The sequence below is a fragment of the Acidaminococcus sp. genome, from assembly GCF_057597765.1.
Genome location: NZ_DBMBXK010000004.1, coordinates 118339 through 176009, shown reverse-complemented (window position 1 = coordinate 176009; position 57671 = coordinate 118339). Strand labels below are relative to the sequence as shown.

The 57671-nt window shown below is 57.2% G+C and carries 46 protein-coding genes, 2 tRNA genes, 1 pseudogene and 1 riboswitch (1 of these 50 running past the window's edge); of the genes and pseudogenes, 9 read left to right on the top strand and 40 right to left on the bottom strand.

What is annotated here, in order from left to right; all coding sequences use genetic code 11:
- The 15 genes from ACZOF8_RS04035 to ACZOF8_RS03965 form a co-directional block, all read right to left on the bottom strand.
- A protein-coding gene (locus ACZOF8_RS04035) for a PolC-type DNA polymerase III (RefSeq protein WP_487426573.1) crosses the window boundary here: on the bottom strand, nt 1–1236 show its start. Its footprint begins 2337 nt before the window's first position; the window shows 1236 of its 3573 coding nt (coding positions 1–1236); its start codon is at nt 1234–1236; its stop codon lies beyond the left edge, outside the window.
- A 21-nt stretch (nt 1237–1257) separates the two neighbouring features.
- A complete protein-coding gene (locus ACZOF8_RS04030) occupies nt 1258–1935 on the bottom strand; it encodes an MgtC/SapB family protein (protein ID WP_022487003.1) in 678 nt (225 codons plus the stop codon).
- Between the two features lie 82 nt (nt 1936–2017).
- Entirely contained in the window at nt 2018–3733 is a 1716-nt protein-coding gene (locus ACZOF8_RS04025) for a proline--tRNA ligase (protein WP_154487308.1), read from the bottom strand.
- Between the two features lie 2 nt (nt 3734–3735).
- Nucleotides 3736–4803 (bottom strand): flavodoxin-dependent (E)-4-hydroxy-3-methylbut-2-enyl-diphosphate synthase, encoded by a 1068-nt coding sequence (gene ispG / locus ACZOF8_RS04020; protein WP_022487001.1) that lies wholly within the window; start codon nt 4801–4803, stop codon nt 3736–3738.
- Nucleotides 4804–4811: 8 nt separating this feature from the next.
- Complete coding sequence (gene rseP, locus ACZOF8_RS04015) at nt 4812–5828, bottom strand: RIP metalloprotease RseP (protein WP_022487000.1); 1017 nt, start codon at nt 5826–5828, stop codon at nt 4812–4814.
- A 12-nt stretch (nt 5829–5840) separates the two neighbouring features.
- Nucleotides 5841–6995 carry a 1-deoxy-D-xylulose-5-phosphate reductoisomerase gene (locus ACZOF8_RS04010; protein WP_022486999.1) on the bottom strand — a complete coding sequence of 385 codons (1155 nt, stop codon included), beginning with the start codon at nt 6993–6995 and terminating at the stop codon, nt 5841–5843.
- 11 nt (nt 6996–7006) lie between these two features.
- Complete coding sequence (locus ACZOF8_RS04005) at nt 7007–7837, bottom strand: phosphatidate cytidylyltransferase (protein WP_022486998.1); 831 nt, start codon at nt 7835–7837, stop codon at nt 7007–7009.
- A 12-nt stretch (nt 7838–7849) separates the two neighbouring features.
- The gene (gene uppS / locus ACZOF8_RS04000) at nt 7850–8641 is read right to left on the bottom strand and encodes an undecaprenyl pyrophosphate synthase (RefSeq protein WP_487426572.1); all 792 of its coding nucleotides are present in this window, start codon (nt 8639–8641) and stop codon (nt 7850–7852) included.
- A gap of 66 nt (nt 8642–8707) precedes the next feature.
- Nucleotides 8708–8881, bottom strand: a complete 174-nt coding sequence (gene fdxA / locus ACZOF8_RS03995; RefSeq protein WP_075579919.1) for a 4Fe-4S ferredoxin — start codon at nt 8879–8881, stop codon at nt 8708–8710.
- A gap of 232 nt (nt 8882–9113) precedes the next feature.
- Nucleotides 9114–9677 carry a ribosome recycling factor gene (gene frr, locus ACZOF8_RS03990; protein ID WP_022486996.1) on the bottom strand — a complete coding sequence of 188 codons (564 nt, stop codon included), beginning with the start codon at nt 9675–9677 and terminating at the stop codon, nt 9114–9116.
- Nucleotides 9678–10403, bottom strand: coding sequence for a UMP kinase (gene pyrH, locus ACZOF8_RS03985; protein ID WP_279126187.1), 726 nt, complete (start codon nt 10401–10403; stop codon nt 9678–9680).
- A gap of 198 nt (nt 10404–10601) precedes the next feature.
- On the bottom strand, nt 10602–11483 hold the full coding sequence (gene tsf / locus ACZOF8_RS03980) for a translation elongation factor Ts (protein ID WP_288310631.1): 882 nt from the start codon (nt 11481–11483) through the stop codon (nt 10602–10604).
- A 42-nt stretch (nt 11484–11525) separates the two neighbouring features.
- Entirely contained in the window at nt 11526–12275 is a 750-nt protein-coding gene (rpsB, locus tag ACZOF8_RS03975; RefSeq protein WP_022486993.1) for a 30S ribosomal protein S2, read from the bottom strand.
- A gap of 671 nt (nt 12276–12946) precedes the next feature.
- Nucleotides 12947–14140, bottom strand: coding sequence for an alanyl-tRNA editing protein (locus tag ACZOF8_RS03970; protein WP_441369161.1), 1194 nt, complete (start codon nt 14138–14140; stop codon nt 12947–12949).
- Nucleotides 14121–15119 (bottom strand): elongator complex protein 3, encoded by a 999-nt coding sequence (locus tag ACZOF8_RS03965; RefSeq protein ID WP_308664210.1) that lies wholly within the window; start codon nt 15117–15119, stop codon nt 14121–14123. Before ACZOF8_RS03965 ends, ACZOF8_RS03970 begins: the two co-directional genes overlap by 20 nt.
- A gap of 204 nt (nt 15120–15323) precedes the next feature.
- On the opposite strand from ACZOF8_RS03965, the gene ACZOF8_RS03960 reads away from it, so the two are divergent.
- From ACZOF8_RS03960 to ACZOF8_RS03945, 4 genes are all read left to right on the top strand, one after another.
- On the top strand, nt 15324–16349 hold the full coding sequence (locus ACZOF8_RS03960) for a branched-chain amino acid aminotransferase (protein ID WP_288310628.1): 1026 nt from the start codon (nt 15324–15326) through the stop codon (nt 16347–16349).
- Nucleotides 16350–16705: 356 nt separating this feature from the next.
- Complete coding sequence (locus ACZOF8_RS03955) at nt 16706–18379, top strand: sensor domain-containing diguanylate cyclase (protein ID WP_487426571.1); 1674 nt, start codon at nt 16706–16708, stop codon at nt 18377–18379.
- Between the two features lie 76 nt (nt 18380–18455).
- Nucleotides 18456–18532, top strand: a riboswitch (cyclic di-GMP riboswitch).
- A gap of 95 nt (nt 18533–18627) precedes the next feature.
- Entirely contained in the window at nt 18628–19914 is a 1287-nt protein-coding gene (locus tag ACZOF8_RS03950; protein WP_487426570.1) for a HAMP domain-containing protein, read from the top strand.
- Nucleotides 19914–20291, top strand: a complete 378-nt coding sequence (locus ACZOF8_RS03945) for a GGDEF domain-containing protein (RefSeq protein ID WP_487426569.1) — start codon at nt 19914–19916, stop codon at nt 20289–20291. Before ACZOF8_RS03950 ends, ACZOF8_RS03945 begins: the two co-directional genes overlap by 1 nt.
- Before the next feature lie 35 nt (nt 20292–20326).
- Here the strand turns inward: ACZOF8_RS03945 and rnc are convergent, their stop codons facing one another.
- The 13 genes from rnc to ACZOF8_RS03880 form a co-directional block, all read right to left on the bottom strand.
- Nucleotides 20327–21031, bottom strand: a complete 705-nt coding sequence (gene rnc, locus ACZOF8_RS03940; RefSeq protein WP_022487569.1) for a ribonuclease III — start codon at nt 21029–21031, stop codon at nt 20327–20329.
- Between the two features lie 15 nt (nt 21032–21046).
- Nucleotides 21047–22294 (bottom strand): beta-ketoacyl-ACP synthase II, encoded by a 1248-nt coding sequence (fabF, locus tag ACZOF8_RS03935; protein ID WP_022487570.1) that lies wholly within the window; start codon nt 22292–22294, stop codon nt 21047–21049.
- 11 nt (nt 22295–22305) lie between these two features.
- Nucleotides 22306–23259: an NAD(P)H-dependent flavin oxidoreductase gene (locus ACZOF8_RS03930; RefSeq protein WP_022487571.1), complete on the bottom strand. Its 954-nt coding sequence runs from the start codon at nt 23257–23259 to the stop codon at nt 22306–22308.
- 87 nt (nt 23260–23346) lie between these two features.
- A complete protein-coding gene (locus ACZOF8_RS03925; protein WP_012938736.1) occupies nt 23347–23589 on the bottom strand; it encodes an acyl carrier protein in 243 nt (80 codons plus the stop codon).
- 40 nt (nt 23590–23629) lie between these two features.
- Nucleotides 23630–24373: a 3-oxoacyl-[acyl-carrier-protein] reductase gene (gene fabG, locus ACZOF8_RS03920; RefSeq protein ID WP_022487572.1), complete on the bottom strand. Its 744-nt coding sequence runs from the start codon at nt 24371–24373 to the stop codon at nt 23630–23632.
- A 1-nt stretch (nt 24374) separates the two neighbouring features.
- Nucleotides 24375–25322 carry an ACP S-malonyltransferase gene (gene fabD, locus ACZOF8_RS03915; RefSeq protein WP_154487316.1) on the bottom strand — a complete coding sequence of 316 codons (948 nt, stop codon included), beginning with the start codon at nt 25320–25322 and terminating at the stop codon, nt 24375–24377.
- Entirely contained in the window at nt 25319–26329 is a 1011-nt protein-coding gene (locus ACZOF8_RS03910) for a beta-ketoacyl-ACP synthase III (RefSeq protein ID WP_022487574.1), read from the bottom strand. The genes fabD and ACZOF8_RS03910 overlap by 4 nt, the downstream gene beginning before the upstream one ends.
- Complete coding sequence (gene plsX, locus ACZOF8_RS03905; RefSeq protein WP_308664206.1) at nt 26330–27346, bottom strand: phosphate acyltransferase PlsX; 1017 nt, start codon at nt 27344–27346, stop codon at nt 26330–26332. It lies immediately after the preceding gene.
- Nucleotides 27330–27920 (bottom strand): transcription factor FapR, encoded by a 591-nt coding sequence (gene fapR, locus ACZOF8_RS03900; RefSeq protein ID WP_022487576.1) that lies wholly within the window; start codon nt 27918–27920, stop codon nt 27330–27332. Before fapR ends, plsX begins: the two co-directional genes overlap by 17 nt.
- Before the next feature lie 116 nt (nt 27921–28036).
- Nucleotides 28037–28693, bottom strand: coding sequence for a fructose-6-phosphate aldolase (gene fsa / locus ACZOF8_RS03895; protein WP_022487577.1), 657 nt, complete (start codon nt 28691–28693; stop codon nt 28037–28039).
- 142 nt (nt 28694–28835) lie between these two features.
- Nucleotides 28836–29018, bottom strand: a complete 183-nt coding sequence (rpmF, locus tag ACZOF8_RS03890; protein WP_012938743.1) for a 50S ribosomal protein L32 — start codon at nt 29016–29018, stop codon at nt 28836–28838.
- Between the two features lie 24 nt (nt 29019–29042).
- Nucleotides 29043–29546, bottom strand: a complete 504-nt coding sequence (locus ACZOF8_RS03885) for a YceD family protein (protein ID WP_022487578.1) — start codon at nt 29544–29546, stop codon at nt 29043–29045.
- A 62-nt stretch (nt 29547–29608) separates the two neighbouring features.
- The gene (locus ACZOF8_RS03880) at nt 29609–30805 is read right to left on the bottom strand and encodes an acetate/propionate family kinase (protein ID WP_022487579.1); all 1197 of its coding nucleotides are present in this window, start codon (nt 30803–30805) and stop codon (nt 29609–29611) included.
- A 115-nt stretch (nt 30806–30920) separates the two neighbouring features.
- Here ACZOF8_RS03880 and ACZOF8_RS03875 point away from each other — a divergent pair, with 115 nt between their 5' ends.
- On the top strand, nt 30921–32141 hold the full coding sequence (locus ACZOF8_RS03875; RefSeq protein ID WP_487426568.1) for a nucleotidyltransferase family protein: 1221 nt from the start codon (nt 30921–30923) through the stop codon (nt 32139–32141).
- 31 nt (nt 32142–32172) lie between these two features.
- Here the strand turns inward: ACZOF8_RS03875 and ACZOF8_RS03870 are convergent, their stop codons facing one another.
- The 3 genes from ACZOF8_RS03870 to rsmD are packed head-to-tail and all read right to left on the bottom strand — an operon-like array spanning nt 32173 to nt 33867.
- A complete protein-coding gene (locus ACZOF8_RS03870; protein WP_022487440.1) occupies nt 32173–32733 on the bottom strand; it encodes a F0F1 ATP synthase subunit B family protein in 561 nt (186 codons plus the stop codon).
- Between the two features lie 31 nt (nt 32734–32764).
- Complete coding sequence (coaD, locus tag ACZOF8_RS03865) at nt 32765–33259, bottom strand: pantetheine-phosphate adenylyltransferase (RefSeq protein ID WP_022487439.1); 495 nt, start codon at nt 33257–33259, stop codon at nt 32765–32767.
- A 53-nt stretch (nt 33260–33312) separates the two neighbouring features.
- On the bottom strand, nt 33313–33867 hold the full coding sequence (gene rsmD / locus ACZOF8_RS03860; protein WP_022487438.1) for a 16S rRNA (guanine(966)-N(2))-methyltransferase RsmD: 555 nt from the start codon (nt 33865–33867) through the stop codon (nt 33313–33315).
- Nucleotides 33868–33927: 60 nt separating this feature from the next.
- On the opposite strand from rsmD, the gene ACZOF8_RS03855 reads away from it, so the two are divergent.
- Nucleotides 33928–35583 (top strand): DUF4127 family protein, encoded by a 1656-nt coding sequence (locus ACZOF8_RS03855; RefSeq protein WP_308664204.1) that lies wholly within the window; start codon nt 33928–33930, stop codon nt 35581–35583.
- A 24-nt stretch (nt 35584–35607) separates the two neighbouring features.
- A tRNA-Pro gene (locus ACZOF8_RS03850) sits at nt 35608–35684 on the top strand.
- 942 nt (nt 35685–36626) lie between these two features.
- On the opposite strand, the gene ACZOF8_RS03845 is transcribed toward ACZOF8_RS03850, so the two are convergent.
- From ACZOF8_RS03845 to ACZOF8_RS03830, 4 genes and pseudogenes are all read right to left on the bottom strand, one after another.
- Complete coding sequence (locus ACZOF8_RS03845) at nt 36627–40382, bottom strand: zinc-ribbon domain-containing protein (protein WP_487426577.1); 3756 nt, start codon at nt 40380–40382, stop codon at nt 36627–36629.
- 15 nt (nt 40383–40397) lie between these two features.
- Nucleotides 40398–40460 (bottom strand): annotated as a pseudogene (locus ACZOF8_RS03840) (zinc-ribbon domain-containing protein); the annotation flags it as partial.
- Nucleotides 40461–40801: 341 nt separating this feature from the next.
- Nucleotides 40802–50752 carry an S-layer homology domain-containing protein gene (locus tag ACZOF8_RS03835; protein WP_487426567.1) on the bottom strand — a complete coding sequence of 3317 codons (9951 nt, stop codon included), beginning with the start codon at nt 50750–50752 and terminating at the stop codon, nt 40802–40804.
- A 181-nt stretch (nt 50753–50933) separates the two neighbouring features.
- A complete protein-coding gene (locus ACZOF8_RS03830; protein ID WP_487426566.1) occupies nt 50934–51119 on the bottom strand; it encodes an ESPR domain-containing protein in 186 nt (61 codons plus the stop codon).
- 827 nt (nt 51120–51946) lie between these two features.
- Here ACZOF8_RS03830 and ACZOF8_RS03825 point away from each other — a divergent pair.
- On the top strand, nt 51947–52138 hold the full coding sequence (locus ACZOF8_RS03825; protein ID WP_154487323.1) for a ferredoxin: 192 nt from the start codon (nt 51947–51949) through the stop codon (nt 52136–52138).
- Between the two features lie 279 nt (nt 52139–52417).
- Here ACZOF8_RS03825 and ACZOF8_RS03820 read toward each other — a convergent pair whose 3' ends face one another.
- The 5 genes from ACZOF8_RS03820 to hydE all read right to left on the bottom strand — a co-directional run bounded on the left by ACZOF8_RS03820 (nt 52418) and on the right by hydE (nt 56596).
- Complete coding sequence (locus tag ACZOF8_RS03820) at nt 52418–53851, bottom strand: amidohydrolase (protein ID WP_154487324.1); 1434 nt, start codon at nt 53849–53851, stop codon at nt 52418–52420.
- 78 nt (nt 53852–53929) lie between these two features.
- A complete protein-coding gene (locus ACZOF8_RS03815) occupies nt 53930–54490 on the bottom strand; it encodes a hemerythrin domain-containing protein (RefSeq protein WP_022488167.1) in 561 nt (186 codons plus the stop codon).
- 13 nt (nt 54491–54503) lie between these two features.
- Nucleotides 54504–55112: a hypothetical protein gene (locus tag ACZOF8_RS03810; RefSeq protein ID WP_022488168.1), complete on the bottom strand. Its 609-nt coding sequence runs from the start codon at nt 55110–55112 to the stop codon at nt 54504–54506.
- Between the two features lie 14 nt (nt 55113–55126).
- Nucleotides 55127–55339 (bottom strand): DUF1858 domain-containing protein, encoded by a 213-nt coding sequence (locus tag ACZOF8_RS03805; RefSeq protein ID WP_022488169.1) that lies wholly within the window; start codon nt 55337–55339, stop codon nt 55127–55129.
- 147 nt (nt 55340–55486) lie between these two features.
- Complete coding sequence (gene hydE, locus ACZOF8_RS03800) at nt 55487–56596, bottom strand: [FeFe] hydrogenase H-cluster radical SAM maturase HydE (protein WP_022488170.1); 1110 nt, start codon at nt 56594–56596, stop codon at nt 55487–55489.
- A 115-nt stretch (nt 56597–56711) separates the two neighbouring features.
- On the opposite strand from hydE, the gene ACZOF8_RS03795 reads away from it, so the two are divergent.
- Nucleotides 56712–56800 (top strand) — tRNA-Ser (locus ACZOF8_RS03795).
- Nucleotides 56801–57671 lie beyond the last annotated feature (871 nt).

Below are 57671 nucleotides of genomic sequence, written 5' to 3'. Positions count from 1 at the left end.
AGCACAGGCGGAGCCGATGATCAGCCCGTCCCGGTACTGGTCCAGGAGCCCTTTGGTAAGCCGGGGCCGCTTGGGTTTGCCCCCGAAATACTGCAAATGGGACAGGGACACCAGCCGGTACAGGTTCCGGAGACCTTCCACATTTTTGGCCAGGAGGATGATGTGGTAGTTCTTCTTGTCTTCCCGGCTGTGGCACAGGTACCCTTCCACCCCGTAGATCAGCTTCAGTTCCCAGCCATTCTTTTCCTTCAGGGCTTTGGCTTCGTCATAGGCAAATGGGAAGGCCTGGACCACCCCATGGTCCGTCAGGGCCAGGGATTTGTGGCCCCAGCGCACGGCGGTGTCCACCAGTTCCTTGATGGGGGTGAGCCCGTCCATCTTGCTCATTTTGGTGTGGCAGTGGAGCTCCACCCGTTTCACGTCCGCCTTGTCTTCCCGGCGTTCCACCGGTTCCTGCATAATGCCTTTGACCCCCACCATCACCAGTTCCGAGTTGGCGTACTTGTCCACGGTGATGTTCCCCTGGATCTTCACCAGGGATCCTTCCGGGATCTTTTTCTGGAGATCGGCACATTCCTTCATGTTCTTTTTCGGGTCGTTCCCCTCGTTCCGTTCCCCAAACCGGATCTTGGCAAAAAGCCCTTCGGTATCGTCACTGAGCTTGATGGTGAGCATGACGGCTCCCGTCCGGAGTTCCCGTACATCGAACCCCACCACGGTGCCTTCCACCACCACATTGTTCTCTTCTTCCACCACTTCCGCCATGGTCCGGGCCTTTTTGGTGATTTTCCGGCCGTAGACCACTCCGTCGGTCCGGTTCCCGCCGCCCCGGCTGGCTTCCACCGCTTCCAGGGCCTTCAGGTATTCCTCGCTCTGGAAGAAGTCGTCCTCCTGGGGCTCCTCTTCCGGCTCTTCCGGTTCCGGAGGCAGGGGGATTTCCTCATCCTCCAGACAGGGAGCCGCCACCTGGTCCGCATTCACGTTCACGAAGGTCACCTGGGCAACAGAACAGGCAGCGGCCAGCTTTTTCGCCACCGCTGCCAGTTCCTGCTGTTCCAGAGCCGTCGCTGCCGCATCGTAGGAGATCTTCCAGGTATTCCTGGCTTCATCCACTTCCACGTACCGGATGGGAAAGGTTTCCACACAGTGCCGCTGTTCCGGGCTCAGGTCCAGAGTGACCATAAAGTCCAGGAACACGTGTCTGTTGGGTACGATCTTATAGCAACTTGCGCTCATTCCAACCTCTTTGTTCCTTTGTCAGTCATCCACCAGGACGACCTTTTTCACCGCTTCGGCGTTTTCCAGTCCGCTGATGATGGCATTGGCATTGTAATATTTGCCGATTTTCACCAACAGATCCACTTCGATCACACTCCGCTGGGGATCATTCCGGATCCCCAGGATCCGGGTCTTGATGTTCCGTTTCTGGAGATACTCCATAACGTCCATCATGCTATCCGGATTTTTGCTCAGGATCACATGGAGCTTGCACCGGGTGGGTTTCCCCGCCGGAAGCACCTTCTTTTCCAGCCCCCGGATCAGGATCAGGGTGATCAGGGCGATCCCAGTGGCAAAGATGCCCAGGGCCATCATGCCGCAGCCCACTGTAAGGCCGATGGCCGATACGATCCACAGACTGGCGGCGGTGGTAAGCCCCTTGACGGTGAGCCCTTCGTGGAGAATGGTCCCGGCCCCTAAAAAGCCGATGCCGCTGACCACCTGGGAGGCGATCCGGGAAGGATCCCGGGCCTGGGGATGGCCGTCGATGCCGTAAATGGACACCACCATCAAAAGGGCGGAACCGGTGGCCACCAGCACATGGGTCCGCAGCCCCGCCGGCCGGTCCCCGCTGCTCCGTTCCAGACCGATGAGCCCGCCCAGGAACGCAGCCATCAGGATCCGCAGGGTAAGCTGGGCCAGCATTCCGTTATCCATGCCTTTGTCTCCCTTCCTGGATTGTTACCGGTCAACGGTCAGCAGGCCTCCACTGGCCATTGACCGTTGACAAAAACAGTGATTACAGCGCCTTGTCCAAAATGTCCCGGATGGCCTGGATCCAGTCTCCTTCGAAGGACACGTCGGCCATTTCGCCGCTGCACCGGAGCTTGGTTTCCATAGCGCCCCGCTTCATGGTCTTGGGTCCGATGACGATCCGCAGAGGGCAGCCGATAAGGTCCGCATCCTTGAACTTCACCCCGGCCCGTTCGTCCCGGTCATCCAGCAGGGTGTCGATGCCGGCAGCGTTCAGGGCATCGTGGACTTCCACAGCCTTCTGCCAGCTTTCTTCATCCTTTACGTTCATGGCCAGCACCATCACCTGGTAGGGGGCGATGTTTTTGGGCATGATGATCCCGTCTTTGTCGTGGTGCTGTTCGATGGCAGCAGCCAGGGTCCGGCCCACGCCGATGCCGTAGCAGCCCATGACCAGGGGATGTTCCTTTCCGTCCACGTCCAGATAGGTGGCATGGAGGGCTTCACTGTATTTGGTGTTCAGTTTGAACACCTGGCCCACTTCGATGCCCCGGGCTTCCTTCAGATGGCCGTCACAGTGGGGGCATTTGTCCCCGGCCACGGCGGTGCTGATGTCCGCCACCTGGGTGTACACGAAATCCCGGGAGGGTTCCGCATTCACATAGTGGACGTCCTTTTCGTTGGCCCCGCAGCACACATTGTGCATGTTCATCACGGAATGGTCGATGAGGATGATGGCCTTGTCCTTGTCAAGGCCGATGGGTCCCATGAATCCGGGCACCGTGCCGGCTTCCCGGATCAGGTTGTCGGGAGCCATGTCCACTTCGTTGCAGCCTACGGCGTTCACCACTTTGGTGTCGTTGACTTCCTTGTCCCCCCGGACAAAGCACAGCACCAGTTTCCCTTCGTCGGTGACAAAGGCCACGGCCTTCACGCTTTTTTCCACAGGAGCCTTCAGGAAGCTGCACACGGCTTCAATGGTATTGCACCCAGGGGTTTCCTTCTTTTCCAGTGCTTTGGGTTCTTCCGCAGGAGCTGCGATGGCGGCACATTCGGCCTTTTCCACGTCGGCGGCATAGTCGCAGGTGTCGCAGTACACGATCCCCGCTTCCCCGCTGTCTGCCAGGGCCATGAATTCATGGCTGCCCTTGCCGCCGATGGCCCCGCTGTCCGCTTCCACCGGCCGGTAATCCAGGCCGCACCGGGTGAAGATCCGGGAGTAGGCATCGTATTCGTCCTGGTAGGATTTGTCCAGGCCTTCCATATCCTTGTCAAAGGAATAGGCGTCCTTCATGATGAATTCCCGGCTGCGCATCAGCCCGAACCGGGGGCGCTTTTCGTCCCGGAACTTGCTCTGGATCTGGTACAGGGTCACAGGCAGCTGCCGGTAGCTCCGCAGGTCGTCCCGTACCAGGGTGGTCACCAGTTCTTCGTGGGTGGGCCCCAGGCAGAAGTCCCGGCCGTGCCGGTCTTTCAGTTTGAACATTTCCGCCCCGTAAGCCGGCCACCGGCCGCTTTCCTGCCAGATTTCAGAAGGCTGGACAATGGGCATCATGATTTCCTGGGCGCCGGTGGGGACCATTTCCTCCCGGATGATCTCTTCGATCTTCCGCAGGCTCCGCCAGGCCAGGGGCAGATAGCTGTACAGGCCGCCGGCCACCTTCCGGATGTATCCGGCCCGGAGCATCAGCTTGTGGCTTTCAATGACGGCTTCTGCCGGTACCTCTCTGAGAGTGGGTGCATACAATTGGGAAACGCGCATGTTTACAACTTCCTTTCGTCTATGATCTTGTGGATTTCTTCAAACAGCTCTTCAACCAGCCGGTCTTCCGGCACTTTCCGGAGGATCTCTCCTTTCCGGAACAGCAGGCCTTCGCCTTTGCCCCCGGCAATGCCCACATCGGCTTCCCGGGCTTCTCCCGGCCCGTTCACCACGCAGCCCATGACGGCTACGGTAATGGGATCCGGGATCTCTTCCAGACGGGCTTCCACTTCATGGGCCACTTTTTCCAGGCTCCAGCAGGTGCGCCCGCAGGTGGGGCAGGATACCAGGGTAGGTCCATGCTGGCGCAGGCCCAGGGATTTCAAAATCTCGAACCCGGCATCGATTTCCGCCAGGGGATCCCCGGTAAGGGAAACCCGGATGGTGTCCCCGATGCCTTCCGCCAGGAGGGTACCGATGCCCACGGCACTTTTAATAAGACCGCTGTGGATGGTCCCGGCTTCGGTGATCCCCACATGGAGGGGATAGTCACACTCTTTGGCCATGAGCCGGTAGGCCGCCAGGGTCAGGGGCACATCGTGGGCCTTGAGAGAAATGACGATATTATTATAATCCATCTCTTCCAAAATATGAATATGGCGCCAGGCGGCTTCCACCAGAGCTTCCGCCACAGGGTGCCCGTATTTTTCCAGCAGGTCCCTGGGCAGGGAACCGGCATTCACCCCGATCCGGATGGGCACCTGCCGCTCCCGGGCAGCAGCCACCACTTTTTCCACCCGGTCCCGTCCGCCGATGTTCCCCGGGTTCAGCCGCAGGGCGTCCACCCCGCTGCGGAGGGCCTCCAGGGCCAGCCGGTAGTCGAAATGGATATCCGCCACCAGGGGGATGGCGATCTGTTTCCGGATTTCTTTCAGGGCCTGGGCCGCTTCCAGCGTGGGCACGGCGCACCGGATGATTTCACAGCCCCGTTCCGTCAGCCGGTGGATCTGGTCCACGGTGGCGGCAATGTTTTCCGTCTTGGTATTGGTCATGGACTGGACGGCCACCGGATGGTTCCCTCCAATGGTGACGCTGCCAATGGTTACTTCACGGCTTTTTCTTCTTTCCATATTCCCTCCTACTGCAGCAGATCATGCATGGTGGCGAAAATGGTCAGGGCCACGATGCAGGCCACCCCGATCATCTGGATGATTTCCTTGGCTTTGGGCGCCAGGGCATGGCCCAGGAGCCCTTCCACCACCAGCACCAGGAACTGGCCTCCGTCCAGGGCCGGGATGGGCACCAGGTTCAGTACCGCCAGGTTCAGGCTCAGGAAGGCCATGAACTCCAGATAGGGCACCGCCCCCTGGGCCGCCACGTCTCCTGCCATATGGGCCACACCGATGGGCCCGGCGATATCCGCCCGGACCTTCCCGGTGATCATCTTCCGCAGCCCGTCCACCATGGCCACGGTGGTCTTCCCTACGGCCAGGCCGGCAGTCTTCAGGCTTTCCCAAAGAGACAGCTGCCGGTGTTCCAGGGGAGGCCGGACCCCGATCAGGAACCGCTTGGATTCCCCGTCGAACCGGGGCTGGAGAGTCAGGGTCATTTCCCGGCCGTCCCGCCTGATCACCACTTTCCCTGGTTTGGGGCCGTTCTCCTGGACCAGGCTGTTGATGTCATTCCATTTCTCCAGTTTCCGGCCGTTGATGCTCACCAGCCGGTCCCCAGCCTGGAGCCCGGCAGCGGCTCCCGGGTATCCTTCCATCAGGGACCCTACCACCGGCTTGTTCACCGGCAGGGTCAGGCCGCTGACCGCAAAGATCCCGAAAAACAGCAGGAAGGGCAGCAGGAAATTCATGAAGGGCCCGGCCAGGATCACCAGCATCCGGGCCCACAGGGGCCGTCCGTTGAACCCCCGGGGAGTCACTGCTTCTCCCGGCTCCATGCCGGCGATCCGGTTGTACCCTCCCAAAGGGCACAGCCGGAGAGAATACAGGGTCTCCCCCACTTTTTTCTGGATCAGCTTGGGCCCGAAGCCGATGGAAAACTCCGTCACCAGCATACCGGTGCCCTTGGCCGCCAGAAAATGGCCCAGTTCGTGGACCGTAATCAGCACACCGAACAGTACGATGGCTGCCAGTATCGTTGTCAAAACACAATCCTCCTACACTCCCTGGGCAACCAGGGCTTCTGCCTTCTGCCGGGCCAGACGGTCCGCTTCCACAATGGTTTCGTACCCGTCCACTTTGGCCGGCACCGTTGCATCCAGCACCTTTTCGATGAGATCAGCAATGTCCAAAAAGGACAGCCGGCCTTTCAGGAATGATGCCACCGCCACCTCATTGGCGGCGTTGAAGGTACAGGGCAGGGTGCCTCCCTGTTTCCCGGCGGCAATGGCCAGGGCCAGGGCCCGGAACACTTTGGTGTCCGGTTCATAAAAAGTCAGAGGCCCGGCCTTCACCAGGTCCAGCTGGTCAAAGGCCACCGGCCACCGGTCCGGCCAGCTGAGGGCGTACTGGATGGGCAACTTCATGTCCGCCACCCCCAGTTGGGCCATCACGGCCCCGTCACTGTATTCCACCAGGCTGTGGACGATGCTCTGGGGATGGATCACCGGCACGATCTTTTCGTATGGGGCGTCAAACAGCCAGTGGGCTTCGATCACTTCCAGCCCCTTGTTGGCCAGGGTGGAGGAATCGATGGTCACCTTGGTGCCCATGGTCCAGGTGGGATGATGGAGGCACTGCTCCACCGTCACGTTCTGGAGCTCTTCCCGGGTCTTTCCCCGGAAGGGGCCCCCGGAGGCGGTCAAAAGGATCCGTTTCAGGTCCTTGTGGGCGTTCCCCTGGAGGCACTGGAAAATGGCACTGTGTTCGCTGTCCACGGGAGTCAGCCGGACCCCGGCCTTCTTCACCGCTTCCATCACCAGGCTGCCGGCGGCCACCAGGGTCTCCTTGTTGGCCAGGGCGATGTCCTTCCCGGCCCGGATGGCCGCCAGGGTGGGCTGCAGGCCTGCGTATCCCACCATGGCTCCCAGTACCGTATCCGCCTGGCTGCAGGTGGCTGCGGCCATGATCCCTTCAGGACCGGCGAGGATTTCCGTAGGGCCCTCATACCGTTCTTTCAGCCTGCGGGCCGCTTCCGGATCGGACAGGGCTGCCAGGGCCGGATGGAATTTCCGGATCTGGGCTTCCAGCAGCTGGTCATTTTTATGGGCCGCCAGGGCCACCACCCGGATCCGTTCCGGATTGGCCGCGGCCACTTCCAGGGTCTGGGTACCGATGGACCCGGTGGACCCCAATACTGCAATGTTCTTCATGGCAACCTCCTTCAGCCCAACAGGACCAGGGTGATGAAATAATAGGCAAAAGGCACCGAGAAAATCAGACTGTCGCACCGGTCCAGCACGCCCCCATGGCCGGGGAAGAAGTTGCCGGAATCCTTGATGTCACAGGACCGTTTCAGGATGCTTTCCACCAGGTCCCCCAGAGGGGCAAAGAACCCGATGCCCACCCCCAGGAGCAGCACCGGCACCAGAGGATACTGGAGCCACAGGCTGCCCAGGAGCCAAACGGTGGCCACACAGCCCAGGAACCCGCACAGGGCTCCTTCCCGGGTCTTTTTGGGACTGACTTTGGGCAGCAGCTTGGTCTTCCCGAAGGCCCGTCCCCCGAAATAAGCAAAGGTGTCACTGGCCCAGGTGGCGAACATCACCGTCCACAGCAGAGCTTCCCCCAGGCTCACCTGGCCCCAGAGGGGAATGGTGTGGACGGAGCCAGTGAGCTCCCGGAGCAGGATGAAATGGGCAAAGGGCAGTCCCAGGTACACCAGGGCCATGCAGGTAAGGCCGGTGTTTTCCGGAAAATGGCCCTGGGCGTACAGATACAGCCCTTCCAGCATCACCAGGAGGGAAAACAGGGTCACCAGGGGCAGCAGCCATCCCGGCTGACCCAGGCCCGCTGCGGCGATCAAAAGCGCCGTGCCCGCAAGCCCGGTGGCCCGGTACACCTGGATCCCGTCCCGGGTGAGCATGTTCCGGTATTCCCGGAAGCCCACCAGCCCCAGGATCAGCACCCCCAGGGCAAACAGGAGACCTCCCATTTTGATCAAAAACAATGCAATGGGGATGGCCACAAGGGCCGTCCGTATTCTCTGTCCCATGTTCTGCGCCTCTTATTTCTGATTCAGGCCGCCAAACCGGCGGTCCCGTTTTTCATAACTGTACACTGCTTCCGTCAGCAGCTCTTCGGTAAAGTCCGGCCAGAAAACAGGGGTGGTCCAGAATTCCGAATAAGCGATCTGCCAGAGCATGAAATTGCTTACCCGCAGGTCTCCTCCGGTGCGGATCAGAAGATCCGGTGCCGGCATGCCCCGGGTATACAGGTGTTCTTCGATGGTCTTTTCATTTATGGCATCCGGAGACAGGGTCCCTGCCTGGACGGCCCGGGCGATGTCCCGGACGGCGTCCACCATTTCCCGCTGGCCTCCGTAATTGATTGCGATGTTAAGGATGATCCCCGTGTTGTCTTTGGTGACTTCCATGGCATGGTCCATTTTTTCCTGGACAATGGCAGGCAGCCCTTCACGGGATCCCATGAAACGGATGCGCACATTGTACTGGTTGAATTCTTCCAGTTCACTGGTAAGATACTGACACAACAAATCCATGATGAACCGGACTTCCGTCACCGGCCGTTTCCAGTTTTCCGTGGAAAAGGCGTAGACGCTGAGGGCTTTGATGCCCAGATGATCGGCAAATTTCACGATCCGCCGCAGGGTACGGGCGCCGGCTGCATGGCCGAAGGTCCGGGGTTTCCCCTGGGCTCTGGCCCACCGTCCGTTGCCGTCCATAATGATGGCCACATGGCGGGGGATCAGGTCGGGCTGAAGCATGGAGGTATCCACCCCGTCGATTTCGGGGATGGGCTCCGGTTTGGAAGTGAGGCCTAAAAGTTTTTTCAGCATTGGCATACCCCTATAAAAAAATTTGCGCAGCCTGCTTACGCGGGCTGCGCAACAACGCCAGAAAGCTTATTCAGCTTTGATAGCGCCTACCGGGCAAGCGCCGGAGCAAGCATCGCAATCGATGCAGCTGGCTTCGTCAACCTTGTACTTGCCGTTGTCTTCAGCGATTGCACCTACCGGGCAGGTCCCAGCGCAGGAACCGCAGCCGATGCATTCGTCTTGGTTAATTTTGTGTGCCATTGGTCAGTACACCTCCCTTCGAATTTGCAACCAACAATAATTTGTAATGTATGGTCAGACAGGACGGTCTGCTTAAGGACATAAGCAGATTCATCTTGCCAGACTTGCGCAGGATGGTGAATAGAAGGTTCCGCCCGTACGATCCTGGCCTGCCAGCCTGCCGCCTCCAGCTTTTTCAAAGCCAGGGCCAGGGGCCGTGCCAATACGTCGGGGGCCTGGGAAGCTGCCGTCATCACACCGACATGACTTCCTTTTCTTTCTGGGCCAGGACATCATCGATTTTCTTCATGAATTTGTCCGTCAGCTTCTGGGAAAAATCCGTTGCGTCCTTGGCATCGTCTTCGGTGATTTCTTTGGCTTTGACCTGTTTTTTCACAGCATCATTGAAATCCCGGCGGATGTTCCGGATTTCCACCCGGCTGGCTTCGCCCTTTTTGTTGACCACTTTTACCAGTTCCTTCCGGCGTTCTTCCGTCAGGAGAGGCAGGTTCAGGCGGATCACCGTGCCGTCGTTGTTGGGATTCAGGCCCAGGTCACTGGTCATAATGGCCTTTTCAATGACCTTCAGCAGGCTCCGGTCCCAGGGTTGGATCACAATCATCCGGGGTTCCGGCACGGACACGTTGGCCACCTGGGTCACCGGAGTGGGAGCCCCATAGTAGTCCACCTTCACCTGATCCAGCAGGGACGGGGTAGCCCGCCCGGTGCGGATGTTGGTCAGTTCGTTCCGGAGCGCATGGAGCGCTTTATCCATTTTTTCTTGGGTTTTGTTCTGTAATTCTTCGATCGTTGCCATTTAGAATCCTCCTACCAGGGTTCCGATTTCTTCACCGGCAGCGGCCTTCAGGATGTTCCCTTCCTCATCGATGTTGAAAACCACGATGGGGATGTGGTTGTCCATGCACAGGCTGATGGCGGTGGAATCCATGACACCCAGATTTCTCTGGATCACTTCAATGTATTCCAGATGGTCGAACTTCACTGCATTGGGGTTCACCGCAGGATCGCTGTCGTACACCCCATCCACGCCTTTCTTGGCCATAAGGATGGCGTCGGCTTCGATTTCTGCTGCCCGCAGGGCTGCGGTGGTGTCCGTGGAAAAGTACGGGTTGCCGGTGCCGGCTGCGAAAATCACCACACGGCCCTTTTCCAGGTGCCGTACCGCTCTCCGGCGGATGTAAGGTTCCGCAATGGCCCGCATTTCAATGGCCGTCTGTACCCGGGTAGGTACCCCGCGGTTTTCCAGAGCATCCTGGAGCGCCAGGGAGTTGATCACCGTGGCCAGCATTCCCATGTAGTCCGCCGTTGCCCGGTCCATGCCTTTGGAAGCGCCGGCCAGGCCTCTCCAGATGTTCCCGCCGCCGTTGACCACAGCCACGTCCAGTCCACTTTCCCGGACTGCCTGGATCTGGGCCGCAATGGCGTCCACCGTTTTGGGATCGATGCCGTAGCCTTTTTCACCGGCCAGGGCTTCCCCACTGAGTTTCAGAATCACGCGCTTGAACTTTCTTTTACCCGACACTGACAGTACCTCCTACAGAGTTCCGCAGATCTTGAACAAGAAGTCATCCACAGTTCTACAATGCTTTTTGGGGCCCTGTCTCCAGGGGCTCCCGCTCCTTATCATTATAGGTGAAAATGTTCGTTCCTGCAAGACTGAATCTAAAATGTCTCATAAAACAAGGGGCTGCCGCACAAGCGAGAGCCCCTTGCAAGAGTGTTATTTTACGAAGCTGGCAACTTCAGCAGCGAAGTCTTCCTTCTTCTTTTCAATGCCTTCGCCCAGCTGGAAGCGGACGAATCTCTTTGCTTTGGCATTGTGTTCCTTCAGCAGGGCGCTGATGGATTTATCCGGATCTTTGATGAATTCCTGATCCACCAGGCAGATTTCCTTATAGAATTTCTGGATACGGCCCAGCACCATCTTTTCGATGATTTTTTCAGGTTTGCCTTCGTTCTTGGCCTGTTCGGACAGGACTTCTTTTTCATGGTCCAGTTCGCTGGCAGGAACCTGGGTCCGGTCCAGATAGGACGGGTTGGCAGCAGCGATGTGCATGGCCACGTCTTTGGCCACTTCCGCATCCCCGCCTTCCAGTTCAACCAGGACGCCGATCTTGCCGGCCCCATGGATGTAATGGCCCAGGGTGTCGTTGCCGTATTCATACACGGCGAAACGGCGGACATCGATCTTTTCGCCGATCTTGGCGATGGCTTCGGTAATCACTTCGCTGACTTTCTTGTCAGTGCCGTCGAAGGTCTGATCGTTCAGTTCAGCCACATCAGCCGGTTTGTGGGCGGCAATGTGTTTGGCAACGCTCAGCACCAGGTTTTTGTATTCGTCAGTGTTGGCCACGAAGTCGGTTTCGCAGTTGACTTCCACCAGGACAGCCACTTTGTTGGCTTCGTCCACATAATCAGCCACCAGGCCTTCCGCAGCCACACGGCTGGCCTTCTTGGCAGCCTTGGACAGGCCTTTTTCTCTCAGGAAGTCGATTGCCTGGTCCATATCGCCGTTGGTGGCGGTCAGGGCCTTTTTGCAGTCCATCATGCCTGCGCCAGTACGTTCACGCAGTTCTTTTACCATGCTAGCAGTAATTGCCATCAGTATTCCTCCTGTAACTTTATGGAATTGGGAAAGGGCGGCTTATTCAGCGTCCTTGGCTTCTTCTTCAGCAGCAGCTTCGTCAGCGGCGGCAGCTTCTTCATCCACAGCGCTGGCTTTGCCTTCCAGGACGGCATCAGCCATTTTGCTGGTCAGCAGACGGACGGCACGGATGGCGTCGTCGTTGGCGGGCATCAGGTAGTCCACTTCATCGGGATCGCAGTTGGTGTCAACGGTGGCCACGATGGGGATGTGCAGTTTCCGGGCTTCCAGGATGGCGTTGTGTTCCTTCCGGGGATCGATGACGAACAGAGCGCTGGGCAGCTTCTTCATGTCTTTGATACCGCCCAGGTATTTTTCCAGTTTGGCCATTTCATGGCGCAGGACGATGACTTCTTTCTTGGGCAGCAGATCGAAGGTGCCTTCTTCTTCCATTTTTTCCAGGTCATGGAGTCTCTTGATCCGGGTCTGGATGGTCTTGAAGTTGGTCAGCATACCGCCCAGCCATCTTTCGTTCACATAGAACATGCCGCAGCGTTCAGCTTCTTCTTTGATGGCAGCCTGAGCCTGCTTTTTGGTGCCTACGAACAGCACGGTGCCGCCCTGGGCAGCCAGTTCACGCAGGAAGCTGTAGCATTCTTCCACCTTTTTCACGGTCTTCTGCAGATCGATGATGTAGATCCCGTTCCGTTCGGTGAAGATGTAGGGAGCCATCTTGGGGTTCCAGCGGCGGGTCTGATGACCGAAGTGTACGCCTGCTTCCAAAAGTTGTTTCATGGATACAATTGCCATTTTTGTTTCCTCCTGTTTTTTCCTCCGCAGATCATTTTTCGCTTAACCTTGCCGGCAGCCAGCAAGGACAGCCGCGTCCTGACTCTGCGTGTGTGGTATAGTGGGCTGTGCAATCACAGCCGATAGAGATTATATCATATTTGTTACAAAAGTTGCAAGGGGTTGCTGCACGAAAGGTGCAGCAACCCGTCAATTGTCAATTGTCAATGGCCGGTGGAGGGAACCTGCAGCCGCAGGTTCCTATGAAGGGAAACGCATTCCCGGGGGAATGCTAACCCACCACCATTGCGCAGGCGCAACGGTCCCCCGCCCTTGTAAAGGGCGGATATGTGCATCTTGGGTTGGCGCACTGGTGCATAAGCCATGGGCCGCTGGTCCCGGCGTATTCCCTCCCTTTTCGAGGGTGGATATGTGCACCTTGGGCTGGCGCACTGGTGCATAAGCCATGGGCCGCTGGTCCCGGCGTATTCCCTCCCTTTTCGAGGGCGGATATGTGCATCTTGGGCTGACGTCCTGCTGCACTGGCCATGGGCCGCTGGTCCCAACGTATATCCGCCCTTTTCAAGGGCGGGGGACCAGCCGTCAGGCTGGTGGTGGGTTAGCAGCCAGCGCTGCGTTTCCATCAGGAGGGCTGCTGCCCAGGCAGCAGCCCCTCTTTTCCCCTGCTATTTTTATCCCCTGATTCCTTCCACCAGTTCCTTTACCTTTTCCTCCCAGTCCGCTCCGGCGGTGCCGCCGCCCTGGGCGCTCTGGGGACGGCCTCCCCCCCGGCCTCCAAACAGTTCATTGGCTTTGGCGCAGCAGGCCCTGCAGTCCCCTTCCGCTCCTTCGCTTAAGGCGAACTGGTACATAAGCCGGTCCCCCTCTTTGGTGAACACCGCCGCCAGCACCCCGGGCTGGGCACTGGCCAGCTTCATGGCGCTTTTTCCGTCCGCCGCCGTGCCTTCCAGGGTGAGCACCAGGAGTTTGGTGCCGTTGGGCAGCACCGGTGCCTGGGCCATTTTTTCCGGCAGCTGGAGCCGGATCAGTTCCTGGGTCTTTTCCCGTACCTTCCCCCGGAGATCCAGGATCTCCTGGTGGAGTTTTTCCACCGCTGGCAGCACGTCTTCCGCCTTCACCGACAGGAAATTGCTGGTGTCTTCCAAAATCCGGTTCCGTTCATGCATGGCCCTGAGGGCCCGGTTGCCGCAGAGGAATTCGATCCGGCTGCCTCCCTTGTGCCGGACGAACCGGATGATCTGGATGGACCCTACCATGCCCGTATAGGGGGGATGGGTGCCGCAGCAGGTGCAGATGTCTCCGTTTTTGATATCCACCAGCCGGACGGTGCCTTTGAGCTTTTCGTTCTTTTTCCGCAGGGGATAGTTCCCCAGTTCTGAAGCATCTACATAATGAAGGGAAATGGGTTCATTGGCCCAGAGGCATTCGTTGGCCATCCATTCCGCCTTTTTGGCCTTTTCCTCGTCGATTTCCTGGTCCAGGTCGATGAACACGCTGTCCTCATTCATATGGAAGCCCACATTGTTGGCCCCGCAGGTTTTCCAGAAGGCATAGGACAGGATGTGTTCCCCGCAGTGCTGCTGCATCCGGTCCAGTCGCACCGGCCAGTCCAGTTTCACTGCCACGGTCTTCCCCGGTTCCAGGGGTTCCCGGGTCCAGTGGCGCACGTCCTGACCCTCTTCGCTGGCGTAGAATACGGGCACTTTGTCCAGCCAGCCCTGGTCGGACAATTGGCCGCCCCCTTCCGGGAAGAGTACTGTCCGGTCCAGGATCACTTCATAATGGTCCTCCTTTTTCTCGCAGCTGACCACTGTGGCCTGGCAGCTTTGCAGGAGAGAATCGTTTTCATAGAGTTTTTCTGTCATGGAACATCACCTCAAAGGTTTTTCCCGTCTGGAAAATGACCCGGACCTTTCCCGTCTGTTCCCACAGACGGACATTGCTCCGGTGCTGGCCCCGTACCACCGAGGCCATCCTGTCCGGACAGGTGATAACCATATTATAATCCCCACCGGGAAGCTCTGCAATCTCCTCCAGCACCTGGCGGCCGATGCCCCGGCTTTTCACCACTTCCCCGAAAGCGGGATGGAAGGGACCGGCCAGGATGTGGCCCGGGGCGCACAGTTCCCGGTCCGGCTGGAGGCCCATGCGGATCACCTGGATCCCGGCGGCGGTAAAGTCCCGGTACAGGGTCCAGCAGGCATCCGCCGCCTGTTCCACGGTCTGGGGCGCATAATCCCCCCGGCGCCACTGGTCCGCCAGAGGAGTACCTTCGATCACCAGCACCGGATAGATCCGCACCAGGTCCGGATGGATGGCAAGGACCTGCAGTTTGGTGTCTTCCAGGCTGGCTGCGTCCTGGCCCGGGAGCCCGGTCATCAGCTGGAGCCCCAGACGGAAGCCGCAGGCCCGGATCAGCCGTGAGGCAGCATGGACCTGGGCGGCTGTATGCCCCCGGCGGGCCTGGGCCAGTACCCGGTCATCCAGGGACTGGGCCCCCAGTTCGATGGTTTCCACCCCATGATTCTGGAGACGGTCCAAGATGGGGGGAGTAATGGCATCAGGCCGGGTGGACAGCCGGAGGGGGCCGAAAAATCCCCGGGCCCGCCAGGTTTCCGCCAGATCCAGCAAAGCCTCCTGGATGGAATCAGGGAGCGCCGTAAAAGATCCCCCGTAAAAAGCCAGTTCATTGGAAGGGGAGGGCCGGACCCAGGCGGACAGTTTCTCCATCTGCCGCCGGGCCCCGGCCAGGCCCCCCTCCCCTTCACCGCTGATGGTCCGCTGGTTGCAGAAGGAACACTGGTGGGGGCACCCGGCGTGGGGGATGAAAATGGGAAGGATCATGGAATCGGGCTCCTTTCAAATTACGGATTTTACAGCCATCTGTTTCTATTGTACCAAATGGTTCAACTTTCGTGTGCAGGTCAGCGGAATTTTTACTATTTCATTGACAAACCCATTGCAAGTGAGTAATATATTGAGGTATACAAAATTCATTTTTGTAACATAATCTATAGCAGATCTATAGGAAAGAAATGAGGGGTTTGTATGTCTAATGTAAACATCGATTGGTCCAAACTGGGATTCGCTTATCAGCCCATTGCCCAGCGGTATGTTGCCAACTACAAGGATGGCAAATGGGGCAAAGGCGGCCTGACCGGTGACGCCAACGTGGTTCTCAATGAATGTGCCGGCATCCTGCAATACTGTCAGGAAGTATTCGAAGGGCTGAAAGCCTACAAGACCAAAGACGGCCGTACGGTTACCTTCCGTCCTGACCAGAATGCAAAACGGATGATTGATTCCGCCAAACGGCTGGAAATGCCTCCTGTATCTGAAGAAATGTTTATGGAAGCCGTGGACGAAGTGGTCCGGGCCAACAAAGACTACATTCCTCCTTTTGAAAGCGGCGGCGCTCTGTACCTGCGTCCCTACCTGTTTGCCACCGGCCCGGTGATCGGGGTGAAACCCTCCGATGAATACCAGTTCCGTCTGTTCGGGACTCCTGTGGGCAACTACTTCAAAAACGGCGTAAAGCCCATCACCATCTGCGTGTCCGACTTTGACCGTGCGGCACCCCGAGGCACCGGCCACATCAAGGCTGGCCTGAACTACGCCATGAGCCTCCATGCTTACATCACCGCCCACAACAACGGCTTTGATGAAAACATGTACCTGGATCCGGCAACCCGGACCTACGTGGAAGAAACCGGCGGCGCCAACTTCCTGTTCGTCAAGAAAGACGGCACCCTGGTCACCCCGAAATCCGACTCCATCCTGCCCTCCATTACCCGCCGTTCTCTGATCACCATCGCAACGGATATGCTGGGTATGAAAGTGGAACACCGTCCAGTGAAATTCGCTGAAGTGGCTGATTTTGCCGAAGCCGGCCTGTGCGGCACCGCTGCCGTTATCTGCCCGGTGGGCAAGGTTGTGGACCACGGCAAGGAAATCTGCATCCCCAGCGGGATGGAAAAAATGGGCCCTGTGCTGACCAAGCTGTACAAGACCCTGAGAGGCATCCAGATGGGCGAAATCGAAGGTCCGGAAGGCTGGATCCACGAAGTGAAATAATTGCTGGCAAGAAAAAAGACTGTCGCTTCCGCGGCAGTCTTTTTTTGTCGGCGGTCAACGGTCAGCAGCCGATGGAAATCATTTTTTGCAAATTGATTTTGAAACAGAATACACCGTTTTTTCCGTTCAAGAGTATATGGCGGGGAGCCGGGCCTGCGCTCCCTACGGTCCCGTACTCGTCACTTTGCTGCATAACCATACTGCGATGAAGGTTTCGCCAGGAACTTGTTGACCCCCACCAGGAAAATACCCGAGTGGACAAATCTCCCTTCTTTTCTTATAATGAATAAACAGGTAACTTTATGCAACGCTTCTCCTGGCTGAGGGGAGTATACTTTTTTCGAGGTGTATCCGTCATGGCTAAAATCCGCAGTCTCCGTCTTCAACTCACCATCGTCATTGTGGCCATCACCGTTGTGCTGACCCTGATCATGGGGATGATGAACATCCGGAGCATCAACATCTATTCCACGGAAGTGGCCAATACCGGACTCAACTGGCAGACCCAGAAAACCGCCGGCAGCCTGAACCGTATGCTGATCAAGACCCAGGATGCGGTGGATTTCATTGCAGGCACGGTCCAGCAGGATTTTACCACCATTTCCCAGGTCCAGGACCCGGACTTCCGGGAAGACCGAAAGGAACGGATCCGCCGCCGGTTTGAAGCAGCGGCGGACACCATTCCCATTATCGATGGGTTCTACATCCATTTCAATGAAGACCTGATCCAGGCGTCTGACGGGTTCTGGTACAAACGGAAAAACGACCAGCCAGTTTTTGAAGAGCAGCCTTTTTCCCATCCCCGAAAATCTTCCAACCCAATGCTGGAGGAAATGTACCGTTGGTATTATGGCCCTCTGGAAAGTCTTTCTCCCCAGTGGATCCCACCCTATCGGAACCGGGAAGGCGGCCCATTGCTGATTTCCTATGTAAAGCCGGTTTTCGTCAACCGGCGATGTGTGGCTTTGGTGGGCATCGATATCCGGATGGTCAACCTGGTGGATCAGGTGAAAAATGTGCGGATCTATGACAGCGGATATGCCCTGTTGTTTTCCGACACTGGAGTCCTGTACTATCACCCCAACTATGCAAAAGGGACCCAGATCACCACCCTGAAGGATTTTGGCCTGGACCACTCGCCGGATGTGTTCCGCCAGCATGATACTGGTTCCCGCACCATTCCGGTGTCCTATCAGGGGAAAAAGAAACAGCTGGCCTTTACCACCCTGGCCAATGGCATGAAACTGGGGGTGGTGGCTCCGGGAAACGAGATTTACGCCTTCCAGAAGGAGGCCATTTACCGGGCCTTTTTCCTGCTGCTGCTGTTTGCCATCATCACCTCCGCCATTGCCATCTACCTGGCCAACCGGATCCTCCGGCCCCTGGAGGAGATCAACGAAGCGGCCTCCCGGATGGGCCGGGGAAATTATGACGTCCCCATCAAGGAATCTTCCCGGGACGAAATCGGCCTGTTGGCCAAGAACATGAACCGGACCATGGACCTGATGAAGATCATGGTCCGGGATCTGAAGACGGAAGCCTTCCAGGACAAACTCACCGGAGTGAAGAATGTATCCGCCTTTGAAAAGCAGGTGCTGGAACTGAACCGGGAAATTTCCGACCCCCTGAACCACCTGGCCTTCGGATTGGTAATGGTGGACCTGAACGGACTGAAAGGGGTCAACGACACCTACGGCCACGAAAAAGGCAATGTGGTGATCCAGCTGACTTCCAAAACCATCTGCCAGCTGTACCAGCACAGTCCGGTGTACCGGATCGGCGGAGACGAATTCCTGGTGCTGCTCCGGCATGGGGATTATGCAAACCGGGAAGCCCTGTGGCAACAGCTCCTCCCCTATCTCCGGAAACGGGACTATACCCTGGAAAAGCCCTGGGAACAGATTTCTTTCTCTGCCGGCCATGCAGAATACCTGCCAGGGACGGATACGTCTTTCGAAGAAGTGTTCCGCCGGGCGGATGAGGCCATGTACCAGCTGAAACGGTCCATTGAAAGAGACGCAGCCCGCTGACCCTGTTCAACATGGGTATGGACAAATGAGCATTCATCCTTTATAATAATAATTGATATCAAAAAAAAAAAATAAAGAAAACATTTGGCAAACCTGGAGAAATCCAGTGACGCAAAGCTATAAGGGCCTGTAAAATGGCAGCCATCTGCAGAGACCTGCTCTCTTTTTCCAGGGTTCCCCAGCCGGCTGTCACGGAAACAGCCGGCTTTTGCTTTTTATAATTCTGTATAAAGGAGCGTATTTGTGCTGTGTGGATCAAATTCCGCAGTCTCCGGTCCCAGTTCCTGCTGATCATCCTGGGCATTACCGTGTCCCTGGTGCTGATCATGGGGTTCCTGGACCTGCAGACTGTCACTACTACTTCCACCCGGATCGCCACCATGAGCCTGAACTGGCAGGCCCAGCGGACTTCGGCCCCCATCCAGAGCACCCTGACGGAGGCCAAGGACATGACCGATGCCCTGGCCCGTTCCCTGGAAGCGGATATTGACGATCCCAGAGCCCTGAGGGACCCGGCTGTCCAGCAGCAGATCCTGGATCATCTGGAAAAACAGTTCCATCTGTCGGCGGAAAGTTCTTCCACCATTTTTGGGTATTATCTCCAGTTCAACAGTGAATATACCGGCCACCCCAACGGATTCTGGTACACCTGGGATCCGGAACGGAAAGCCTATGTACCCCACACCCCTGAGGAAATGGGACAGTATTTCTACAAGGACCGGCATCTCCGGAAGTTCTTCCAGGATCTGCGGAAAGGCGGCCAGCCTGTATGGCGCCCGCCTTACAATGACCACAATTTCGCAGTCCGGCGGATCTCCTATGTGGTACCGGTTTACAAGAACCAGCAGTTTGTGGGTTTTGTGGGCCTGAGCATCCGGATGGACACCCTGATTTCCATGATCCGGGATACCAGGATCTACGAAAGCGGCTATGCCGTGCTGTTCTCTAATGAGGGAGAGCTGTACTACCATCCGGATTATCCGGAGGGAGCTCCCACCACCTTGAAAGATTTCGGCCTGGAACCCTATGCGGAGGTGCTGAAAGGCCGGGATTCCAACGACCAGCTGCTGAGCTACCACTACAAGGGCCAGGAGAAGGAACTGGCCTTTATTACCCTGCGGAACAGCATGAATCTGGGGATCATTGCTCCGGATGAGGAGATTTATGAGGAACGGCGGATTTCCTACGGACGAAACCTGTTCCTGATGGTGTTCTTCGGACTCATTACCTCCGGCATGGCCATTGCCGGGGCCAACCGGATCATTCAGCCTTTGAAGGAAATCGACGAAGCCGCCCGGCGGATGGGCCAGGGGAACTATGACACCCTGCTCCACAGCACCCAGAAGGATGAGGTGGGGGATCTGGCCCGGAACATGGACCAGACCATGCTGCGGATGAAGGAAATGGTGGACCGGCTGGAAAACCAGGCCCTGGAAGACAACCTGACCCAGGTGAAGAACACCCGGGCTTACCAGCTAAAGGTCCAGGAACTGGACCGGCTGATCCGGCCAAGGTTCCTTCCTTTGGAGTGCTGATGGTGGATGTGAACGACCTGAAAGGAGTCAATGACCGATACGGTCACGCCCGGGGCAACGATCTGCTCCTGCGGACGGTGAAATACATCTGCGACCTGTTCAAGCACAGCCCGGTGTACCGGGTAGGCGGGGACGAATTCGTGGTAATCCTCCAGAAGGAGGACTACCACAACCGGGAGGCCATCCTGTCCCAGCTGAAGCCCTGGAACCGGAAACGGAACTATGAGGATGACCGGCCCTGGGACCAGCTGGCCTTTGCCTCCGGATTCAGCGCCTACGATCCGGAAAACGACATCAACTTTCTCCATGTATTCCTCCGGGCCGATGCGGTCATGTATGAAAACAAGAAGAAGGCGGAAGGAAACAGAATGAGATAAAAAAATACCGCGCAGATGCGCGGTATTTTTTTATCTCATTTGCAAGCCTTCAGGGCCTCTCTGGCAGCCCGCTGTTCGGCTTCTTTTTTGGTTCTTCCCCGGCCTCTGCCCCGCTCTTCCTGGTTCACCAGGACGCGCATGACGAAGGTCCGGTTGTGGCTGGGGCCTTCTGCGGAAACCTGCTCATAGTCGATTTCCACCGGGCCGTCTTTCTGCACCACTTCCTGGAGCCGGGTCTTGTAATCCCGGTCAATGCCGTCGGCAGTAAGCTCCGGGATCCGGCTGATCAACAGCCGTCCCAAAAGCTCCGTCACTTTGGCAAAACCCTGGTCCAGGTAATAGGCTCCCAGGACGCTTTCAAAGGCATCGGCCAGGATAGAGGGATTCTCCTCCCCATCCAGGTTGATTTCCCCTTTGCCCAGGAGCAGATGGTCTCCCAGATGGTTTTCCGTGGCCAGCTGGGCCAGGGTCTCCTCACATACCAGGAAGGCCCGGAGCTTGGACAGCTCCCCTTCGTCCATCTGGGGACAGGTTTTGTAGATATGGGTGCTGACCACCAGGCTCAGCACCGAATCCCCCAAAAACTCCAGCCGCTGATTGTGCTGGGGCCGGGGATTCTTTTTGGACTCATAGGCATAGGACGTATGGGTCAGTGCCATATCCAGCAGGTGCAGGTCCTTCATGACCATGCCCAGCTGGCGGCAGAGCCCTTCCAGCTCTTTCTGACGCTGTTCCTCCATGGTACCGGGAGCCCCTTAGTCTTCGTACTTTTTGAAGCACAGGATGGCGTTGTGACCGCCGAAACCGAAGTTGTTGGACAGAGCCACCTTCACATCGGCTTTCCGGGCCACATTGGGCACGTAGTCCAGATCCAGGCCTTCTTCCGTATCCACATCTTCATAGTTGATGGTGGGAGGGATCATGCCGTTTTTGATGGTCAGTACCGTAGCCACGGCTTCCACGCCGCCGGCACCGCCCAGGAGATGGCCGGTCATGGATTTGATGGAGCTGATGGGCACTTCCTTGGCCCGGTCTCCAAATACCCGCTTGCAGCAGTTGGTTTCGTTCAGGTCGTTCCGGTGGGTGCTGGTGCCGTGGGCATTCACATAGTCAATGTCAGCCGGGGTCAGGCCGGCGTCTTTGATGGCCATTTCCATGCATTTCACCTGCATATCCCCTTCCGGATCCGGAGCGGTGATATGGTAGGCGTCACTGTTGTGGCCGTAGCCCACCAGTTCTGCATAGATCTGAGCCCCACGGGCCTTGGCATGTTCCAGTTCTTCCAGGACCACGATCCCGGCGCCTTCGCCCATGACAAAGCCGCTGCGCTTCTTGTCGAAGGGGCAGGAGGCCTTTTCCGGAGCTTCGTTGTTCCGGGACAGGGCTTTCATGTTGTCGAACCCGGCCACGGCAATGGGAGAAATGGCTGCTTCGGTACCCCCGGCCAGCATCACGTCCGCATCTCCGTACTGGATGGTCCGGAGGGCGTCCCCGATGCAGTCAGAACCGGTGGAGCAGGCGGTGACAATGGCCGTGTTGGGGCCTTTCACCTTCAGATCGATGGCGATCTGAGCTGCCGGCATGTTGGGGATTTCCATGGGAATGAAGAAGGGGCTGATCCGGCCAGGTCCCTTGGAGACCAGCTTGGTGGCCGCATCCAGGAAGGTATGGATGCCGCCGATGCCAGTGCCTACGCACACGCCGATCCGGTCTGCATCTTCCTTATCCAGGTCCAGGGCAGAATCTTTCACTGCCATTTTGGCACAGGCCACGGCGAACTGGGTCACCCGGTCCATCCGTTTGCCTTCTTTTTTGTCGCCGTAATCCGCAAAGTCAAAATCCTTTACTTCCCCGGCGATTTTGCAGTTAAAATCAGTGGTATCGAACTGGGTAATCAGACCGATACCGGATTTGCCTTCCATCAGGCTGTTCCAGAATGCTTCTTTACCGATGCCAATGGGCGTAATCGCACTGAGGCCGGTCACAACCACTCTTCGTTTCAAAAGGATCACCTCTACTCAATATTGTCCCAGTCTTCCCGGATCCGTCTGAAGATTTCATGGACGGGAAGGATTTCTTTAATTTTCCACATGTTGGCTCCGGTAAACACCAGACCTGTTTCCAGGTCTCCCTGCTGGGCCCGGGTCAGAGCCCGGATGATACAGAAGCTGCGGGAGCAGTGCTTCAGGCAGCTGTCGCAGGTGGTGGGTTTCAGAGGATGGCCTTCCAGCACAGCCTTGGAAAAAGGCGTCAGCACGGCACGGCCCTTGAATCCTACCGGACTATCTATTTGAACCACATCATCTTGGGTCATTTTCAAATAAAATTGTTTTAAGAAAGGAGACCCGTTGGACTCCTCACTGGCAGCAAACCGGCTGCCCATCTGGACGCCACTGGCACCCATTTTCAGCAATTCCGCCGCATCTTTGCCGGTGACAGCGCCACCAGCCGCAATGACCGGAATCTTCACCACCGAAAGGATTTCCGGCAGGATATCTTTGATGGAACGCTGGGTCCCCAAATGGCCCCCTGCTTCAGTCCCTTCCACCACAACGGCGGAAGCACCGAGCCGTTCCGCAATCTTTGCCAGTTTGGCATAGGATACAATCGGCACAATGGGAACATTATATTCCTTGCCGACAGAAAACATATCTCTGGAAAAGCCAGCCCCGGCCACAATCAGATCGACTTTCTCCTGGGCCGCAGTTGTAATGAGACCCTTAAACTCCCGGGCGGCTACCATGGCATTGATGCCAATCATTCCCTTGCCATTGGATAATTTCCGGGCAAGACGGATTTCCTTGCGCAGCTCATCGAAGGGCAGACCAGAAGCAGCGATCAGACCCACACCGCCTTCATTGGCCACTGAAGCTGCCAAACGCGCCGTGGACAAGCGTATGGCCATACCGCCTTGGACGATAGGCATAGTTGCTACTTTTTCACCAATCTTCAGCACTGGCACTTTCAACAAAAATCCCCCATTTCAGATCATAAGATCATGGATAAAGTTCGGAAAGCCCCTGTTGCAGGGCCTTCCGAAAATAATGGGATGCTATTATTTGCCTTCTTTATCCAACAGTTCGACTGCGTCTCTTACGGTGCGGATCTTTTCGGCCACATCGTCGGGGATTTCAGTGTTGAATTCCTCTTCGAAAGCCATGATCAGTTCCACAATGTCCAGAGAATCAGCTCCCAAGTCATCGATAAAAGTAGAGTCCATTTTTACGTCTTCAGGAGCAACGCTCAGCTGATCAACGGTGATGGCCTTTACTTTTTCAAAAGTGCTCTGTTCGCTCATTCCAGTTCACCTCCTTCCAATCCTCTAACATATAATGATACTACATTACCATGCCACCGTCCACATTTAAAACCTGGCCGGTTATATAAGCAGCCCCCTCGGAAACGAGGAAAAGGACTGCATTGGCAACATCTTCAGGCTGGCCGGCCCGTCCCAGAGGGATAGTCCGCGCCATTTCGGCCTTCTGGTCGTCGGTGAGCACACTGGTCATATCCGTGGCAATGAAGCCAGGAGCAATGGCATTGACCGTAATGCCCCGGGAAGCCACTTCCTTGGCCAGGCTCTTGGTGAAGCCGATGACCCCGGCTTTGGCAGCCGCATAGTTGGTCTGACCGGCGTTCCCCATTTCCCCCACTACGGAGGCCATGTTCACGATCCGGCCGCTTCTCTGCTTCATCATGGTGCGCAGGACGGCCTTGGAGCAATTGTACACCCCTTTCAGGTTGGTGTGCATCACATCGTCCCAGTCCGCTTCCTTCATGCGCATCAGGAGCCCGTCCCGGGTGATCCCCGCGTTGTTGATCAGGATGTCCAGACGGCCCAGTTCCTTCACCACCGTGTTCACGATGGTCTGGACACCGTCGGTATCGGCTACGCTGCCCTGGACCAGGAGAGCCTTCCGGCCCATCTGTTCGATGGCCGTCTTGACTTCTTCTGCTGCAGCGGTATTGCCGGCATAGTTGATGGCTACGTCAGCTCCGTTTTCCGCCAGCTTCAGGGCAATGGCACGGCCGATGCCCCGGGAGCCGCCGGTAACCAGCGCCACTTTCCCGACTAAAGTCATTTTATCTGACCTCCTTTAAATAAGCAAGGGTTTTTTCCAAACTGGCCAGGTCTTCCACGTTCTGGCCGGTGTAGGAACGGTCGATTTTCTTGACGAAACCGGTGAGCACCTTGCCAGGTCCCACTTCGATGAAGGTATCCACGCCGTTTTCCATCATGTACCGGACACTGTCTTCCCAGAGTACCGGGCTGGCAGCCTGTTTCACCAGTACCTGACGGATTTCGTCCCCTTTCTGTTCGGGACGGGCGGTGACGTTGGCGATCACCGGGATCTTGGCGTCAGCCACTTCGATGCCGTCCAGCACTTCCTTCAGACGGTCTGCAGCCGGCTGCATCAGGGTGCTGTGGAAAGGAGCGCTTACCGGCAGCATGATGGCCCGTTTGGCACCGGCGGCCTTTAAGGCTTCGCAAGCCTCTTTTACAGCTTCCGTGGCCCCGGCGATGACCACCTGACCCGGGCAGTTGAAGTTCACCGGCTGTACTGCTTCGTTCCGTTTTTCCTGGATGTCAGCGCAGATCTCCCGGATCTTGGCGGTATCCAGGGCAATGATGGCGGCCATGGCCCCCTGGCCCACAGGAACTGCTTCCTGCATGAACTGGCCCCGTTTCCGCACCGTGCGCACTGCATCGGCGAATTTCAGGGAACCGGCGCACACCAGAGCGGAATATTCACCCAGGCTGTGACCGGCGGCCACATCCGGGAACACCCCGTTTTCGTTCAGCACCTTCATGGCTGCAATGCTGCAGGTCAGGATGGCAGGCTGGGTGTTGTAGGTGAGCCGCAGCTGGTCTTCCGGCCCTTTGAAGCACAGATCCGTCATGGAAAAGCCCAGTGCTTCATCGGCTTCCTTGAATACTTCACGGACGCAGGCGTAGTTGTCGTACAGTTCCTTCATCATGCCTACGGTCTGGGACCCCTGTCCCGGGAACACAAAAGCAATTTTACTCATGCTCTGGCCTCCTCATCTTTTTGCCATTTCACTACCAGAGAACCATAGGTGAGGCCGGCGCCAAAGCCCACCATCACCACGTTCTCTCCTTTATGGATCCGTCCTGCATCCCGTGCCTGGCAAAGGGCAATGGGAATGGATGCAGCGGATGTATTGGCGTATTTTTCCAGGTTTACGAAAATCTTGTCCGTGGACAGCTTCAGCCGTTTGGCAGCAGAATCGATGATCCGCTGGTTGGCCTGGTGGGGAATCAAAAGATCGATGTCCTCCTTGCCCATGCCGGCCTTTTCCAAAGCGGCCAGGGCGCTGTGGCCCATGACCTTCACGGCAAACTTGAACACTTCCTTGCCCACCATGTGGATGCAGTGTTCGTGGTTGGCCACGGTTTCCTCGCTGGCCGGCTTCCGGGATCCCCCGGCAGGCATGGTCAGGTACTGGCCCCCGGCCCCGTTGGCCCCCAGGTCAACGGACAGGATGCCGTAGCCTTCTTCCACCGGTCCCAGAACTGCGGCACCGGCCCCATCCCCGAAGAGGATGCAGGTGTTCCGGTCCTGCCAGTTGAGGATCCGGGAAAGGGTTTCCGCTCCTACCACCAGCACGTGTTTGTACATGCCGCTGGCGATGGTCTGGCTGGCAATGCCGCAGGCGTACACAAAGCCGGAGCAGCCGGCAGCCAAGTCAAAAGCCGCCGCATGGGAGGCTCCCAGTTTGTTCTGAAGGATGCAGGCTACGGAAGGGAACTTCATGTCCGGAGATTCCGTGCCCACCACGATCAGGTCCAGCTGGTCGGCGGTGATCCCGGCGTCTTCCAGAGCCCGCTGGGCCGCGATAAAGGCCAGATCAGAGGTTGCCTGGTCCGGAGCGGCAATGTGCCGTTCCCGGATCCCGGTCCGTTCCACGATCCACTGATCGCTGGTATCCACCATTTTTTCCAGATCAAAGTTGGTCAGGACTTTTTCCGGCACATAGTACCCCATGCCCAAAAAGCCCACTGCAGGTTTCGTCATTTATAATTCACCACTTTCTTCGTCGTGCATGATTTCCTGGCGGATCCGTCCCACCACGTCTTTCTGGGTCAGCTCAATGGCCACCCGTACGGCGTTCTTGATGGCTTTGGCCTTGGAACTGCCGTGGCAGATGATGAAGGGAGCCCGGACACCCATAAGCAGGGCGCCGCCGTATTCCGATGCATCCATCTGTTTTTTCATCCGCAGGAGCGCCGGCTTCATAAGCAGGGCTCCCAGTTTGGCAAAGATGCCGCTTTCCATCAGGGTCTTTTTCAGGATCTCCATAACGGCGCTGGCCAGGCCTTCCATGGTCTTTAACACCACGTTGCCCACAAAGCCGTCGCAGACTACCACGTCCACAGTGCCTTTGTTGATGTCCCGGCCTTCCACATTGCCGATGAAATGGATGTGAGAGTCCTGTTTCAGCAAAGGATAGGTGGCCAGGCACTGTTCATTGCCCTTGGTCTCTTCTTCCCCGATGTTCAGAAGGCCCACCCGGGGCTGGGGGATCCCCAGCTGGAGTTCCGCATAAATGGACCCCATGATGGCGTTCTGGACCAGCTGTTCCGGTTTGGCATCCACCTTGGCGCCGGAATCCACCAGTACCGTGGCCCCCTTCACATTGGGGATCACCGTGGCAATGGCCGGCCGTTCGATGCCCCGGATCCGTCCCAGGCCGAACAGGGCGGAAGCCACTGCGGCACCGGTACTGCCGGAGGACACCAAGGCGTCACATTCCTTTTCGTGGAGGAGATGGGTAGCCACCACAATGGAGGCATCCCGTTTCTTCTTTACGCTGATTCCCGGATGGTCCTTCATTTCGATGACCTGGCTGGCATGATGGATGGTTACCCGGGGATTGTTTTCCTGATGTTCCCGGGCCAGTTCCTGGCGGATCACTTCCTGATCCCCCACCAGCACCACGTCGCAGCCATATTCGTCAACCGCCTGAAGCACCCCTTTGATGATCTCGGCAGGGCCATAGTCAGTGCCCATTACGTCAACTGCGATTTTCATCTTCTTGGCTCCTTTGTTCCGGAATGGCGACAATCAGGAACTTGGCACGGAACACTTCCTTGTGGTTGTTCCTGATCTTCACCCATATGGTATATTTGTCTTCCTGTTTCCGGACCACTTCGGCTCTTGCCACCAGAATGGCTCCCACGGTCACAGGGATTTTGTACTTTACATTGGCCACCCCGGTGAGGGCCGCAGGGGCATCGATCACCGCCAGAGCCAGGGAATTGGCCTGGGCGAACATGTACTGTCCCCGGCAGACACCGGTTTTCTGCAGCACCATTTCCCGGTCCACCGTCATCATGGAGATGCCGCTGACCCCGATTTCCAGGTCGATCAGTTCCCCGACGATGTCCTCGCTGGTAATGGCTTTCAGTTTTTCCTGGGCGTCCTCCGCCATATGACGGGTACGCTCCCGGAGTTCCGGGATCCCCAGGGCCAGCCGGTCCAGCCGGATGGTCTGGATGCTCACCTGAAAGGTTTCGGCCAGATGCTCGTCGGTCAGGAACGGATTCCTGGCCAGCAGCTGCTGCAGACGCTGCTGTCTTGCCTTTTTCTGTCCCACAGAACCCATTCTACCACCTACTTTTAGTACCTAGTCATAACACTTACACCTATTATACCAGAGCAGGGGCAAAATACAAGTCTTGACCGGGTGGTCTGTTACAGAATTTACAGGTTGTTCATAGTTTACCGGCCGAACACCGCTTCGAAATCCTGACAGAACTTCTCGATGCCCGTCCGGGTGAGAGGATGCTGGACCATCTGCATCAGCACCTTGTAGGGCACCGTGGCAATGTCCGCTCCCGTTTTGGCACATTCCACCACATGCATGGGATGCCGGATGGAGGCGCAGATCACCTTGGTGGTAATGTCCGGATAGAGACGGAAGATCTCCATCACTTCCTTGATCAGCCGGGTGCCGTCGGTGGAAATGTCGTCCAGCCGCCCCAGGAAAGGAGATACGTAGGTGGCACCGGCCCGGGCAGCCAGGATGGCCTGGGTGGCGGAAAAGACCAGGGTCACGTTGGTTTTGATCCCTTCGGAAGCCAGGATCTTCACGGCTTTCAGGCCTTCCCGGGTCATGGGGATCTTCACCACCATATTGGGATGGATCCGGGAGATCACCCGGCCCTCCATCACCATGTCCCGGGCCAGGGTGGTGCTGGCCTTCACTTCCCCGGAAATGGGGCCGTCCACAATCTGGGCGATTTCCCGGAGGGTTTCCTCATAGTCCCGGCCTTCCTTGGCGATCAGGGAAGGATTGGTGGTGACCCCGCTGATGATCCCCATGGCCTCCGCTTCCCGGATCTCGTCCAGGTTGGCCGTATCGATAAAGAATTTCATATATAGCTGCTCTCCTCGCATCGATTTAATCATTTCTATTCTATCATTATAAGCCAGTTTGGAGGATTTAGGAAGGGGAAGAAAAAAGGACGCCGCCCCTTTCGGGACGGCGTCCTTTTCAAGGTCCGGCGGACCGGGTTCCTTATTCTTCGTCTTCTTTCACGACTTCCTTGCCATCGTAGTAGCCGCATTCAGTGCATACGTGGTGCGGGCGCTTCAGTTCGTGGCACTGAGGGCATTCAACCAGGCCAGGAGCAGCCAGTTTCCAGTTGGCACGGCGGGAATCCCGACGGGCTTTGGACATTTTTCTCTTCGGTACTGCCATATCGTTACACCTCCTAATCTCAGGCTATTTCTCTAACAACGCCTTGAGAGCCTCCAACCTGGGGTCGATGGAATGGGTATCGCAGTGACATTCCGTCACATTGCGGTCCGCTCCACAGACCGGACAGATCCCCTTGCAGTCCGGTTTGCACAGGACTCTGGCCGGGATGGCCAGGAGCAGGGACTCTCTCAAAGCATCCGTAACATCAACCATATCGAACTGATAGGTGAAGGCATCTTCTTCCAGTCCTTCCGTGCCTTCGGGATAATACCGTTCTTCCACCTGGGCCGTAAGCTCCAGCCGCACATCTTTCAGACAGCGGGCGCAGGTGCCGTGGCAGACGAACTTTTCCCTAGCGGTGAGAAGGAGCACGTCTCCCCCGTTGGAAATCTCCCCTTCCACCAGGATGTGCCCTTCCAGGCTGGCATCTTCCGGCGTCAGGTTCAACTGGGACGGGGCAAGGTCGTACTGGAAAGATTCTGACCCTGTCAGTCTTTTTTTGATTTCTGCTACATTGATTTTAATCATATTATCAACCGTTACATTATATCGATGAAACCGGCCTTTGTCAAGCAAAAGCCCAAATCATCTTATTTGCTGCACAGTCTCAGGGTATCCTGGGCAATGGCCAGTTCTTCGTTGGTGGGGATCAGGAATACTTTCACCTTGGAATCAGCGGCGCTGATTTCGGTGACTTTGCCCCGTACGTTGTTCCGGTCAGCATCCAGTTTCACACCCAGGAATTCCAGGCCTGCGCAAACCTGCTGACGGGTATGGATGTCGTTTTCGCCTACGCCGGCGGTGAACACGATGGCGTCAACGCCGCCCATGGCAGCTGCATAAGCGCCGATGTACCGTTTCACCTGGTAGCAGAACATATCCAGGGCCAGCTGGGCTCTTTCGTTGCCTTTGGCGGCAGCATCTTCCAGGTCACGGAAGTCGCTGGAAACGCCGGAAACGCCCAGGACGCCGCATTCCTTGTTCATGTACTTGTCAACGCCGGCAGCATCCAGGCCCTTCTTCTGCATCAGCACGGGAACCACAGCCGGGTCGATGGAACCGGTACGGGTGCCCATCAGCACGCCGTCCAGAGGAGTAAAGCCCATGGAAGTATCCACGGATTTGCCCCCGTCCACAGCGGTGATGCTGGAACCGTTGCCCAGATGGCAGGTGATGATCTTGGTGTCTTTGATGTCCTTCTTCAGCAGCTGAGCAGCCACCCCGGACACGTATTTGTGGGAAGTCCCATGGAAGCCGTATTTCCGGATGCCATAGTCCTTGTATTCTTCGTATTTCACGCCGAACATATATGCCACAGGAGGCATGGTCTGATGGAATGCAGTATCGAATACGGCAACCTGCGGGGTGTTGGGCATCAGTTTCTGGCAGGCACGGATACCGGAAACGTTGGCCGGCTGATGCAGGGGAGCCATATCGCTGAGATCTTCGATCTGTTTCAGCACTTCATCGGTAATCACAACGGATTCATTGAAGATTTCACCGCCGTGCACCACACGGTGGCCAACAGCATCGATTTCGTCCATGGATTTGATGACGCCGTGGTTGGGGTCAACCAGAGCAGCCAGGACCTTCTTGATGCCGTCCACATGGTCGGGGATGGCGCTTTCCAGTCTTACCTTGTCCTTGCCGGCGGGAGTGTGGGTCAGAACGGAGCCTTCGATGCCGATACGTTCTACCAGACCTTTAGCGATGACAGATTCATCCTTCATATCAATCAGCTGATATTTGATGGAAGAGCTGCCGCAGTTTACAACAAAAATCTTCATTACATTGCCTCCTGATCGACTACTGATTTTAAACCAGTATTATGCTTATGCTATAATACTAATATATGTTAGCAAAGTTTTACGGATTTGTAAAATAAAAATTTGGAGATCTGCTATGGAACAACCTTCTGTCATCGGCCTGGTGGCCGAATACAATCCCTTTCACCGGGGCCACGGCCATCAGCTGGAGGCCGCCCGGGCGCTGCTGGGCCCGGTGCCCGTCATTGCCGTGATGAGCGGCAGCCTGACCCAGCGGGGAGAACTGCCCCTGTGGGACAAATGGCGCAGGACCCGGCTGGCTCTCCTGGGCGGGGTGGACCTGGTGCTGGAACTGCCGGCGGCCGGGAGCCTCCAGAGTGCCCAGGGGTTCGCCTTCTTTGGGGTGGAAAGCCTGGCCGCCACCGGCCTTGTGACCCACCTGTCCTTTGGCTGCGAAGCCCGGGACCCGAAGCTGCTGCTCCAGCTGGCCCGGGAGGACTTTTCTCCGGGTGAATGGGCAGCAGCCCTTTCCGGGGGCCTTTCCTATGCCGGGGCGGCGGAGCAGCTGGCCTGCCGGCGGAACCTGGCCTATCAGGGACTTTTTTCCGGGTCCAACAACCTGCTGGCCCTGGAATACCTGAAGGCCCTGAAGGGCCACCCGGAGATCCAGCCCCTGCCCATCCGCCGGGAAGGGACCCTTTACGGCAGCGCCGCCCTGGAAAAAGGCACCTGGCCCAGTGCCACCGCCTTCCGGAAGGAAGTGGCGGAACGGGGGTTCACCCGGGCTGCAGAAGAAGCCCTGCCCACGTCCCTCCGTTCCCCGTGCCGGGACTGGTGCCGGGCAGGGCTGGACCTGGGAGCCCGGGAGGACCGGCTGGATACCCTGCTGGCCTTTGCTCTGGAAAAAGGGTCCCCGGCGGACCTGGCCGCCTTCACCCAGGTGTCCGAAGGGCTGGAAGACCGGATCTGGAAATGCCGGCGGGCGGTCAGCTTTGACGGGCTGGTGGACCAGGTGCGCACCCGGCGGTATTCCCCTTCCCGGATCCGGCGGATCCTGTGGCAGTTCCTGCTGTCCGGCCCGGACTGTCCTTTCCGCCAGGGGGCCCAGGAAGGGCCGCAGTACCTGCGGGTGCTGGGGTTCACGGACCGGGGACGGCAGCTGCTCCGGGCCATGAAGCATACCGCCCGTCTCCCCCTTCTCACCGCCATCCAGAAGGACACCCTGGCCAAGGCCCCCTCCCCCGCCTTCCGCCGCCAGCTCCAGCTGGACCTGAGGGCCCAGGACCTGTACCAGCTGGTGACCGAAGGAAAGATCACGGACCGGGATTACAAAGAAAAGCCTGTTATGCTGCCTTGAGCAGCACAACAGGCTTTTTCCGTTGCGTCCCTTATTTCTCTTCTTCCCCTTTGTCCCCGGCGTTCAGCTGGTGGTCGGCGTCGTAGCTGGATTTCAGGGCGTTCCCGTTGTCCCGTACGGCACTGAGGGTCTTGGTGAGGTTTTCTTCCAGATAGTTGAACACGTCCATGGCGTACTGCATGGATTCGCTGTGGAGCTTTTCCGCATAGGCATCTGCAGCCGCCCGCATATCCCGGTCGTACTGCTGGGTGGTGGCGATGATCCCGTTGGCTTTTTCTTCCGCAGCCTTCACCACTTCTTCCTGGCGCACCAGACGGTCCGCTTCCGCCTTGGCCAGATCCACAATCCGTCCCCCTTCTGCATGGGCCTGTTCCACAATGTGGTCGGCTTCCGCCCGGGACTTGTCGATGATGTTCTTCTGTTCTTCCAGCAGGTCATGGGCCCGTTTCACTTCCAGAGGCACCGCCGCTCTCAGCTTGTCCATCACCATGGTGATTTCGTTTTCGTCGATCATCACCTTGTTGACAAGAGGGATCCTCCAGCCATCTGACAGAATGCTTTCCATTTCGTCCAAGATTTTATCCAATTCCATGACCATCGTTCCTTCCTTTTTGTATTCGATCCTACCGTTTGAGAGATTGTTTCCCCCGGGCCATCACTTGCTCCCGGATGCAGTCCGGTACAAAACCGGAAATATCGCCGCCGAAATAGACCATTTCCCGCACTCCGGAAGAGCTGAGATAGGAATATTTGGCGTTGGTCATGATGAACACCGTTTCCAGCTGTTCATCGATTTCCTTCATGAGCAGCGCCCGCTGGAATTCGTATTCGAAATCCGTAAACGCCCGGAGACCCCGGACAATGAACCGGGCCCCTTTCTTTTCGCAGAATTCGTTGAGCAGGCCGGAAAAACATGTCACCCGCACATTGGGGATGTGGGCCGTTGCCTGACGGATCATGGAGACCCGTTCCTCCATGGAGAACATGGCCTTGTCCTTGGCCGGGTTCACGAACACGCTGATGATCAGTTCATCAAACATCTTGCTGGCCCGTTCAAAAATATCCAGATGTCCCATGGTCACCGGGTCGAAACTGCCCGGACATACCGCTTTACGCACGTTGAACCTCCAAGAGAAGCAGATTTGCTACGTACCATTATAACAAAAACGGTTCAGCTTTTCCACACTATTAGGGAGATTTTCGTATCTCCGTACTTTTCCTGCCGGAATTCTGTGCCCTGGGGCAGATAGTCTGCCGGATCCTCCTCCAGGGAGTGTTCCAGCACCAGGAGACCGCCCTCCTTCAGCACCGGCCATTTTTCCAGGGCCTCCACCACTTTCCGGTTCAGACCCTTGTCATAGGGCGGATCCGAAAAAATCACATCGAAGGCCTTTCCCTGCTGGGCCATCATGGCAAGACCGTTCACCGCGTCGGTGTGGATCAGGGTCACCTGTTCCCCGGCCCGGGCCTTTTCCACATTGGCCTTCACCAGCTTCAGGCTCTCCCGGCTTTTGTCGAAATAGACGATCTGTTCCGCTCCCCGGCTCCAGGCTTCCAGCCCCAGGTTCCCGGTGCCTGCAAAGGCGTCCAGCACGGTGCTGCCGGGGATCCGGCTCTGGATGATGTTGAACAGGGCTTCCTTCACCCGGTCCGCTGTAGGCCGCACCAGATAGTTCTTCGGGGTCACCAGTTTCAGTCCCCTGGCCTTTCCCGTAATGATTCGCATACACAAAACCTCTTCCGTACGTTATAATAGATTATTATACTGTGAAAGGAGCATCCCCCCGTGAAGCTGAAGAAACCCCTTCTGGCTCTTGCCGCTGCAGCCATGGCCGCAGGTGTATTGTATCATACTCTGGCACCCAGAGGGGCTGTTTTTTCTCCCGGAGAGGTGCCGGCTGCGGAAAACTGGGCCCTTTTGCCTCTGGACAACCGGCCTCCCTGCCGGGATTTCACCGAAGAACTGGGGGCCCTGGGGGGCATCCGCTTCACCGCTCCGCCCAATGAGATCATGGACTGGTACGACGAACCGGCCAAGGTCCCGGCGCTCAAAACCTGGCTCACCGGCATCATACCCGGCCAGCAGGGGGCCCTCCTTTCTTCGGACCTTCTGATCTTCGGAGGCCTGCTCCATTCCCGGATGGAGCCCCTGACAGACCGGAAAGCCGGGGATTTCTTCACCTATCTGGAGGACCTGAAGGAAGACAACCCGGACAAGCAGTTCTACCTGTATTCCATCATCCCCCGTCTGCTGATCAGCGACCATGTGCTGCCGGACCGGTGGTACCAGTGGCATCTTATGACCTGGACCATCAACATGGACAAGAAAATCCGGGGGCTGCCCTACGACAAGGAGAACTACGAAGAAGTCAAGGCCCTGATCCCTATGGACCTGAAGTGGAAGTACATCACCCTGTACCGGGACAACGACCGGTTCAATGAGGAGCTGGTCCAGTTCGTCACCGAAGAGAACCTGACGGACCTGGTGATCGGCCAGGACGATGCCCATCCCTACGGCCTGCCCAACTACAACCGGCTGAACGCGGGGGCCTATCCCAACGCCTACGACCTGCATCCCCCCATCTACACCTCCCAGGGGGCGGATGAACTGGGCACCCTGGCCGCTGCCAGGATCTACAGCCGGCGCACCGGATACCGGCCCAGGATCAAAGTGCTCTACGGGGACCCGGCCATGAAGGATTACACCCTCCATTTCGTCCCCCTGACCCTGGGGCAGATTGCGGAGGAAAAGATCAAACTGGCCAACGGGGTGGAAACCGGTTCCCTGGAAGGGGCGGATTTCGTCCTGTACATCCACTGCGGCGGGGAAAAGGACGAAGACTATACCAGGATCGCCGGAGACATCAAAAGCCTGATGGAACGGAAACCGGTGGCTCTGGTGGACCTGTCCACCCGGTTCGCCGCCGGAGACTGCATCCTGCCCCATCTCATGGCCAACGGGACGCCCCTGCCCCGGCTGCTGTCCTATTCCGGCTGGAACACCGCCTCCAACGCCATCGGCACCGCCGTGGCCCAGGGGACCATTGTGTCCGGCCAGGCAAAACGGCTGCCCAAGGACCAGCTTCCTGCCCTGTACAGCGCCAATTTCCGGTTCAACTACGCCCGGTTCCTGGACGACTGGGCCTACCAGAAACTGATCCGTCCCCATATGGCGGAGCTCCAGGACTTCAACGGCGTGGACCCGGAAAAAGGCGGGGATTACCCCAACGCCGCCACCTGCTACCTATCCCGGGAGCTGGGGATCTACCACCAGGTGTTCCTGTGGTACTGCCGCCAGTTCCCCTACTATGAAGACGGGAAGACCCGGTACTGGTTCCGGGACGCCCAGTTTGCCGTAAGCCTGCCCTGGGAGCGGCCTTTCGAGATCCGGCTGAAAATTTTTCCGGAATTTGGCAAAGAACAGTTGACAAATGGCCGCTGACCCTCTATAATCTATTTGTGTTGTCGGGGCGTAGCGCAGTTTGGTAGCGCGCTTGGTTCGGGACTAAGAGGCCGCAGGTTCGAATCCTGTCGCCCCGACCATATTTTAAAAAGGACAGCCGTCACCTTCGGGTGGCGGCTTTTTTCGGGTTCATCGTTTGTCGTTTTGGAGGTCAGATGCCGGGCATCTGGCTTTGAATGTATTGCCCTCTGGGCGGCCGGGACGGGTTTGCCTTCGGCAAACCCCTACAACCTCGTTGTCCATGGACCCATAACAATGTAATACTCCGGAGGTTCCTGGTTTTTGCAGGGTGCGGCCAATCGATGAAATACGTTGCTATCGGTTTGTCAGACCCTGACGCTGTAGGGGCGGGCCCCAGGCACGCCTTTCCCGGCCTGCGAGTTTCGGATATTCCCAGGAACCCGCCCTGCGGGTTCCTTCCATCGGCTGGAGACTAGTGACTAGAGACTGTAAGCTCATGTCCATTTGCCCCGGCAAATGGTTTCCTTTTGGCGCGAGATTGAAAAGCGGCTGGCCCCTTTTCGTTCTCCGTTCTCCTTGCAATCCTATGGATCTGTGTTATAATGAAAATACAAAAGGTGCTGTCTGGTGACGGTCAGCCCCATAGCAGTGTATGGAAAGAAATCCGCCTACTGTTGGAAGCTGGAGGCGGATTTCTTTATGCCCGAATTGCAACGATAATCACGAAGAGGATTACCAAAAAGGTAAAAAAATCGTATTTCGTCATAGGGCTCCACCCCATCTCTGGGGCAAGATTTGACCGCCTACCGTATAGACAACACCGTGTACAGTATAACATATCGTGATATAGGAAGCCAGATGCCGGGCATCTGGCTTTGAACGTTTTGGCCCCTTGGGCGGCCGGGATGGGTTTGCCTTCGGCGAACCCCTACGCCGCCGTTGTCCATGGACCGATAACAACGCAATACTCCGGAGGGTCCTGGTCTTTGCAGGGTGCGGCCAATCGATGAAATACGTTTTCATCAGTTTGCCAAGCCCTGACGCTCTGCTCTCTGCCCTCTTTACTTGCCCTTCAGCAGCTTGTTCAGCCCTTCACAGAACGCTGTCAGTTCGTCATCCCGGGCTATGGCCAGGAATTTCCGGTTCCCGGGCTGGAGGATCATTTTGCCGCTCCACATGCTGGTGGGCGGTTCTATCCGGCCGATTTCTTTGAGGGGAACGGCTCCCGTTTCAGAGGAAATGAGGGTATCCCAGGTCAGGAGGAAGCCGTCCCGGGCCGTTCCCCTTACGGTTTTGTCGCAAAGGACAAGGACATCCTTTGGATCCAGCCCATAGCTTTGGGCATAGCTGGACAGGGCATTGGCCATCTTCTTGGGCGGGATATCAGGGGCACAGTACAGATAGGTATTGGTTTTATTGGCCAGGGGAGCCAGCTGCTGTACAAAGGCCAGGAGGGCTGCCCGGTCAGTTCCTTCTGAAGAGGTCTCTTTTTCTGCAGGCCCCACTGCCAGAGGAGCACCGCAATGGGAACAGAACCGGGCCCCCGGTTTGGCCGGGGTTCCGCATTGGGAACAGAAACCTGCGGCCGGGCGGTCAGCAGGGACAGCGGGCGCCTCCTGAGCAGCAGGCCGGGGTTCCTCCGCCGCCTGGCTGCCGGAGGGTTCCCTTTTGTCTTCCTCTTCGTCTTCCTCTTCCTCATCGGCAAAGACACCGTGGGCTTCGGCAAGATTGTATTCTTCCTTGGACAGGATCACTTCTTCTGACAGCCAGGAGGCAAAATTGGCATCCAGACTGCTGCAGTCACTTTCTTCAAAGGTACAAAGGACAAAACCCGTATCACTCTGGAGCGTATGATCCTGGTCCAGGAACACCCGGCAGAAATCATCCACGAAGGCTTTTCCGCCCTGGGAGGTGAAGATATCCCCTTCGTCTGTCAGAAGGAACCCTTTCTTTCCCTTTCCCCAGAGCAGGGCGTTGGAGGCATCACAGAGCAGCAGGACTTCAGAGCGGTCCACACCCAGACGGCTGCCGTAGGCCTTCATGGCGTTGTCCAGAAGGTCTCCGGGGATATTGTCCCCCAGATAGTAATGGCTGCCTTCAAGCTGAGCCCCATGCTTGCTTTCCAGATAGGCCAGAAGGTCCGGGTATTCACCGGCAGCCTTCAGACAGATCCGGGCGGTTTTCGTTTCCTCCGTTTCCGGCTGGAGGCTGGCCGCCCGTTCATACCAGCTCATGGCCTTCCCATAATCGTAACAGTCTTCCAGATCCTGGTTGCCCCGGAGTGCCGCCGCCTTCACCATGGCTTCAGCGTTTTCTCCTGCTGCGGCCTCTTCATAACAGGCCAGAGCCTCCTCAACGCGTCCTGCCGCCTGGAATGCGTCCCCCAGGGCCAGGTCCACCTGCTGCAGAGGGGCCAGGGCTTCTGCCAGATTTCCGGCCAGGGCTGTGCGCAGCAGGTCCCGGGCTTTTTCCAGGTCCTTTTCACAGCCTGTTCCCTTTTCCCGGCACAGACCGGTCTGGAGACATGCCTGGGGATCCTTCGCCTCAGCCCCTTTCTGATACCACTGGAAAGCGGCCTCCTTATGGCCGGCTTTGGCTTCTTCCAGGCCCATCCGGGCACAGGCCGGCCCAACGCCCTTTTCAGCCGCCTGGCGGATCAAAAGGTCTGCTCCTGCCAGATCCACAGCCGTCCCTTTTCCATTTTCTTTCAAACGGGCCAGTTCCCAGCAGCCTTCCGGACTGCCACAGTCCGCCGCTTCCTGGTACAGGGCACAGATTTCTGACCAGTCCGTTTCTTCTTCCTGCCGGAGCCGGGCCCCCTGTTCCAGATCCCAGGCAGCAAGGACTTCCCGGGCCTTCCCGTATCCCAGCTTCGCGCTGCGCCGGAGATAGTCCAGGGCCCTTTCTTCGTTACTGTCCTTGTATTTTTGGTAGTTCTTGAAAAGGGCCTCCTGGAAGGCAGGGGTATGGCGTGCCTTGTTGGTCCGTTCCAGGGCTTCTGCGGCCCCTTCTACGCCCAGTTCCGCAGCCTTCCCATAATACTTTGCGGCCTTGTCAAAGTCCTGGCCGTCTTCCATTTCCGTCCCGGTTTCATAGAGTTCGCCCTCTTTCATATTGGCTTCTCCATGGCCCCATCTGGCCGCCGCGGACAGGTAGTCGTATTCCGGAGACCCGTTTTGGACACTCTGCCGGTAGAATTCCCAGGCCGCATTGGGATTCCCCAGTTCTGCCGCCGTCTTCAGCCATCGGGCCGCTTCTTCCGGGTCCCCCAGATCCCGGCACACAAGTCCCAACCGGCACATGGCTTCCCTGTCCCCCATGTCCGCAGCCGCCTGATAAGAGGCCGCCGCCTGCTGCCGGTCTCCCTTGTCCAGGGCCTTCCGGGCGTCCTTTTTGAAATTTTCCACCTGAGCCGCGGCCACTGCCTCATAAGGCGGGGCAAACCGGATATTATAGAAGCGGATCTTTTTGGCTGCAAAATCCAGAGGCTCCGTCCCTTCATAGGCAAACTGGAGATGGTCACCGAACCCGTAATAAGAAACATGTTCCAGCTCCGGATAGAAGGGAAGGGTCTGGTCGCTGGCATTGACCAGCACAACCCGTTCTTCCTCATACCCTTCCGGATACTCCCGCATCAGATACTGGAGAGCCGCCATTTCCCCAGGGGTCCTGATGGCCTGGCCTTTTTCAATGCCCAGGCAGTCCACCCAATAGGGAAAAGGGATGTTCCCTTTCTGATGGAGGCCGCTCCATAAATCCCCGGCCAGGGAAAGCCCCTCTCCTTCCGCATCCGCCACTTTCAGGATATCCGGAATGGCCTCCGGGGCCAGTTTCGCCATGGCCCGGTATACGGAACGGCTGTCCGCAGTCTGGGTCAGGCAGTCACAAAGGGTCTCCATGGCCGTTTCTTTGCTGCAGCGGCCTTTTTCCATCATCACCTCGATGTTGTCCAGCCGGCTCTCCACTTCTTTGTTCCGGAAGCTGAAGGGAGGGAGCTTGTGATGCTCTGTCAGGGTCACCATCAGGTAGTTGACCAGCCAGACGGAAATCACGTTGTCCGCCAGATTGCCCCCCAGGCTCCCGTAATTCCGGCGGTCCAGACGCTGCCGGATGAACCGTTTGGCCCTGTCTGAATAGGAATTGCCCGTAACAGCCCGTCCCAGGGCGCTCAGTCCGTCGGAAGCCATGTTGAGCATGCCGGCTTTCACCGCACCGGTAATGGCCCCGGTGATGCCGAAGCCGCCTCCCTGCCAGTGGGCCTTGTTCATCTCTTTTTCTTCCCCCAGCTGCTCCAGGTAGCGGGCAATCACCGCCTGGTCTTCGGCCAGCCCGGTAACCAGTTCTGTTTTCTTGTACTGCTCAAAAAGTCTGTCTTCCAGATCTTTTTTACTTATAAAATCAATGCCGTGATTGAGCAGGACTTCCACCGCCGCCTCTATGGAAGGATCGCAGGCATTAAAGATGATCCTGGTCAGGTCCCCCACCAGGGAAGCCGGGTCCGTGTATTCCTCCACCGCAACGTGTTCCCGGATATACCGGCCCACAAGCCGTCTCTGCCGGGCCCCTTCCCGGTTGAAGGAGGCCCACAGCTGCCGCCGCAGGGCCAGAGGCCGGGGGAAATCGATGTGATATTTGGAAAGGATGACGCACTGGCTGCCCGGCACATCGGGCAGGGTTTCCTCCACAGGTGCAGGGGCCGTCTCTGCAACGGGCTGTCCGGATGTGGCGGGAGCCTCTGGGGCGGCCGTGCTGCCTGCCGAGGCCCCTGCCTCTTTGTCTGCCGCCGGGGCACTTTCCGGCACCGTACCGTTTGGCATTTCCGGCATCCTGGCCCCGCAGTTAAAGCAGAATTTGGCCCCATCCGGCAGTTTCGTACCACAATTTATGCAAAACATTTTCAGTCCTCCTCTGAAAAGATTTTCCTTATGTCAGTACTACTCTACCATACCTGGCCGGAGAAAAAAAGTATGAAAGAGGGCGGCCGGGCCCCTGGGGCCGTTTCTGACTTCTTGCCATGCCCTCCGGGCGGCCGGGACGGGTTTGCCTTCGGCGAACCCCTACGCCGTTGGGGTCAACGTATGGTACAAATGGCGGGCCGCCGGTTGGGCGGCTTCCTGGTGCCCAACCCCAACCGGAAGGTGCCGGGGCTGGTCCAGGGATTGAAAGAGGTACATAGTCTGTAAAAAAAGGGTTGCTGACAAAAACAGGGCTGTTGCGTATGCAACAGCCCTGTTTTTTACTTCCCATGATGTTTTTCACTGTCTTCCACGGTCCGCACCCTTTCGATGGTGGGCTTTCCGTGTCTGTCTTTTTCGATCACGTCGATGCGGATGTATTTCAGTTCTCCGTCGAATTCCTTCACCAGTTTCCCCAGGGTCCCATCCTGGTCCAGGGCCGGGTTGGAACCAGCTCCGGCCATAATGGCCCGGTAGATCACCGCGGCGAATTCGTACCGGGTCATCATCCGGTTCCCTTTGAACTCTCCGTCTTCATATCCTTCCACAATACCGGCTCTGGCCAGTTTGGTCACGTAGTCATAGGCCCAGTGGTTTTCAGGGATATCCGGGAACAGGGCATCCTTGTCCACCTTTATCACGGTCCGGCCGGCCATCTGGTTCATCAGGGTCTTCAGCTGCTGCATCTCCCCTTCCTGCTTGGCCACCAGTTCCTTCAGGCCCCGGATTTCCTTGGCCATGGCCACCCGGCTGTTGGATACGTGGTTGTGCTGACCCAGCTTGAAGGTGGCGCCAATGTTCACCATGTTTTCACCGCCGCCGGTGCTGCCTCCCAGGCTGAACATCACGTCTTCGTTGGGCCGGTAGAAGGCCCCCAGGGCCACGGCGTTGGCGCCGCTGTAGCTGCCGGCCCCTACGGCAAAGTCCAGTTTGTCGTCAGGATCGAAGTCCAGAGGATGGAGGGCCGCCAGGGCTGCGGAGTTGGCCCCTACCCGGTCCACCCGGGCGCCCAGTTTATTCACACTGTTGCCCAGCTGGTTGATGGCCCGGCCGGTCTGCTGGAGCTGGCTTACGTTCACCGCATCGGTCGGTGCCGTCCCCGGTGCCACATTGTGGATCTGGTTGCCGCCCATGTCCACCTTGCCGTCCTGGACGGTGATGGTCCGGTTGGCATTCCCGGTCTTCACCGTCAGCCCGCTGTTGTTGATGGTGGTGTTGCCGGTGGTGACGCTGTTGAGGCCGGTCAGGTCTTTGGCCAGGCGTACATTGAGGGTATTATCGTCCCCTCTCACGATACCGATGTTTTTGGCATCGCTGACGTCTGCGGCACCGCCTTTGATGTTCAAAGTCTTGCCCAGGTCCACGGTCACATCTTTGCCGTCATCACCCTGGAACTTGCGGCCGCTGTTCACCTTGTCGCTGACCGTCTTCAGCTGATCTTCCGTAGCGGCCCGGCCGTTCTGGATGTGTTCTCCATCCCATTTCCGGTTGTCCAGACCGTTCAGGTAGTTCCCGTCTGCCGGATTGCTGTCTCCCGCTGTATTGGACTGCTTGCCCAGAGTCATGGTGCTGTCACCGGACCCGATGACTACCTGGCCGTTGGAGCCCTTGATGGCAACCTGCTTATTGGGATCATTGCCCAGGATGATATCATCATTCAGGTTCACCGTATGGTCATCCTTCACGGTGATATTCTTGCCGCTCTTGGCTTCCGAAGCCTTTGCTTCATTCTTGGCCAGCTGCTTCACATCCCCGATGCTGGCCGCATTGTTGTCGCCGGCATCGGCATACTGCTTGCCGTCAATGCCGCTGGCAATGTTGGTAATCTGCTTGGCCCCGCCGTTGATGCCGTCTTTGGTGATGGTGATGTCACCGACTTTGACTTCGTTAGTCTTCACCCCATCTTTATTGATGGTCGTTTCGCCAGCCTTGATGCTGCCGTCTTTAGTCAGGTCGACATCTTTATTCAGTTCAACTTTGATGGCTCCATTGTCTATGGAAGTCTTGATGTTGCCAGCTTTTTCCACAGTGCCATCAGCCTTGTAGGTCGTGTCACCTTTAATCTGGATAGCCTTGCCCAAATCCTGCTTGACAATCTTGTCAGCGCCTTTTTCATCAGACGTCAGGGCAAAACCACCGCCCTGGTTCTGATTGGTGATGGAGCCGACAATATCGCGGAGCTGCCCTTCCGTAGCGGCCCGGTTTTCCGTCACATGGTCCTTGTCCCACTTGGTGTTGTTCAGACCAGTGATGTAGTTACCGTTGGCCGGATTCTTGGTGTCGGAATTGGTCTGTCCGCCGATGGTGATTTTGTTGTCACCGCCCACCATGACCTTGGTGAAGTCCGGCGTATCGGTCATGACGATTTCCAGTCCGTCGCCACTCTTGCGGACGCCCAGGTTCTTGCTGGATGCCTTGGCTACAGCGTCTTTATCCAAGCCGCCTTTGATGGACAGGGTCTCATTCAGCTTCCGGGTGACTTCCTGGCCGTCGTTGCCCACGAATTTCAGCCCGTCGTCCAGGGTGGCCACGGTCTGAGCATTCTGGCCATCCTTATCGGTATAGACAATGCGGGTGATGTCCGTGCCGCTAAGATTTTCCTTGCCGGTCTTGCCATCTTTTCCTGCCTGTCCCTTTTCCGTCTTGATGATGGTAGTACTGTACCTCTGTTTACCGTCGGTCCCCGGGAGACCATCTTTGCCGGTGAGGCCAATGGAGCCTTCCTGACCGTCCGCACCGTCTTTGCCCAGGGCCAGATTGTCGTTGAGCTTGATGTTGTAGGTCATGAGACCATCGCTGTCTCTTTCAGCAGCAATCATCAGGTTGCCGTTCTTTTTGTCATATTCCCCATAGGTATTGGTCCCCGGATCAGCGGTTGCCGGATCAGACTTGTCGTTGACCGTGACCACGGTACGCTTGCCGGCAGCTGTGGTGGCATTAGTGATGGCTTCACTGACTTTGGCCAGCTGATCTTCGGTGGCAGCCCGGCCACTGACATAATCCGGGGCCGTTACACTCCAGTCCTTATTGGACAGACCAATCGTATAACTGCCATCAACCGGATGGTTGCCCTTGTTGGTGGTCAGTTCCGTGTTGGTGAAGTGGCCAATCGTAGCATCACCGGCCTGCAGGGTGCCATCATCCAGATTTACATGTTTGGCCAGCCGGATGTAGAGCTTGCCATTATCATCTTTTGTCACACCGATATTGGCGTCCGTCAGGTCACCCTGGGCTTTGCCCACGATATCCAGCCGTTTATTGAGCTTCTTGTTGATGACTTTTGTATCATCATTCTGGCCGTCATCGCCGGCGAACTTCAGGCCGTCATCGAGCGTAGCTACGGTCTGGGGGTTCTGCCCATTTTTGTCCGTATAGACGATACGGGTGATGTCCGTGCCGTCCACGCCAGGTTTGCCATTCTTGCCGTCAGCACCGGGCTGTCCTTTTTCCGTACGGATTATGGTGGTGGTGATGCCATCAGCGCCGTCTTTCCCGTTGATGCCGATGTACCCATCCTTGCCGTCATTCCCGGCTTTGCCTTCCTGGCCTACCACCACGCTGTCCGCAGAGATGTTCTTGTCCATGAGTACATGGATGGTGGTGTTGCCATCCGCATCCTGTTCCACGGAAGTCAGCAGATTCTGACCGGAGTATTTGTCCAGTTCTTTCGTGCCGGCCCCCTTGATGTTGATGGTGCTGTTCAGTTTATTGCCCACCGGATTGGCTGTCTTGCCGGCCACCGGCATATTGGCCCCGAATTTCAGGCCGTCATCCAGGGTGGACACGGTATGGGTCGTAGTGCCGGCTTCACCGTCCTGATAGACAATGCGGGTGATGCCGTCGGTGCCGTTGACACCAGGCGTACCATTCTTGCCATCGGTGCCATTCTTGCCGATGGTCTTGATGATGGTGGTCACTGTGCCGTCAGCGCCGTCCTTGCCGGTGATGCCGATCTGGCCGTCTTTGCCATCCTTGCCGCTGACTGTCACCGTGTTGGCCGTCAGGTCCTTGTCCATCTTGATGGTGATATTGCCGTCGGCATCGACTTCGGTGGTCAGGTTATCTTCGCTGTAGTCATGGCCTGTCTTGAGATCACTGCCCTTAATGGTCACTTTGCCGCCCAGTTTGGCATTATAAGCCGTGCCGGAGTTGGCCGCGAAATTGAGTCCTTTATCCACTTCTTCCTTGGAAGCCAGGCCGGAGAGCGTGATGGTCTGCTTCGTTGCTTCTATACCATTGGCATCCTGCACAGTGATCGTCAAATCACCATTATTATCAACGGTGTACTTGCCGTCCTTGCTGGCAGGGTTCTTCACCAGGCGCATATCCGACTGCATGACTTTATCAAGGCTTACATTGAAGGTAGTGCCGTCATTCTTGGTCATGATCAAAGTCTTGCCATCATTCGACACTTCGCCCCTGGTGACATAGTAATCGTGAAGATTGGAAATCGTGCCCTCGAGGCCATTGGTGCCGGTAAGAGCCGCCGAGCCTTTGCCGGATTCATCATAGGTAGCATTGCCGCCGGTGATGTATTTATCGCCGTCTACCGTGCCATGCTTGATATCTTCGGCAACCTGTTTGAGCTGATCTTCCGTAGCCGCCCGGCCGCTCTGGATCTGACTGCTGTTCCAACTCGTATTTTCTAATCCAGTGATATAGTAGCCCGGGCCGGGGTTGGCGCTATTGCCGCCGGACTGCTTGCCGATGGTGATGCCGCCGGTGTAGCTGCCTGAAGCATCCTTATCGCCTGTTACGTTAATCGTCGTAAAGCGCACCGTATCATCCGTTCTCACAGTAACATCGTCGCCGCTGCCGGAGATGATGATGTTCTGTCCCTGCTTGAAGTTGACCTTCCTGCTGGTAGGCGTCACATCTTTCTGCTTGCCGTCGTTGACATCCAGTTCCCAGCCGGCATTGACCGTGTCAGATACCGTCTTGAGCTGGTCTTCCGTAGCCGCCCGGCCGCTGACGATACCGTTGGCATCGGGGTTCCAGGTCGTGTTGGTCAGGCCCGTGACAAAGGTGCCGTCTTCCGTCTTGGCCTTGTCGCCATCCTTCTTAGTGGTGGCAACGCCGGTCTGACTGCCGATGGTCACGCCACCGATGCTGCCCTTGCCAGTACTGCCATCAAAGCTGACTTTATCACCAACCGTAATAGTGCCCTTCGTACCGTCGATGGTAACTTTCTTACCGTCATCGCTGCCCAGCGTGATGCTGTCGTTGAGCTTGACCGTGTTCTTGCCGCCGGCAGCCGCATCATTGTAGGTGACGGTGATATTCGAGTCGCCAGTGAGCTTGGCTGCATCCGTGGTGCTGCCCGCGATATTCTTGACATCGCCGATATTGGCGCCGTTGGTGTCCGTGTTGTAGGTCGGTTTTCCATCAGCCGTGCCGTCGGAGCCGCTTCCCATGTTGTTAACCTGGTTGCCGCCAAAGGAAATCTGGTCGCCGTTGATGATGACGTTCTTGGTCTCATCGCCTGCATTGTTGGTAATCTTGATGCCGCTGTCGTTCTGGACGGTCTTGCCGGTGGTGACGGAGTTCAGGTCCTTGAGGTCCTTGGCCAGTTTCACGGTCAGGGTGTCGGTGCCGTTGGAGACCACGCCGATGTTGTTATCGGTCAGTTTATCCTTTTCCGTCACGCCGCCGTTGATGGTGGTCTTCTGGTTCATGGTCCGGGCAAAGCCGGTGTTGTCCAGTGTGCCATCGGTCTTGATATCGCCGGCGTAGATCTGGCCGTCATCCATGGTGGCGACTTCATACGTATGGCCCTGGTCATCCTTATAGTGGAGGCGAGTGGCCTGGGTGTCATTACCGGCGGAGGTGATGTTCTGGCTGTCCGTCAAGGTCTTGGTACCGTAGGCGGCATTGGTATCCGCCTTGGCCGCCTTGCCGTCCTTGTCCGTCAGGTCCGGATTGCCGGCAAAAATCACATCGCTGGTGGTAACCGACGTAAAGGCCGGATTCTCGTCCATGAGGATGGAGATATCCCCGTTTTCCGCAATCCGGGTGGTCAGGTTGGCGGTACTGTAGCTGTGGTTAGCCGCTTCGTCGCTGGCCTTGATGGAAATCGTATCTCCCAGTTTCCGGCTGACCACCTTGTAGCCCTTGTAGTTGTCCGTGGTGTTGGAAGCATCTTTGGTGTTTGTGGTGAAGCTCAGGCCCGCCCCTTTCAGCTGGGCCACGTTCACCGCATCTGTATCCAGGGACCCGGCTGCCACACCGGTGATCTGGCGGGTCAGCAGGCTGCCTTCCGTGTCGTTGCCGATGGCAAGGGCGTTGGCATTGGAAACCCAAGCCGCGAAAGTATTTGTGCTGGCAGTTCCTGTCAGCACATCATAGCCCTTGGATCCGCTGGCACGGTTGGCCAGAGCCCCGCTGCCCAGAGCCACGCTGTCCGCCAGGGTTGCCTTGGCGCCGCTCCCGATGGCGGCCGCGTTAGTTGCAGCGTCTGTTGTGGTAGCGCCGAGGGCCGCCAAAGAATTCTTGCCGGCGGCGATGGAATTCTCACCAAAGGCGGTGGAGTTCTCACCGGAAGCAAGCGTCTTGTAGCCGAAAGCCGTGGCACCTGCCGCAGCGGCCTTGGTGTCGTTGCCGAAGGCCGTGGCGTAGTCGCCAGAAGCCTCGGTGGAATAGCCGAAGGCCGTGGCATCTTTATAGCCGTCGATGTTGTAGCCGTTCGTTCCTTCATGGGCTTTCGTCAGCACATTGTCCGGCGTAATGGCGACTTCTGTACCATTAATCGTAGTTTTGGCTGAAGAGGTCTTCTTCTGGCCATTGTAGACTTTACCGTTCGTACCTGCCGACGTATCAATGGTAACATTTCCATTGGCATCGACATTGACCTTCCAGAGACTGCCCTGATAATCACGGACGTAGGTGTTGCCATCCTTGCCGGCCAGAACCACATAATCGTGGAGTTCGCTGCCGCTGTCGATTGGCATCTGCTTGATGCCGGCAGTATGAACTTTATTATCAGCAGCAGATGTGTACGTGTAGGCAAGATTGCCATGGACATCCATCTGTTCTGTCTTATTCGTGTCATCTTCCGTGTATTTGTTGGTCACAGCACCATTCTCGTCGAGTTTGGCACCAGCGATGGTATCCGTGCCCCAGGCCGTTGATTCTTCATCGGCGGCGACGGTGGCGTTACCCCAGGCTGTGGAATACTGTGCCAGAGCACGGGTACGGTTGCCAAAGGCCGTGGCGCCCGTGGAAGAAGCGCGGGTATCGTTGCCGAAAGCGACGGAGTCATTGTACTTGGCAATGGTCTTCTCGCCAAAGGCCAGGGAACGGCCGCCGAGAGCCTGCGTGTCTTCGCCGAAAGCCACGGACTGCTGGCCACTGCCGTCATCTGCACCTGCCACCGTATTATGGCCAAAAGCCAGAGAAGCAGCACCTTTAGCCTGAGCACCCTGGCCAAAGGCCGTGGAAGATGCACCGCTGGCCGTATTGATAATATTGACAATATTTCCTTTTTTATCAGTGGTTTCCAGCCCGCCAAAGGCCGTGGCATACTGGCCCGTAGCCTTGGCATTCTTGCCGATGACCGTGGCACCCTTTCCCTCTGCCTGAGCGCCATTGCCGATGGCTACAGCAGAGTCGCCCGTCGCCTTGGCGCTGACACCGGCTGCCATGGAATTTTTAGCCACAGCACCTTCGTTGGTATAGTTGGTATCTGTTTCCGTATCGGGAGACCAGACGCTGTAGTCATGGACATTGACCTTCTGGGTGGCCGCTTTCAGCTGGGCCACGTTGACGGCATCCGTATCCAGAGTACCAGCAGCCAGATTGTTCAGCTGGCGGGTAATGGCAGTGGCAGTGATTTTGCCATCCCCATCCCGTTCTTCTGCCCGGCCGATGGAAACAGCTTCGTCCGTGGACTGCCAGGTTGAGGTATCGTCCACAGAAGCCATGCCGGTCCGCGGGTCATAGCCTTCGATATTTTTATCCGCCCCGGATTTGGAATTTTTCCCCAGGACAATGGAGTTGGCCCGCCAGGCATTGGTCCCTTCGCCGATGGCAATGGCGTTTTCACCCCAGGCCCCACTGTTCTGTCCCAAGGCAATGCCATGAGCCGTGGTCCCGGCTCCGGATCCCAGGGCAATGCTGTAATTCCCCCAGGCTCCTCCGCCACCCAAAGAAACAGCATTTTGTCCCGTAGCATTGGAACCAGCCCCTACGGCAGCGGACTGGTATCCGGAAGACTGAGCATTATAGCCTACAGCCGTACCTGTATTGGAGGCTTTGGTTCCAGAGCCTATACCTGTACTTGCATAGGATACATTGGAATTGTAGCCCAAAGCCACGCCATAATTCTGATTTGTCGTAGCATTGGAACCGATGGCCGTAGAATAATTTGCATCTCCGCCAACATGGGCACCGCCAATGGCTGTTGCGTCCGTAACCGAATCATCATAATAGCCATTACCTTCCACGGTGGAACTCTTGCCGATAGCCGTCACATTCTTTCCTCTGGCACTGGCTCCGCCAACGGCCGTAGAATTTTCCCCTCTTGCTGAACTCATGTTCCCCAGGGCCGTAGAATAATTACCTTGTGCATTTGTTCCATACCCTGCCGCTGTAGCCGAAGAGCCGGAAGCCGCAGCACTCAAGCCCACTGCTGTAGAATTGCTTCCACCAGCAGCCGACTGAAAACCGACGGCCGTACTCTGGCCGCCGGAAGCGGTTGAACCACGTCCTACGGCAGTTGCATTATCGGAAGCCACACCGCCTACAGAAACGGCATTATCGCCCGAGGCTGTACCACCCACGGTAACGGCATGACTGCCACTGACTGCAGAATAAGCCCCAATGGCTGTACTCTGTTGACCCGTTGCTGAAGAGCCGCTGCCTACGGCCGTTGCCTGTGAATTTCCAGCTACACCGCCGATAGAAACTGCATGATCCGATGTGGCAGAACCGCCAACAGTGATGGCATACGGGCCGCTGGTGGATGACCCGGAACCAATGGCAACATTGTAATCACTGTTGGTATACCCGCCAATAGCAATAGAACTGCTACCGGCAGCACTAACCCGATTGCTGCGATAATCTGAACCGATGGCAATAGAATTACTTCCAATCGCATGTCCACCGATAGCCACAGCTCCTTCCTGCTGGGCACTGGTCCCGGAACCGATGGATACGCTGTCTTTCCCCATGGCTGCAGCCCGGTATCCGTAAGCAGAGGCATCTTCTCCCGACGCATAGGTCTGGGTACCCACAGCCGTGGCATTGTTCCCCTTGGCCACAGCGCTGACCCCGGCGGCCAGGGCATTGTCGCCGGTGGCGCCATCGTTGAGGTAGTTGTTGTTCCCGGCTGCATCCGTATCTGCTGTGGTCTTCACGCTGTAGTAATGGGTCATGGCGTTTTTCAGCTGAGCCAGGTTGACGGCATCACTGTCTTCACTGCCGGCGGCTACGCCGGTGATTTGGCGGCTGACGCTGCCGCTGCCTACGGAAAGGGCGCCTTCTGTGGATTTCCAGGCCAGGCCGCTCTGGGTGGACGTGGTGCCGGTCTTGGGGTCCCAGCCGGTAATGCCGCCGGAGCGGTCTGCTTTCGAATCTTTACCCAGAGCAATGGAGCCTTCCACGCTGGCATTAGTATTTTTGCCGATGGATACGGCATTTTCACTGGCCACAGCCGTATCCCCCACTGCTACGGCGGAATTGTCCGCAGTGGAATTGTACCCTACTGCCACGGCGTTGTTCCCGTTGGCGGTCACACTGGACCCGGCGGCGATGGAATTGCTGGCGGCCTGGTAGAGGGTGACGGAATAGAGTTTATCCAGGTTGTCGGATTTCTGGTAGTTGTATACCGGCTTGCCGTCTTTCTGGTCGGCCTTTGCGGCATCACTGGTGATTTCGGTTTTGGTGGTTTCTACCCCGGTATCCGGATCTTTGACCGTATAAGTATGGACGTACTGGGGCACAGTAGTGGTGTTGCCGTCGGCGTCCCGGAACACCTGGGGCACCTGGGTGGGATTGCCGCTGCTGTCCTTGTACCAGGCGGCATTGTCGGTAGATGTAGTCTTGTTGCCGTCTTTGTCGGCGTAATAGGTTATGGGTTTGTTGGTGATTTTTGCCGTGTTGCCGATGGCGGTGGAATTGTCCCCTTCAGCCTTGTTATTGTAACCTACAGCTGTGGAGCCGCCGGATTCAGTGGAGGTGTCCAGTTTATGGGCTGCCCCTTCCCCGTCTACCAACTTGGTATTGGCTGCATCCATGGGCTGGCCGTTTTTGGTGGTATCCCCTTCCGTTACGTTGCGGAGGGTATCGCTTTGGGTACCAATGGCAGTGTTATTTTCACCTTTTTTGTCAGTGCTTTGGCCTTGAACTACTTTCCCTACAGTCAGATTGCCCTTGTTATCGTAAGCCGCGGCGCCCCCATTGCCCAGATCAACCGTTTTATCCGCCGCCCATGCTCCTGAGGGCCAGGTGAGGCCCAGAGCCAGGGCCAGAGTCAGGGCATATACCCCACCCCGGTATATTTTTCCGCTGGGAATGTTCCTTCCCGTGGTTCCGGGCGATTTCCGATACCACTACCCAGCTGTTCCGCACTTTGCTCCAAATGACCTTGTAGATCCTGTTCATAGGTCTCCCCCTTGCTCAATTTCACCGGAATCACCGTTTCTGCCATATTTCTATACTGTCTGTATTTTGGCATTCCAGTAACGATTTATTCTTATCAGCTGTAGATTTTCATTCCTGTCTGCAATCCATTCTGCTGAAATTACATTTCTCATTGTAATATGTTGTATTTCAGTCTTCAATAAGGAATTTACGCCAAATGAATAAAATTGTGATAATGAATAAAAGATGAAAATAAAGTGAGGAATTTGTGGATATTTGTATTTTTATCATTTTTGCAGTTGTTACAGGTAGATTGTGGGGAGCGAGTCTGTCGTTGGTCGTTCATCGTTGTGGAGACCAGATGCTGACGCATCTGGTTCTGAACGTATGGCCCGACCGACGGCCGGGAAGGACGACGGCGCCGGGTACTGCGGCGCCTAACCCACCACCAGCCTTGCGGCTGGTCCCCCGCCCTTGCAAAGGGCGGATATACGCTCGGGCCTTCGGCCCATTGTTTATTTCAGTACAAGGGCGAAGCCCACGTACTTGTTATCCGCCCTTTGCAAGGGCGGGGGACCGTTGCGCCTGCGCAATGGTGGTGGGTTAGCAGCCCCCTGGGCTGCGTTTCCATTCGGGAGCATTTGCCTCCGGCAAAAGGTCTCCTTTGGCGTGAGGCGGTCCGGCCCCACCGTCCCTGCTCTTCACTCTTCACTCTACACTCTTCACTATTTTTTTCATTCGTTGTTCCACCAACTGTTTTTTTCAGGTTCCCGGGCTATACTGGAACCATAAAGAGGCCCGGTCACCGAATACCGGTGCCGGGCCCAATGTAAAGGGGAGTGACTGTTATGAAATTCAAGGTTAACGAAAATTGTATCGGCTGCGGGCTGTGCGAAGGGACCTGCCCTGCTGTGTTCCATATGACGGACGCCGGTGTGGCGGAAGCCATTCCCGATGTTGTTCCGGCTGAAGAAGAAGCCAATGCCCTGGCTGCCATGGAAGGCTGCCCGGCAAGTGCCATTGAAAAAGTAGAAGACTGAGAGTAAGGAAAAAAGACCGGCGGCTGCCGGTCTTTTTTTTGTCAGCGGTCAGCGGCCGATAGAGACCAGATGCTGCCGCATCTGGTTTTGAACGTTTTTGCCCCCTGGGCGGCCGGGATGGGCTTGCCTGCGGCAAGCCCCTACAGCGTTGGGGTCAAAGATCCATCAGGAAAACCATAGGGACGGAATTGTCGGGGCATCTGTGTTTTTCTGACCAGCAGCCCGAATGTCCGACGGAGACGCCGCAGGGGCGGGCCGAAGGCCCGCCCTTCCCGGCCCTTACAGCTTCGGCAGCTTCTCCACTCCTGCCACCGGGCAGTCGTACTGGCCGTTGTTCTTGGCCTGGAATTCTTCTTTGGCGGCTGTCAGCAGGGCCGGGTCTTCCAGGACTTTCACCGCAGTCAGGGCGATGACTTTGCCGGCGGTGAGCATGCCTTTCTGGCCGATGCTGGAATTCACCTGGCCGGTTTTGTACCAGGAATGGCCCGGAGTGCCCAGGGCTTCGGTGGCCACGTTGAAGTAGTAGGTGGGAGCGATGAAGCCCACGTCCCCCACATCGGTGGAGCCGAAATCCAGTTCTTCCCGGTCGGGATCAAAGTCCTTGATCTCCGTATCCAGGGGCCGGGCCAGTTTTTCTTCCAGCCGGTCCCGGCCGTACCGTTTCAGGATCATGTCCTTTTCTTTGGTCTTCATGCTGTCGCTGAAGGAATCGGTAAAGGCTTTGGCCAGGGCGAAGTCCCGGTCATCCCATTGGGGCGCACCGATGGCGTGGAAGGCTTCGGTGGCTGCCTGGGCCAGGACTTTGTTGTTGATGTATTCGGAATAGCCGGATTCCCGTTCCACAGTGACCTGGGTGCCGCAGATGAGAGCCGCCCCCCGGGCCACGTCGTCCAGCCGGGGAACGATTTCCTTCACCTGCCGGTAATAGGGGGCCCGGACCACATAGCGGACCGCCGCATGGTCCTGGACCACGTTCGGGGCCCGGCCGCCCACGTCCAGATAGGCGTAGTGGATCCGGGCTTCCATGATCACGTGTTCCCGGAGGTAATTGGCCCCCACCCCCATGATCTCACAGGAATCCAGGGCGCTGCGGCCCAGTTCGGGAGCGCCTCCGGCGTGGGAGGTGATGCCTTTGAACTTGTAGGTCCGGCACACGTTGGCGTTCAGGTGGGGGGTGGCGGTGCGGTTTTCCGGAGCCGGATGCCAGGTAAGGAAGAAGTCCACCCCGTCAAAGGCCCCGTCCCGGGCCATGAAGGCTTTGCCGCTGAGGTTTTCTTCTGCCGGAGTACCGAAATACACCACGGTGCCCGGTTTGCCGGTTTCTTCCAGATAGTCCTTCAGGGCCAGGGCGCCGGCCAGTGCCCCGGTGCCCAGCAGGTTGTGGCCGCAGCCATGGCCGGGGCAGCCTTCGTGTTCCGGCTTTTTCACCGGGCAGCCCGCTTCCTGGCTGAGTCCCGGCAAAGCGTCGTATTCTCCCAGGATCCCCACCACCGGGCGTCCCTTGCCCCAGACGCCTTTGAAAGCAGTGGGAATGTTCACCAGATGACGGGTAACGGCGAACCCGTGGTGTTCCAGGGCCTCACAAAGGGTTTCGGCGGACCGGGTTTCTTCGTAGCCCACTTCCGCCAGTTCCCAGATTTTCCGGCTCAGGCCGATCAGTTCCTCCCGGTACCGGTCATCCACCGCCCGTTCAATGATTTTCTGTGCATCCATACCATCACGCTCCCTAGAATAGAAGATGGTTTCATTATAGCACAAAGAAGGGGCTGCTTTTCCAAGCAGCCCCTTTACTCACAGATACTTCTTCTCCAACCGTTCCAAAATTCCCAGGTAATGGTCCTGGACCCCTTTGGCCCCTTCTTCTTCCTCGAATTTCCTGCTTTTGGCGTCGATGTCCGCCAGGTCTTCCGGGGTCAGCTGGTTTTCGGCGAAGGTGTACACCACGTTGTTTTCCTTTTCCACGTGGCGCTTCAGCAGCCGTGCGTAGCCCATGGCTTCCGTCAGGATGTCCAGCTTGTATTCGGTCTTGGGATTCTTTTCGTATTCATCCAGGGCGGTGGCCAGGCTCATGGCGTGGTCCCGGCCCAGGTCGTGTTCCACCAGCATCCCGTGGGTCACCAGGTTGTCCGCCACCCGGCCCAGCTTCTGCACCATCACCGGGAACAGGAACTTTTCTTCCTTCCCGTGATGATGTTTGTCCGCATAGTTCCGGATGAAATCCACCATGTCCCGAAAATCCCCCACGTCCACCGGAGACAGTTCCAGGATCCCGATGCAGGCCTGGCGGATCACTTCCAGCATCCGGCTGATGTTCTCATGTTCTTTTTTCATGCACTCAATGCTGTAGGTCATGGTTCTTCCTCCTTCAGGCCGCTTTGGGACGGAGCACGTAATGGGTGTGGTCTTCCTGTTCCAGGGTGTAGCCGGTGTTTTCCAGCATCCCTTCCATCATGGCATCCCGCAGGATGTAGTACACCCGGGGGTTCACGTCCGCTTCCTGCCAGTAGCCCCCGTGGAGATCATCGGTCTGGTCCCAGGCGAAGGCATCCGGATTCTGGTCGGTGACCTGGTTCACCCGGTCGCAGGGCATGCCGTTCAGGAAGGCGTCTTCAAAGGCCCGGTAGATGGCGGAAGCATCGGCGTCCGAACCCAGAGCCCGGTCCTGGCCCACTTCCCGGGCCAGTTTTTCCAGTTCCGGCAGCAGGTTGTCGTTGTGGTGGAGCAGGGCGGACACCAGCTGGGCATAACGGCCTTCCGCATCGTGGATCCGGCCCTGGAGCCAGCCGTGGATGTTGGTGGTGTCGATCAGTTCGTCCAGAGGACGGGTTTCTTCCTTTACATAGTCAGCTGCCGGTTTGTCCCCGGTGCCCCAGCCCTGTTTTTCCGCTTCTCCGGCGATCCGGGCGATGATGGCTTCCTGGAGCTGGATCTTGCCGTACAGCCAGTGATGGATGGGTCCCAGAAATGCGCTCATGGTCTCCCCTCCCCTCAGTTTTCCGCCAGAGCGGCGTTCACAGCGTCAACCACCTTCTGAGGGTCCAGCCCGTGGACGAAGGCAGCGTCATTCAAAGATTCCATCTGGGAAGAAGGGCAGCCCAGGCAGTGCATCCCTACAGCCTGGAGAGCCGGGATGGCTTCCGGATGTTCAGCACAGATCTTGCCAACCAGCATTTCGCCCGTGATTTTCTTTGCGTTTTCCATTTTCATTTCCTCCATTGTATGATGATTTTTGTTTTTCCTTATCAGCAGAACCTGGCCTTGCGGCAGGTTCTTTGTTTCCTTACATGTCATAGTATACGGGAGGAACAAAAAAAGATATGTTGTTTTAACAACATATCTTGGTTTTCTTTATTCAGTTTCGGGATTTTCCGTCTCTTCCGTCTTGGCCTCTTCCAGGGCTGCGGGCTCAGGGTCTTCCACCCGGTGGGGATACAGCAGGGAATCTCCCCGGCCCGGGGTCAGATAGTACCCGTAATTTTTCAGATACCGGTACATGACTTCCACCGTGTGGAGCATCTTTTTCTGAGCGTCCTGGCTCAGGTCTTCCGGGCCGGCAGGAGGCGCCATGGGCATCCGCAGCACATTGGCCCCGCTCTGGACGCTGAGGATCTGGCCGTGGGCATGGATCCGCCGGATGGACCAGGGAGCCACAATGTTGGCCCGGGGGAACAGGATCCGCAGCACCGCCGTAAGCCGCAGGTATTCTTCCAGGGCCATCCGGTCCTGCTGGTAGAAAGGTGTCCCCTCTTCCGGCAGGAAGGGGGTCAGGGTGATGGAATGGGGAGCCAGCTCCTGGAGCAGGGTCAGATCCCGGACCAGGTATTCCGCCTGTTCATAAGGGGCTCCCACCAGGAACCCGGTATCCGTTTCAAAACCCAGGTCTTTCAGATCGTTGATGCAGGCGATTTTGGTGGACAGGGAATGGGTGGGAGGATGGAGCCGGGAAAAATGGAGAGGATCCGCGGTCTGGAAGCTAAGGAAATACCGCTGGGCCCCGGCCTGGTGGAGCCGGTGGTAGGACTGGCGGCTCCGTTCCCCGATGGACAGCCCCAGGGCACAGTCCGGGAACTGCTTTTGCAGGTTCCGGAGCAGGTTGCACATGATCATGTCCGTATAGTAGTGGTCTTCCCCGCCCTGGAGCAGGAAGGACCGGATCCCCATCTGGTACCCCAGTTCGCAGGCGCCCCGGATCTGTTCCCAGTTCAGCCGGAAACGGGGCAGGTCGTTGTTCTCTTCCCGGCGGCGGCAGAACAGGCAGTTCTGGGGACAGTGGTTGGTGAATTCCAGCACCCCCTGGAAATGCACCTTCCGGTGGAACACAAAATTCATGGCCTCCTGGGCCCCCCGGAACAGCTTGGCCCGGAGCAGAGGATCCTCCGTCAGCAGGAGTTCTTTATACTCCTCCTCCGTAAGCACGGAATATTCCTTCAGCTTGTCCACCAGATCCACAATGTCCACCCGCCCTTTCCTTTTGATTGCAGTACTTTTATTATACACTAGGTTGGATAAAAAGAGTAGGCAGAGTTCCTTGACAAGGGAAAATCACTACGATATACTAACTCTGTTAGCTTATGGAGGGGTGGCCGAGTGGTTTAAGGCACCAGTCTTGAAAACTGGCGATTCCGCAAGGGACCGTGGGTTCGAATCCCACCTCCTCCGCCAAATATTGAAAAAAGAGCTGTTGCCCGGGCAACGGCTCTTTTTTTGTGCGGAATGGGCCCCTCTGGGCGGCCGGGATGGGCTCGCCTGCGGCTAGCCCCTACAACCTTGGGGTCAGGGATTCACCACGGAAAATTCTGAGGACGGGGTTGTTGGAGGATCCGTTTCTCTGACCGTTGTTGTCAGTCCCCGATTCCAACTTTGTACGGCAGCCCGGCCCATGGTTCTATATCCGCCCTTTGCAAGGGCGGGGGTATCCATGCCCAGCATGGGTGGTGGGTTAGCAGCCCACAGGGCTGCGTTTTCATTCAAAAGCATTTGCCCATGGCAAATGGTCTCCTTTAGCGGGAGGCGGTTGATGCATGGAGCGGGCGGCCCTGCCGTCCCGCTCTTCCCTCTGCACTCTTCACTCTGCCCTTTCAAACATGCATGAATAACGGTACTGTGATGGAGGCTTCTCCAAGAACTTGTTGACACATACAATACCGTTCCCGTAATTGACTTTCCTGTCTTTCTGGCCTATAATGGAATCAGCCAGAAGGACAAAAGGTGCATACTTGCACGAATACCCCCGGGGGGCTAGCCCGGGGGTATTTTTTGGCTAGTTGCCGTCTTTATCGTGCTCGTCTAACCATTTGCGAATAAGGGTATTCCCACCTTCGCTGCAATTGAAAAAAGAGCTGTTGCCCAGGCAACGGCTCTTTTTTTGTGCGGAATGGGCCCCTCTGGGCGGCCGGGAGGGGCTTGCCTGCGGCTAGCCCCTACGGCGTTGGGGTCAGGGATTCACCACGGAAAATTCTGAGGACGGGGTTATCGGAGGATCCGTTTCTCTGACCGTTGTTGTCGGCCCCCGATTCCAACGTTGTAGGGGCGC

Coding starts and splice junctions, on each gene's coding strand:
- fapR (WP_022487576.1), bottom strand. CDS start 27,920: ATGGGTTCTGTGGGACAGAAAAAGGCAAGACAGCAGCGTCTGCAGCAG.
- fdxA (WP_075579919.1), bottom strand. CDS start 8,881: ATGGCACACAAAATTAACCAAGACGAATGCATCGGCTGCGGTTCCTGC.
- ACZOF8_RS03830 (WP_487426566.1), bottom strand. CDS start 51,119: ATGAACAGGATCTACAAGGTCATTTGGAGCAAAGTGCGGAACAGCTGG.
- fsa (WP_022487577.1), bottom strand. CDS start 28,693: ATGAAATTCTTTATCGATACGGCCAACCTGGACGAGATCCGGGAAGCG.
- ACZOF8_RS04025 (WP_154487308.1), bottom strand. CDS start 3,733: ATGCGCGTTTCCCAATTGTATGCACCCACTCTCAGAGAGGTACCGGCA.
- ACZOF8_RS03955 (WP_487426571.1), top strand. CDS start 16,706: ATGGCTAAAATCCGCAGTCTCCGTCTTCAACTCACCATCGTCATTGTG.
- ACZOF8_RS03825 (WP_154487323.1), top strand. CDS start 51,947: ATGAAATTCAAGGTTAACGAAAATTGTATCGGCTGCGGGCTGTGCGAA.
- ACZOF8_RS03870 (WP_022487440.1), bottom strand. CDS start 32,733: ATGGAATTGGATAAAATCTTGGACGAAATGGAAAGCATTCTGTCAGAT.
- ACZOF8_RS03875 (WP_487426568.1), top strand. CDS start 30,921: ATGGAACAACCTTCTGTCATCGGCCTGGTGGCCGAATACAATCCCTTT.
- fabG (WP_022487572.1), bottom strand. CDS start 24,373: ATGACTTTAGTCGGGAAAGTGGCGCTGGTTACCGGCGGCTCCCGGGGC.
- ACZOF8_RS04010 (WP_022486999.1), bottom strand. CDS start 6,995: ATGAAGAACATTGCAGTATTGGGGTCCACCGGGTCCATCGGTACCCAG.
- rsmD (WP_022487438.1), bottom strand. CDS start 33,867: ATGCGAATCATTACGGGAAAGGCCAGGGGACTGAAACTGGTGACCCCG.
- plsX (WP_308664206.1), bottom strand. CDS start 27,346: ATGAAAATCGCAGTTGACGTAATGGGCACTGACTATGGCCCTGCCGAG.
- frr (WP_022486996.1), bottom strand. CDS start 9,677: ATGGCAACGATCGAAGAATTACAGAACAAAACCCAAGAAAAAATGGAT.
- ACZOF8_RS03945 (WP_487426569.1), top strand. CDS start 19,914: ATGGTGGATGTGAACGACCTGAAAGGAGTCAATGACCGATACGGTCAC.
- ACZOF8_RS04005 (WP_022486998.1), bottom strand. CDS start 7,837: ATGGGACAGAGAATACGGACGGCCCTTGTGGCCATCCCCATTGCATTG.
- ACZOF8_RS03815 (WP_022488167.1), bottom strand. CDS start 54,490: ATGACCTACAGCATTGAGTGCATGAAAAAAGAACATGAGAACATCAGC.
- ACZOF8_RS03810 (WP_022488168.1), bottom strand. CDS start 55,112: ATGAGCGCATTTCTGGGACCCATCCATCACTGGCTGTACGGCAAGATC.
- rnc (WP_022487569.1), bottom strand. CDS start 21,031: ATGGAGGAACAGCGTCAGAAAGAGCTGGAAGGGCTCTGCCGCCAGCTG.
- ACZOF8_RS03805 (WP_022488169.1), bottom strand. CDS start 55,339: ATGGAAAACGCAAAGAAAATCACGGGCGAAATGCTGGTTGGCAAGATC.
- ACZOF8_RS03910 (WP_022487574.1), bottom strand. CDS start 26,329: ATGACGAAACCTGCAGTGGGCTTTTTGGGCATGGGGTACTATGTGCCG.
- ACZOF8_RS03845 (WP_487426577.1), bottom strand. CDS start 40,382: ATGCCAAACGGTACGGTGCCGGAAAGTGCCCCGGCGGCAGACAAAGAG.
- ACZOF8_RS03880 (WP_022487579.1), bottom strand. CDS start 30,805: ATGAAGATTTTTGTTGTAAACTGCGGCAGCTCTTCCATCAAATATCAG.
- ACZOF8_RS03885 (WP_022487578.1), bottom strand. CDS start 29,546: ATGATTAAAATCAATGTAGCAGAAATCAAAAAAAGACTGACAGGGTCA.
- ACZOF8_RS03960 (WP_288310628.1), top strand. CDS start 15,324: ATGTCTAATGTAAACATCGATTGGTCCAAACTGGGATTCGCTTATCAG.
- ACZOF8_RS04030 (WP_022487003.1), bottom strand. CDS start 1,935: ATGGATAACGGAATGCTGGCCCAGCTTACCCTGCGGATCCTGATGGCT.
- ACZOF8_RS03925 (WP_012938736.1), bottom strand. CDS start 23,589: ATGAGCGAACAGAGCACTTTTGAAAAAGTAAAGGCCATCACCGTTGAT.
- rpsB (WP_022486993.1), bottom strand. CDS start 12,275: ATGGCAATTGTATCCATGAAACAACTTTTGGAAGCAGGCGTACACTTC.
- ACZOF8_RS03835 (WP_487426567.1), bottom strand. CDS start 50,752: ATGGATGCAGCCAATACCAAGTTGGTAGACGGGGAAGGGGCAGCCCAT.
- tsf (WP_288310631.1), bottom strand. CDS start 11,483: ATGGCAATTACTGCTAGCATGGTAAAAGAACTGCGTGAACGTACTGGC.
- ACZOF8_RS03965 (WP_308664210.1), bottom strand. CDS start 15,119: ATGATCCTTCCCATTTTCATCCCCCACGCCGGGTGCCCCCACCAGTGT.
- ispG (WP_022487001.1), bottom strand. CDS start 4,803: ATGGAAAGAAGAAAAAGCCGTGAAGTAACCATTGGCAGCGTCACCATT.
- ACZOF8_RS03820 (WP_154487324.1), bottom strand. CDS start 53,851: ATGGATGCACAGAAAATCATTGAACGGGCGGTGGATGACCGGTACCGG.
- uppS (WP_487426572.1), bottom strand. CDS start 8,641: ATGCTGAAAAAACTTTTAGGCCTCACTTCCAAACCGGAGCCCATCCCC.
- ACZOF8_RS03970 (WP_441369161.1), bottom strand. CDS start 14,140: ATGACAGAAAAACTCTATGAAAACGATTCTCTCCTGCAAAGCTGCCAG.
- rpmF (WP_012938743.1), bottom strand. CDS start 29,018: ATGGCAGTACCGAAGAGAAAAATGTCCAAAGCCCGTCGGGATTCCCGC.
- fabD (WP_154487316.1), bottom strand. CDS start 25,322: ATGAGTAAAATTGCTTTTGTGTTCCCGGGACAGGGGTCCCAGACCGTA.